At 65.5% G+C, this 54,901-nt stretch carries 57 protein-coding genes, 1 tRNA gene and 3 pseudogenes (2 of these 61 only partly in view); 22 read left to right on the top strand and 39 right to left on the bottom strand.

Annotated features, from left to right (window positions below):
- Nucleotides 1–778, top strand: the 3' portion of a protein-coding gene (locus WS66_RS25440) for an IS256 family transposase (RefSeq protein WP_108064691.1). 482 nt of this gene lie to the left of the window's left edge; only the last 778 of its 1,260 coding nucleotides appear in the window; the start codon falls outside the window, past its left edge; its stop codon occupies nt 776–778.
- A gap of 180 nt (nt 779–958) precedes the next feature.
- On the opposite strand, the gene WS66_RS25430 is transcribed toward WS66_RS25440, so the two are convergent.
- The 5 genes from WS66_RS25430 to WS66_RS25410 are packed head-to-tail and all read right to left on the bottom strand — an operon-like array spanning nt 959 to nt 6,387.
- The gene (locus WS66_RS25430) at nt 959–2,065 is read right to left on the bottom strand and encodes an MraY family glycosyltransferase (RefSeq protein ID WP_059605561.1); all 1,107 of its coding nucleotides are present in this window, start codon (nt 2,063–2,065) and stop codon (nt 959–961) included.
- Between the two features lie 27 nt (nt 2,066–2,092).
- Entirely contained in the window at nt 2,093–3,115 is a 1,023-nt protein-coding gene (galE, locus tag WS66_RS25425) for a UDP-glucose 4-epimerase GalE (protein WP_059605565.1), read from the bottom strand.
- Nucleotides 3,116–3,130: 15 nt separating this feature from the next.
- Nucleotides 3,131–4,267: a glycosyltransferase family 4 protein gene (locus WS66_RS25420; protein WP_059605568.1), complete on the bottom strand. Its 1,137-nt coding sequence runs from the start codon at nt 4,265–4,267 to the stop codon at nt 3,131–3,133.
- Between the two features lie 42 nt (nt 4,268–4,309).
- Entirely contained in the window at nt 4,310–5,134 is an 825-nt protein-coding gene (locus WS66_RS25415; RefSeq protein WP_059605576.1) for a glycosyltransferase, read from the bottom strand.
- Nucleotides 5,131–6,387 carry a lipopolysaccharide biosynthesis protein gene (locus WS66_RS25410; protein WP_059605579.1) on the bottom strand — a complete coding sequence of 419 codons (1,257 nt, stop codon included), beginning with the start codon at nt 6,385–6,387 and terminating at the stop codon, nt 5,131–5,133. Before WS66_RS25410 ends, WS66_RS25415 begins: the two co-directional genes overlap by 4 nt.
- 242 nt (nt 6,388–6,629) lie before the next feature.
- On the opposite strand from WS66_RS25410, the gene WS66_RS25405 reads away from it, so the two are divergent.
- The 4 genes from WS66_RS25405 to waaA all read left to right on the top strand — a co-directional run bounded on the left by WS66_RS25405 (nt 6,630) and on the right by waaA (nt 11,527).
- Nucleotides 6,630–8,024 carry a phosphomannomutase/phosphoglucomutase gene (locus tag WS66_RS25405; RefSeq protein WP_059605582.1) on the top strand — a complete coding sequence of 465 codons (1,395 nt, stop codon included), beginning with the start codon at nt 6,630–6,632 and terminating at the stop codon, nt 8,022–8,024.
- 174 nt (nt 8,025–8,198) lie between these two features.
- The gene (gene waaC, locus WS66_RS25400; protein WP_059605585.1) at nt 8,199–9,194 is read left to right on the top strand and encodes a lipopolysaccharide heptosyltransferase I; all 996 of its coding nucleotides are present in this window, start codon (nt 8,199–8,201) and stop codon (nt 9,192–9,194) included.
- Between the two features lie 43 nt (nt 9,195–9,237).
- Nucleotides 9,238–10,122, top strand: a complete 885-nt coding sequence (locus tag WS66_RS25395) for a Kdo hydroxylase family protein (RefSeq protein WP_059605588.1) — start codon at nt 9,238–9,240, stop codon at nt 10,120–10,122.
- Between the two features lie 37 nt (nt 10,123–10,159).
- Nucleotides 10,160–11,527, top strand: a complete 1,368-nt coding sequence (gene waaA / locus WS66_RS25390; protein ID WP_059605591.1) for a lipid IV(A) 3-deoxy-D-manno-octulosonic acid transferase — start codon at nt 10,160–10,162, stop codon at nt 11,525–11,527.
- Nucleotides 11,528–11,586: 59 nt separating this feature from the next.
- Here the strand turns inward: waaA and ureG are convergent, their stop codons facing one another.
- The 16 genes from ureG to hemN all read right to left on the bottom strand — a co-directional run bounded on the left by ureG (nt 11,587) and on the right by hemN (nt 26,326).
- Complete coding sequence (gene ureG, locus WS66_RS25385) at nt 11,587–12,234, bottom strand: urease accessory protein UreG (RefSeq protein ID WP_059605594.1); 648 nt, start codon at nt 12,232–12,234, stop codon at nt 11,587–11,589.
- Nucleotides 12,235–12,248: 14 nt separating this feature from the next.
- A complete protein-coding gene (locus tag WS66_RS25380) occupies nt 12,249–12,929 on the bottom strand; it encodes an urease accessory protein UreF (protein WP_059605597.1) in 681 nt (226 codons plus the stop codon).
- Nucleotides 12,916–13,506: an urease accessory protein UreE gene (ureE, locus tag WS66_RS25375; RefSeq protein WP_059605599.1), complete on the bottom strand. Its 591-nt coding sequence runs from the start codon at nt 13,504–13,506 to the stop codon at nt 12,916–12,918. The genes WS66_RS25380 and ureE overlap by 14 nt, the downstream gene beginning before the upstream one ends.
- Nucleotides 13,507–13,523: 17 nt before the next feature.
- On the bottom strand, nt 13,524–15,230 hold the full coding sequence (ureC, locus tag WS66_RS25370; RefSeq protein WP_059605602.1) for an urease subunit alpha: 1,707 nt from the start codon (nt 15,228–15,230) through the stop codon (nt 13,524–13,526).
- Between the two features lie 28 nt (nt 15,231–15,258).
- Nucleotides 15,259–15,564 carry an urease subunit beta gene (locus tag WS66_RS25365; RefSeq protein WP_059455900.1) on the bottom strand — a complete coding sequence of 102 codons (306 nt, stop codon included), beginning with the start codon at nt 15,562–15,564 and terminating at the stop codon, nt 15,259–15,261.
- A gap of 14 nt (nt 15,565–15,578) precedes the next feature.
- Nucleotides 15,579–15,881, bottom strand: coding sequence for an urease subunit gamma (ureA, locus tag WS66_RS25360; protein WP_006048588.1), 303 nt, complete (start codon nt 15,879–15,881; stop codon nt 15,579–15,581).
- Nucleotides 15,882–16,117: 236 nt separating this feature from the next.
- Nucleotides 16,118–16,993, bottom strand: coding sequence for an urease accessory protein UreD (locus tag WS66_RS25355; protein ID WP_059605605.1), 876 nt, complete (start codon nt 16,991–16,993; stop codon nt 16,118–16,120).
- 142 nt (nt 16,994–17,135) lie between these two features.
- Nucleotides 17,136–17,828: an urea ABC transporter ATP-binding subunit UrtE gene (urtE, locus tag WS66_RS25350; protein ID WP_059605608.1), complete on the bottom strand. Its 693-nt coding sequence runs from the start codon at nt 17,826–17,828 to the stop codon at nt 17,136–17,138.
- 4 nt (nt 17,829–17,832) lie between these two features.
- Nucleotides 17,833–18,690 (bottom strand): urea ABC transporter ATP-binding protein UrtD, encoded by an 858-nt coding sequence (gene urtD, locus WS66_RS25345; RefSeq protein ID WP_059509652.1) that lies wholly within the window; start codon nt 18,688–18,690, stop codon nt 17,833–17,835.
- A complete protein-coding gene (urtC, locus tag WS66_RS25340) occupies nt 18,687–19,874 on the bottom strand; it encodes an urea ABC transporter permease subunit UrtC (RefSeq protein WP_059605612.1) in 1,188 nt (395 codons plus the stop codon). Before urtC ends, urtD begins: the two co-directional genes overlap by 4 nt.
- Nucleotide 19,875: 1 nt before the next feature.
- On the bottom strand, nt 19,876–21,495 hold the full coding sequence (gene urtB, locus WS66_RS25335) for an urea ABC transporter permease subunit UrtB (protein ID WP_059605615.1): 1,620 nt from the start codon (nt 21,493–21,495) through the stop codon (nt 19,876–19,878).
- A 141-nt stretch (nt 21,496–21,636) separates the two neighbouring features.
- Nucleotides 21,637–22,944: an urea ABC transporter substrate-binding protein gene (gene urtA / locus WS66_RS25330; RefSeq protein ID WP_059605640.1), complete on the bottom strand. Its 1,308-nt coding sequence runs from the start codon at nt 22,942–22,944 to the stop codon at nt 21,637–21,639.
- A gap of 561 nt (nt 22,945–23,505) precedes the next feature.
- Nucleotides 23,506–23,829: a rhodanese-like domain-containing protein gene (locus tag WS66_RS25325; RefSeq protein ID WP_059605618.1), complete on the bottom strand. Its 324-nt coding sequence runs from the start codon at nt 23,827–23,829 to the stop codon at nt 23,506–23,508.
- Between the two features lie 14 nt (nt 23,830–23,843).
- Nucleotides 23,844–24,500, bottom strand: coding sequence for a protein-L-isoaspartate O-methyltransferase family protein (locus tag WS66_RS25320; RefSeq protein WP_059605621.1), 657 nt, complete (start codon nt 24,498–24,500; stop codon nt 23,844–23,846).
- 104 nt (nt 24,501–24,604) lie between these two features.
- Nucleotides 24,605–24,862, bottom strand: a complete 258-nt coding sequence (locus WS66_RS25315) for a hypothetical protein (RefSeq protein WP_059448113.1) — start codon at nt 24,860–24,862, stop codon at nt 24,605–24,607.
- A gap of 72 nt (nt 24,863–24,934) precedes the next feature.
- A complete protein-coding gene (hemN, locus tag WS66_RS25310) occupies nt 24,935–26,326 on the bottom strand; it encodes an oxygen-independent coproporphyrinogen III oxidase (RefSeq protein WP_059605624.1) in 1,392 nt (463 codons plus the stop codon).
- A gap of 170 nt (nt 26,327–26,496) precedes the next feature.
- On the opposite strand from hemN, the gene WS66_RS25305 reads away from it, so the two are divergent.
- From WS66_RS25305 to WS66_RS25295, 3 genes are all read left to right on the top strand, one after another.
- Nucleotides 26,497–26,814, top strand: coding sequence for a YkgJ family cysteine cluster protein (locus WS66_RS25305; RefSeq protein ID WP_059605643.1), 318 nt, complete (start codon nt 26,497–26,499; stop codon nt 26,812–26,814).
- Nucleotides 26,815–26,955: 141 nt separating this feature from the next.
- Complete coding sequence (locus WS66_RS25300; RefSeq protein ID WP_059605627.1) at nt 26,956–27,537, top strand: DUF1439 domain-containing protein; 582 nt, start codon at nt 26,956–26,958, stop codon at nt 27,535–27,537.
- A 78-nt stretch (nt 27,538–27,615) separates the two neighbouring features.
- Complete coding sequence (locus WS66_RS25295; protein WP_059605630.1) at nt 27,616–28,446, top strand: undecaprenyl-diphosphate phosphatase; 831 nt, start codon at nt 27,616–27,618, stop codon at nt 28,444–28,446.
- Nucleotides 28,447–28,565: 119 nt separating this feature from the next.
- On the opposite strand, the gene trmB is transcribed toward WS66_RS25295, so the two are convergent.
- Nucleotides 28,566–29,333 (bottom strand): tRNA (guanosine(46)-N7)-methyltransferase TrmB, encoded by a 768-nt coding sequence (gene trmB / locus WS66_RS25290; protein WP_059605632.1) that lies wholly within the window; start codon nt 29,331–29,333, stop codon nt 28,566–28,568.
- Between the two features lie 133 nt (nt 29,334–29,466).
- Nucleotides 29,467–29,541, bottom strand: a tRNA-Gly gene (locus WS66_RS25285).
- Between the two features lie 288 nt (nt 29,542–29,829).
- Between WS66_RS25285 and WS66_RS25280 the strand changes: the two genes are divergently transcribed.
- The gene (locus WS66_RS25280) at nt 29,830–32,046 is read left to right on the top strand and encodes an NACHT domain-containing protein (protein ID WP_159086582.1); all 2,217 of its coding nucleotides are present in this window, start codon (nt 29,830–29,832) and stop codon (nt 32,044–32,046) included.
- Between the two features lie 370 nt (nt 32,047–32,416).
- Here the strand turns inward: WS66_RS25280 and WS66_RS25275 are convergent, their stop codons facing one another.
- Nucleotides 32,417–33,508: an IS5 family transposase gene (locus WS66_RS25275; RefSeq protein WP_108064599.1), complete on the bottom strand. Its 1,092-nt coding sequence runs from the start codon at nt 33,506–33,508 to the stop codon at nt 32,417–32,419.
- Between the two features lie 281 nt (nt 33,509–33,789).
- Between WS66_RS25275 and WS66_RS25265 the strand changes: the two genes are divergently transcribed.
- The gene (locus WS66_RS25265) at nt 33,790–35,040 is read left to right on the top strand and encodes an IS256 family transposase (RefSeq protein ID WP_059600046.1); all 1,251 of its coding nucleotides are present in this window, start codon (nt 33,790–33,792) and stop codon (nt 35,038–35,040) included.
- Nucleotides 35,041–35,105: 65 nt separating this feature from the next.
- Here the strand turns inward: WS66_RS25265 and WS66_RS34480 are convergent, their stop codons facing one another.
- Together WS66_RS34480 and WS66_RS25255 are read right to left on the bottom strand one after the other, a co-directional pair.
- A complete protein-coding gene (locus tag WS66_RS34480; RefSeq protein WP_236872953.1) occupies nt 35,106–36,188 on the bottom strand; it encodes an HNH endonuclease in 1,083 nt (360 codons plus the stop codon).
- A 108-nt stretch (nt 36,189–36,296) separates the two neighbouring features.
- A complete protein-coding gene (locus tag WS66_RS25255; protein WP_059598689.1) occupies nt 36,297–36,695 on the bottom strand; it encodes a helix-turn-helix domain-containing protein in 399 nt (132 codons plus the stop codon).
- A 176-nt stretch (nt 36,696–36,871) separates the two neighbouring features.
- Here WS66_RS25255 and WS66_RS25250 point away from each other — a divergent pair, with 176 nt between their 5' ends.
- Together WS66_RS25250 and WS66_RS25245 are read left to right on the top strand one after the other, a co-directional pair.
- Nucleotides 36,872–37,351, top strand: a complete 480-nt coding sequence (locus WS66_RS25250) for a MarR family transcriptional regulator (protein WP_059598688.1) — start codon at nt 36,872–36,874, stop codon at nt 37,349–37,351.
- Nucleotides 37,352–37,408: 57 nt separating this feature from the next.
- Complete coding sequence (locus WS66_RS25245; RefSeq protein WP_059598687.1) at nt 37,409–37,735, top strand: hypothetical protein; 327 nt, start codon at nt 37,409–37,411, stop codon at nt 37,733–37,735.
- A 119-nt stretch (nt 37,736–37,854) separates the two neighbouring features.
- Here WS66_RS25245 and WS66_RS25240 read toward each other — a convergent pair.
- A pseudogene (locus WS66_RS25240) lies at nt 37,855–38,400 on the bottom strand (site-specific integrase); the annotation flags it as partial.
- 69 nt (nt 38,401–38,469) lie between these two features.
- Here WS66_RS25240 and WS66_RS25235 point away from each other — a divergent pair.
- The 3 genes and pseudogenes from WS66_RS25235 (at nt 38,470) to WS66_RS25225 (ending at nt 41,090) form a co-directional block, all read left to right on the top strand.
- A pseudogene (locus tag WS66_RS25235) lies at nt 38,470–39,560 on the top strand (IS5 family transposase).
- 91 nt (nt 39,561–39,651) lie between these two features.
- Entirely contained in the window at nt 39,652–40,248 is a 597-nt protein-coding gene (locus WS66_RS25230) for a beta family protein (protein WP_082729003.1), read from the top strand.
- Nucleotides 40,249–40,745: 497 nt separating this feature from the next.
- Nucleotides 40,746–41,090 carry a cupin domain-containing protein gene (locus tag WS66_RS25225; protein WP_059466993.1) on the top strand — a complete coding sequence of 115 codons (345 nt, stop codon included), beginning with the start codon at nt 40,746–40,748 and terminating at the stop codon, nt 41,088–41,090.
- 87 nt (nt 41,091–41,177) lie between these two features.
- Here WS66_RS25225 and WS66_RS25220 read toward each other — a convergent pair whose 3' ends face one another.
- From WS66_RS25220 to WS66_RS25200, 5 genes and pseudogenes are all read right to left on the bottom strand, one after another.
- Nucleotides 41,178–41,387: a hypothetical protein gene (locus tag WS66_RS25220; RefSeq protein ID WP_236872951.1), complete on the bottom strand. Its 210-nt coding sequence runs from the start codon at nt 41,385–41,387 to the stop codon at nt 41,178–41,180.
- A 301-nt stretch (nt 41,388–41,688) separates the two neighbouring features.
- Nucleotides 41,689–41,895, bottom strand: coding sequence for a hypothetical protein (locus WS66_RS25215; protein WP_059605430.1), 207 nt, complete (start codon nt 41,893–41,895; stop codon nt 41,689–41,691).
- Between the two features lie 9 nt (nt 41,896–41,904).
- A pseudogene (gene rpsU, locus WS66_RS25210) lies at nt 41,905–42,117 on the bottom strand (30S ribosomal protein S21).
- Between the two features lie 34 nt (nt 42,118–42,151).
- Complete coding sequence (locus WS66_RS25205) at nt 42,152–42,361, bottom strand: hypothetical protein (RefSeq protein ID WP_059605427.1); 210 nt, start codon at nt 42,359–42,361, stop codon at nt 42,152–42,154.
- 47 nt (nt 42,362–42,408) lie between these two features.
- Nucleotides 42,409–42,693: a hypothetical protein gene (locus WS66_RS25200; RefSeq protein WP_059605424.1), complete on the bottom strand. Its 285-nt coding sequence runs from the start codon at nt 42,691–42,693 to the stop codon at nt 42,409–42,411.
- Between the two features lie 491 nt (nt 42,694–43,184).
- Between WS66_RS25200 and WS66_RS25190 the strand changes: the two genes are divergently transcribed.
- Entirely contained in the window at nt 43,185–44,345 is a 1,161-nt protein-coding gene (locus WS66_RS25190) for an enolase C-terminal domain-like protein (RefSeq protein WP_059605418.1), read from the top strand.
- A 147-nt stretch (nt 44,346–44,492) separates the two neighbouring features.
- Here WS66_RS25190 and WS66_RS25185 read toward each other — a convergent pair whose 3' ends face one another.
- From WS66_RS25185 to WS66_RS25175, 3 genes are all read right to left on the bottom strand, one after another.
- On the bottom strand, nt 44,493–45,029 hold the full coding sequence (locus tag WS66_RS25185) for a chromate transporter (RefSeq protein WP_059605415.1): 537 nt from the start codon (nt 45,027–45,029) through the stop codon (nt 44,493–44,495).
- Nucleotides 45,026–45,637 carry a chromate transporter gene (locus WS66_RS25180; protein WP_059605411.1) on the bottom strand — a complete coding sequence of 204 codons (612 nt, stop codon included), beginning with the start codon at nt 45,635–45,637 and terminating at the stop codon, nt 45,026–45,028. Before WS66_RS25180 ends, WS66_RS25185 begins: the two co-directional genes overlap by 4 nt.
- 131 nt (nt 45,638–45,768) lie before the next feature.
- On the bottom strand, nt 45,769–46,524 hold the full coding sequence (locus tag WS66_RS25175; protein ID WP_059605408.1) for a DeoR/GlpR family DNA-binding transcription regulator: 756 nt from the start codon (nt 46,522–46,524) through the stop codon (nt 45,769–45,771).
- 81 nt (nt 46,525–46,605) lie between these two features.
- Here WS66_RS25175 and WS66_RS25170 point away from each other — a divergent pair, with 81 nt between their 5' ends.
- From WS66_RS25170 to WS66_RS25155, 4 genes are all read left to right on the top strand, one after another.
- Nucleotides 46,606–47,211, top strand: coding sequence for an NUDIX domain-containing protein (locus WS66_RS25170; protein ID WP_059605406.1), 606 nt, complete (start codon nt 46,606–46,608; stop codon nt 47,209–47,211).
- Between the two features lie 79 nt (nt 47,212–47,290).
- Nucleotides 47,291–48,166, top strand: coding sequence for an SIR2 family NAD-dependent protein deacylase (locus tag WS66_RS25165; RefSeq protein WP_059605404.1), 876 nt, complete (start codon nt 47,291–47,293; stop codon nt 48,164–48,166).
- A 250-nt stretch (nt 48,167–48,416) separates the two neighbouring features.
- The gene (gene crcB, locus WS66_RS25160; RefSeq protein ID WP_059530237.1) at nt 48,417–48,803 is read left to right on the top strand and encodes a fluoride efflux transporter CrcB; all 387 of its coding nucleotides are present in this window, start codon (nt 48,417–48,419) and stop codon (nt 48,801–48,803) included.
- A 24-nt stretch (nt 48,804–48,827) separates the two neighbouring features.
- Nucleotides 48,828–49,178, top strand: a complete 351-nt coding sequence (locus tag WS66_RS25155) for a DUF190 domain-containing protein (RefSeq protein ID WP_059605399.1) — start codon at nt 48,828–48,830, stop codon at nt 49,176–49,178.
- Nucleotides 49,179–49,187: 9 nt separating this feature from the next.
- Here the strand turns inward: WS66_RS25155 and WS66_RS25150 are convergent, their stop codons facing one another.
- Nucleotides 49,188–49,751, bottom strand: coding sequence for a YggT family protein (locus WS66_RS25150; protein WP_059530230.1), 564 nt, complete (start codon nt 49,749–49,751; stop codon nt 49,188–49,190).
- A 76-nt stretch (nt 49,752–49,827) separates the two neighbouring features.
- Nucleotides 49,828–50,757 carry a Rossmann-like and DUF2520 domain-containing protein gene (locus WS66_RS25145; protein ID WP_059605396.1) on the bottom strand — a complete coding sequence of 310 codons (930 nt, stop codon included), beginning with the start codon at nt 50,755–50,757 and terminating at the stop codon, nt 49,828–49,830.
- A gap of 513 nt (nt 50,758–51,270) precedes the next feature.
- Between WS66_RS25145 and WS66_RS25135 the strand changes: the two genes are divergently transcribed.
- On the top strand, nt 51,271–51,567 hold the full coding sequence (locus WS66_RS25135) for a hypothetical protein (protein ID WP_059605393.1): 297 nt from the start codon (nt 51,271–51,273) through the stop codon (nt 51,565–51,567).
- A 103-nt stretch (nt 51,568–51,670) separates the two neighbouring features.
- Here WS66_RS25135 and WS66_RS25130 read toward each other — a convergent pair whose 3' ends face one another.
- Both WS66_RS25130 and WS66_RS25125 read right to left on the bottom strand, forming a co-directional pair.
- Nucleotides 51,671–52,342: a LysE family translocator gene (locus WS66_RS25130; protein ID WP_059605390.1), complete on the bottom strand. Its 672-nt coding sequence runs from the start codon at nt 52,340–52,342 to the stop codon at nt 51,671–51,673.
- 34 nt (nt 52,343–52,376) lie between these two features.
- A complete protein-coding gene (locus tag WS66_RS25125) occupies nt 52,377–53,933 on the bottom strand; it encodes a UbiD family decarboxylase (protein WP_059605387.1) in 1,557 nt (518 codons plus the stop codon).
- 597 nt (nt 53,934–54,530) lie between these two features.
- On the opposite strand from WS66_RS25125, the gene WS66_RS25120 reads away from it, so the two are divergent.
- A protein-coding gene (locus WS66_RS25120) for a lytic transglycosylase domain-containing protein (RefSeq protein WP_059605384.1) crosses the window boundary here: on the top strand, nt 54,531–54,901 show its 5' portion. It continues 757 nt past the right edge of the window; the window shows 371 of its 1,128 coding nt (coding positions 1–371); its start codon is at nt 54,531–54,533; its stop codon lies beyond the right edge, outside the window.

The following is a 54,901-nucleotide window of genomic DNA, read 5'->3' as shown; positions in this document are numbered from 1 at the left end:
CGACGAAGTGCGTGAGTGGCAGCAGCGGCCGCTCGAGCCGATGTACCCGGTCGTGTTCTTCGACGCCTTGCGCGTCAAGATCCGCGACGAAGGCGTGGTGCGCAACAAGGCGATCTATCTGGCGCTGGGCGTGCGCCGCGACGGCACGCGGGACGTTCTGGGCCTCTGGATCGAGCAGACCGAGGGGGCCAAGTTCTGGCTGCGGGTGGTGAACGACCTGAAGCTGCGTGGCGTGCAGGACATCCTGATTGCCGTGGTCGACGGCCTGAAGGGCTTCCCGGAAGCGATCAATACGGTGTTCCCGGAAACGACGGTCCAGACCTGCATCGTGCATCTGATCCGGAACTCGCTGGACTTCGCCAGCTGGAAAGACCGGAAATCGGTCGCAGCGGCGCTCAAGGAGGTCTATCGGGCACCGTCGGCCGAAGCGGCCGCCGTGGCGCTGGATGCATTCGACGCGAGCCCGTGGGGTACGAAATACCCACCGATTGCCGCCCTCTGGCGCCGGGCTTGGGATCAGGTGATTCCGTTCTATGCCTTCGCGCCGGACATCCGGAAAATTGTATATACGACCAACGCCATCGAGTCGCTGCACATGCAGCTTCGGAAGATCATCAAGGCGCGCGGCCACTTCCCGTCGGACGAGGCCGCACTCAAGCTGATCTGGCTGGCCCTGCGAAACGTCGTTGCCAAGTGGACCGGCTCCCGGCACGATTGGAAGAGCGCGATGACCCAGTTTGCGCTGCTTTACCCGGAGCGATTCAACATCGGAATCTGAGTCTTAACCCGCCTCACACACAAGATTCCGGATACCTCCCATCCGGGGGCAGCAACTTACGTACAAGACGATGGTAACGTCGTGATCTATGCGCAAGTGCCGCACTGGAGTACCAACACTGCCGGAAGCTAGCGCTCTGTGGTTGACCGCGGCCAGCAGTAACACGCTGGCCGCCACCCCTCAATGCCCGCGCTTTTCCTTCCTCACCACCATCCACCTCGGCGCCCTGAACCTGACGATGCTGATATACAGCCAAACATAGGTCAGCGCGAACAGCACCACGAACGCGAACAGGTGCACCGTGTGCCGCCAGAACAGCGTTGCCGGAATCACCGCGACGAGGCACAGCAGCCACAGATACGGCGACGTCAGCGAATTCCGGCGCGTGAGGTCATGCGCATGCTTCGTCCCGACGGCCCATCGCATCAGCCGCTTGTACACGAGCATGTGCAGGTGCACGCCGTCCGGAATCCCCGGCGACATCCCGCGGATGAACTTCTTCCGGTAGATCGAGAAGCAGGTCTCGAAGATCGGATACATGAACAGCAGTACCGGGTACCACGCCGACACCTCGTGATTGCGCATCACCAGCATGATCGCGAGCTCGGCGAGCATGAAGCCGATGAAATACGCGCCGCCGTCGCCGAGGAAGATCAGGCCGGCCGGGAAATTCCACAGGAAGAAGCCGAGCACGGCGCCCATCATGATGATCGATGCGGACATCACGACCGGGTCGTTGACGTGGAATGCGACGTAGGCGAGCGACGCGAACATCATGAAGCTGACCATCGACGCGAGGCCGTTGAAGCCGTCGATGATGTTGATCGCGTTGGCCAGTGCCGCGACGGCGAGCACCGTGATGAACGCCGAAATGGCCACGTAGTGGAGCAGGAAGTCGAGCGGCGGCACGCTGATGCGCGTGACCGCGATGTTCAGCAGCCAGAACGCCAGCGCGGCCGCGCCCATCGTGCACAGCAGCCGCGCGCGCGGCGACACGCGCTTGGTCAGGTCCTCGACGAGCCCGGACAGGAACGCCGGCAGCCCGCAGGCCACGATGCCGAGAATGCTGCCGGCGATCGTCGGATAGCGCCGTGTCAGGAGCAGCGCGGCAATGACGACGCCGGCGAGGATCCCGATGCCCCCGACGCGCGGCACCGGCCGCACGTGGAATTTCTGCACGCCGGCCAGGTCGCTGTCGATCGAGAATTTCTCGTGCAGATGCGCATAGCGCACGATGAACAGGGTGACGAGCAGGGAGACGATGAAGCCGGATGCGAAGCTGAGCATGGGATCGCTCGAAAAATGGACAGCGGATTATACAAAACCGCGGGGGTTCCCCTCCTGCCATTTCCAGTGGTCGGCGCACATCTCCTCGATCCCGAGCGTCGCGCGCCAGCCGATCAGGTCGGCGGCGGCCTGCGGATTCGCGTAGCACTCGGCGATGTCGCCGGGGCGGCGCGCGACGAGTTCGTACGGCACTGGGCGGCCCGATGCCTTCTCGAACGCGCGCACGACCTCCAGCACGCTGTAGCCCTGGCCCGTGCCGAGGTTGACGACGAAGCTCGCATCGCGCTTCGCGAGCGCGTCGAGCGCGGCGATGTGCCCCTTCGCGAGATCGACGACGTGGATGTAGTCGCGCACGCCGGTGCCGTCCGGCGTCGGGTAGTCGGAGCCGAACACGCGCAGCTTCTCGAGCTTGCCGACCGCCACCTGCGCGACGTACGGCATCAGGTTGTTCGGGATGCCGGCCGGATCCTCGCCGATCAGCCCGCTCGCATGCGCGCCGACCGGGTTGAAGTAGCGCAGCGTCGCGATGCGCCACGACGGGTCCGATACCTCGAGATCGCGAAGGATCTGCTCGGCGATCAGCTTCGACTGGCCGTATGGGTTGGTCGCGGACAGCGGGAACGACTCGTCGATCGGCGAGCGCTCCGGCACGCCGTATACGGTTGCAGATGAACTGAACACGAATTGCTTGACATTCCGCTCGCGCATGACCTTCAGGACCGTCAGCAAGCCGCCGAGGTTGTTCTGGTAATACTCGAGTGGCTTCTCCACCGATTCGCCGACCGCCTTGAGCGCCGCGAAATGGATCGTGGCGGTGATCGGATGCGCGTCGAAGACTTTCATGAGCGCGGCTTCGTCACACACGTCGACCTGATGGAATGCCGGTGTCTTGCCGGTGATGCGTTCGATCCGGCGCACGGATTCGGCCTTGCTGTTGACGAGGTTGTCGACGATTACGACGTCATAGCCACTGTCGAGCAGCTCGACGGTTGTGTGCGAACCGATGTAACCCGCACCGCCGGTGACGAGGATGGTGCCTTTAGCGCTCATTGCTCATGTGCTCCTTCAGAATGTGATGCCTGTCAACGTATGAATGGTACGCCTGTAGCGATCGACGACTGTCTGCTCGTCGAATTCGGCTGCAACCTTGAGTCGACCGCGTGCACCCATTGCCGTGCGTCCTTCCGGCTGCAACGCGATCATGCGGATCAGCTGCTCGGCGAGGCTCGCGCTGTCGCGCACGCGGCACAGGAAGCCCGTTTCGCCATCGGCCACGACGTCGCGGCAGCCCGGCACGTCGGTCGCGACGATCGGGCGGCCCATCGCGGACGCTTCCATCAGCGTGCGCGGCACGCCCTCGCGGTACGACGGCAGCACGACGCAGTCGGCCGCCGCGATGTGCGGGCGTACGTCGTGCGCTTCGCCGAGATACTCGACGACGCCTTCGTCGACCCACGCGTCGACGTCCGCGCGGCCGATCGCGCTCGGATTGTCGACGCCGAGCGGCCCGAGCAACTGGAAGCGCGCGTCCGGGTAGCGGGCCCGCACGACGCGCGCGGCCTCGACATATTCGCGCACGCCCTTGTCCCACAGCAGCCGGCCGATCAGGATGAACACCGGGCCACGGCCGGCGGGCAGCGGAACCGGTGCGAACTGTTCGAGGTCGACGCCTTCGCCGTGCAGCAGACGCGCCCGGTCGGGGTGCGCAAGCAGTTGCTCGTCGGTGAAGGTCGCGAGGTCGTCGCGATTCAGGAACCAGACTTCACGCGGAAAGCGGAACGCGAACCGGTACAGGCGCTTCGCGACACTGGCCGCGCGGCTTTTCTGGATGAACACGTAGCCGAGGCCTGTCGTGACCGCGATCGACGGCACGCGCGCGAGCCACGCCGCGATCGACCCGTAGATGTTCGGCTTGATCGTGTAATGGAACACGAGATCGGGCTTGAGCGCGCGGTAATGGCGCACCAGCGCGGCAAGCGTGCCGAGATCCTCGCGCGGGCTCGTGCCTTTCGACGCGACGGCGAGCGCGACGTAGCGGCAGCCCATCTGCTCGAGCAGCGGCACCGTGCGGTCGTGCGGCGCGATCACGATGACCTCGGCGCCGCGCGCGACGAGCGCACGGATCAGCCCGTGGCGGTACGTGTAGATCGCCCAGGCCGTGTTGCAGACGAGCGCGATGCGCAGCGAGGAGGTAGCGGACATGAAAAAAAGAAAAAATAAAGCGTCGAAAATGCCGGATGCGGGCTAGGCGGACGGGCGCGCCGCGAACAGCGTCCGCTTGATCCGCTGCAACGTACGGTACGGCGTCACGAAATGCAGCAGGTTCTTGGCGAGGCCGGCCCAGTCGTACGGGTTCAGAGCGTTGAAGTGTCGCAGCAGCAGCGAGAGCGTCGATATCAGCTGGCGGCGGCGCTTGGTCGCGCTGATCCCGCCCTCGTTGAGCTCGTAATAGAGGCCGAGCTCGGGCAGGTTCGCGCAATCGTAGCGTTGCATTAACCGTAAAAAAAGATCGAGATCCTCGGCCGCGCGGTACTTCGCCCGATAGTTGCCGACTTCGCGCACCGCGTCGATGCGCAACATGACCGATGGATGCACGAGTGGCGAGCGCAGGAAGCGCGTGCGGCGCAGCGTGCGCGGATCGGCGGGCGGCGTCAGCATGAAGCGCGGCTCGCCGGCACGCGACACGACCTGCGTCCACATGCCGACGCAGGCCACGCGCGGATGCGCATCGAGATAGGCGCGCTCTTTGGCGAGGCGCTGCGGCGCGGCGAGGTCGCCGGCGTCGATCCGTGCGGCATAGCGGAAGCCGCGCGCCGCGAGCGCGTCGATGCCGGCCTCGAGCGCGCGCTCGATGCCGCCGTTCTGTGGCATGCGCAGCACCTCGACCACGAGGCCGGGCAGGTCGGGCGCCGCGATCGGCGGCGTGCTGCCGTCGTCGACGATCAGCACGTGCACCGGCGCGTCCTCGCGAAACGACGCGAGGGTGCGGACGACGTCGTCGTGGCCGTTGTAGGCCGGCATCAGCACGGCCACGTCGTCGAGCGGGGGCGGGCAAGCGGGAGGCGTCATGGGCGCAGCTTGAGACGAATGTAATAAAAATTAACGGCGGCGGCCGCAACATAGCCGGCCGCCAGCCCGACGAGCGCGCCGTACAGGCCGAGCCGGGGGATCGCGAACACGTTGACGAGCGCGGCGATCGCGAGCGCGAGCACCCATTTCGCCAGCAACACGAATTTTGCTTGATATTTGAGAACGATAAGATTGCCTATCGCCTCGATGCCGGCCGGCACGGACAGCCAGACGGCCCAGCGGAAGATGTCGACCGACGCCTCGTAGCCGCGGCCGAACACCTTGCCGACGATGAGCGGCGCGGCTGCGTCCAGCACCAGCGCGCCGGCCGTCATCAGGCCGGCGGTCATCGCGATCAGCCGGACGATGTTGCGGCGCAGCCGCGCGATGTCCTGCACGCGGTACACGAACGCGGGCGCGATGGTCTGCGCGAGCATCAGTGCGAGCGTGATCCAGTTCTCGTTGAGCTGCTGGGCCGCGGAATAGCGGCCGAGGTCGGCGAACGACACGTGACGCTCGAGCATCAGGCGGTCGAGCTTCAGGAACAGATACATGCAGATCAGGCCGAGCCAGAACACGGTGCCGGCGGTGGCAAAGTGCCTGAACAGCGGTTTGTCGAACGTCCAGCCGAGCGTGCCGCCGTTACGATGGCGGTAGTAGAGCAGCAGCGCGAAGCCGATCGCGGCGGCCTCCAGCGCCCACAGCCATGCGAAGCGGGCCGGGCCGGCGGCCGCGCGGACCAGCAGCCAGACGAGCAGCGCCTTCGCCAGCGCGGTGAGCATGCTGGTCACGAGCTGCGGCTTGCTGTAGGTCATGCTCTGCAGCCACGCGTTGATCACGCCGACGAACGGCTCGCGGAACAGCATCGTGACCGCGAGGCCCGCGAGCATCGCGCCGACGAGCGGGTCGAACGCACCGGCGCCGATTGCGATCCAGGTCGCGACGAGCGCTGCGGCGGACACGCCGATGCGCAGCGCGAATGCGCTGCCGAGCACCGCGCCGAGTTGCGCGGGCGGTCGGTGGACGATGGTCGGAACCAGGATTTCGGCGCCGCACACCCAGGTGAGCGGTGCCAGTACGAGGAGAAGCGTATTCGCATACTGCCATTTGCCGAACACGTCCGGCCCGAAATAACGGGCCAGAAGACCGCTGATCGCGATCGCGACGCCGATCTGCGTGAGCCGCTCGAGCCCCAGCCAGACGAGATTCGCGACGGCCTTCGCGACGTCCGGGTTGCCGAATCGCTTCAGCATGCGGGGCAGCCGCGCGCGCGCGAGGCGGCCGGCAGGGCGCCCGGAGGCGGCAGGGTGGCGGCGGCGGAACGGCTAGGCATTAAAATGGACGGAATCCGCGTCATCAAAACCCGCGATTATAAGTTGGATCGGGGCCGCTCCAGCCGTCCCGTTCCTTGCAGCGCCGGGCCCGCATGTATGATGCCGGGCATGCGCGAAAGGCGGCCAGATTATTTTCCATGCACGCAACCGAGAGAGAATCGATGATCTCCCAATCCATCTTCAAGGCATATGACATTCGCGGTGTGGTCGGCAAGACGCTCGACGCCGACACGGCGCGCGGGATCGGCCGGGCATTCGGCAGCGAAGTGCGCGCACAGGGCGGCGACGCGGTCGTCGTCGCGCGCGACGGCCGCCTGTCGGGGCCCGAGCTCGTCGGCGCACTCGCCGATGGCCTGCGTGCGGCGGGCGTCGACGTCGTCGACGTCGGCATGGTGCCCACGCCGGTCGGCTATTTCGCGGCGAGCGTGCCGCTTCCGCTGAAGGGCGGCGAGCGTCGCGTCGATTCGTGCATCGTCGTCACGGGCAGCCACAACCCGCCCGACTACAACGGCTTCAAGATGGTGCTGCGCGGCGCGGCGATCTACGGCGAGCAGATCCAGGCGCTGTACCGTCGCATCGTCGACGAGCGCTATGAGACGGGCAGCGGCTCGTACGAGGCATTCGACGTCGCCGACCAGTACATCGAGCGCATCGTCGGCGACGTGAAGCTCGCGCGCCCGCTGAAGCTCGTCGTCGACGCCGGCAACGGCGTCGCGGGCCCGCTCGCGACGCGCCTGTTCAAGGCGCTCGGCTGCACGCTCGTCGAGCGCTTCACCGACATCGACGGCACGTTCCCGAACCACCATCCCGATCCGGCGCACCCGGAAAACCTGCAGGACGTGATCCAGGCGCTGAAGGACACCGACGCCGAGCTCGGCTTCGCGTTCGACGGCGACGGCGACCGCCTGGGCGTCGTCACGAAGGACGGCCAGATCATCTATCCGGACCGCCAGTTGATGCTGTTCGCGGAGGAAGTGCTGTCGCGCAACCCGGGCGCGCAGATCATCTACGACGTGAAGTGCACGCGCCATCTCGCGCAGTGGGTGAAGGCGAAGGGCGGCGAGCCGCTGATGTGGAAGACGGGCCATTCGCTGGTCAAGGCGAAGCTGCGCGAGACGGGCGCACCGCTCGCGGGCGAGATGAGCGGCCACGTGTTCTTCAAGGATCGCTGGTACGGCTTCGACGACGGTCTCTACACGGGCGCGCGCCTGCTCGAGATCCTCGCGAAGACGGCCGATCCGAGCGCGGTGCTCAATGCGCTGCCGGATGCGATGAGCACGCCGGAGCTGCAGCTCTGGCTCGACGAAGGCGAGAACTTCCGCCTGATCGAGAAGCTGCAGAAGGAAGCGAAGTTCGACGGCGCCGACGAAGTCGTGACGATCGACGGCCTGCGTGTCGAGTACCCGGACGGCTTCGGCCTCGCGCGTTCGTCGAACACGACGCCGGTCGTCGTGATGCGTTTCGAATCGGAGACGCAGGAAGGGCTCGCGCGCATCCAGGCGGACTTCCGCCGCGTGCTGACGGCCGCGAAGCCGGACGTCAAGCTGCCGTTCTGAGCCTGGGCGGCCTGCGGGCCGCCGGCGCGACGATGGTCGAAGGATCGTCGCGCCATTCCCGAAAAGCGGCGCACGCCGACGGCGTGCGGCCGCTTTTTGCCTGTGTGGTCCCCCGGGCGCGATAAAATCGCGTCTTTATGCCTGTCGCCGGCCGTCCGCCGGCGTTTTTTCAGCGTGCAAAAGATTCTGATCGTGCGCGTGTCGTCGCTGGGCGACGTCGTGCACAACATGCCGGTGATCGCCGATATCCGGCGCCGCCACCCCGACGCGCAGATCGACTGGCTCGTCGAGGAGAGCTTCGTCGACCTCGTGCGGCTCGTCGACGGCGTGCGCGACGTGCTGCCGTTCTCGCTGCGCCGCTGGCGCAAGAAGCCGCTCTCGGGTGCGACGTGGCGCGAGATCCGCGCGTTCCGCAAGCGCCTCGCGGCCGAGCAGTACGACCTCGTGATCGACTGCCAGGGTCTCATCAAGACGGCCTGGGTCGCGAGCTGGGCGCGCGGCCCGCTCGCGGGCCTCGGCAACCGCACCGACGGCGCGGGCTACGAATGGCCGGTGCGCTTCTTCTATCGCAAGCGCGTGCCGATCGCACCGCGCACGCACGTGGTCGAACGTTCGCGCCAGCTGGTCGCGGCCGCGCTGGGCGACCCGGCGCCGACGCCGGCCGATCCCGTCGACTTCGGCCTCGATACGCGTGCGGCGGCGCTCGCGGTCGCGGCGCTCGGCCTGAACCTGCCGGTGCCGTACGTGGTGTTCGTGCATGCGACGTCGCGCGCCGACAAGCAGTGGCCGGACGCCGCCTGGATCGAGCTCGGCCAGGCGCTCGTGCGGCGCGGCGCGTCGCTCGTGCTGCCGTGGGGCAACGACGCGGAGCGCGCGACCAGCGAGCGGCTCGCGAAGGAGTTCGGCGCGGCGGCGATCGTGCCGCCGAAACTGTCGCTGCCGGCCGTCGTCGGCCTGATCGACGGCGCAGCCGCGACGGTCGGGGTTGATACAGGTCTGGTTCACATCGCGGCCGCGCTGAAGCGTCCGACGGTCGAACTGTACAATTTCGCGACGGCCTGGCGCACCGGCGGTTACTGGTCGCCGAACGTCGTCAATCTCGGCACGGCGGGGCAGCCGCCGTCGATCTCGCAGGTGAAGGCGGTGCTCGCGGGCTTCGGTCTGCTGTGATGCCCGTCATGCCTGCCCTGCCCGTCACGCACGCGAACCGATCATGAGCGAATCCCAGATCATCGAAGTCCCGTCCGCCGACTGGAGCGGACACAACCTGTCGGCGCCGCGCGAGCAACTGCTCGCCGCGGTCGAGGAAGGCAAGGTGCTGTATTTCCCGCACCTGCGCTTCGCGATCGAAGGCGGCGAGGAAGCGCTGCTCGATCCGGCGCTCGCCGATCCCAAACGCAAGAACATCAGCCTCGCGCCGAACGGCGGTGCGCTCGCCGGCGTGCTCGGCGACAGCGTCACGCAGTCGGCCGTGCGCGCGCTGGTCGCGCGCTTCCAGCAGCAGGCCGGCACGCTCGTCGACGGCCTCTTTCCCGAATATCGCGGCAAGCTGCGCGTCGCGCCGACGAGCCTGCGGCTGATGCAGGTCGAGACGCGCCAGACGTCGTGGCGCAAGGACGATAGCCGGCTGCACGTCGACGCGTTCCCGTCGCGACCGAACTACGGCGAGCGGATCCTGCGCGTGTTCACGAACGTGAACCCGGCCGGCCAGCCGCGCGTATGGCGCGTCGGCGAGCCGTTCGAGGACGTCGCGAAGCGCTTCCTGCCGAAGATCCGGCCGCAGTTCCCGGGTTCGGCGTGGCTGCTGAACCTGCTGCACGTGACGAAGTCGCCGCGCAGCGCGTACGACCACCTGATGCTGAACCTGCACGACAGCATGAAGGCCGATCTCGACTACCAGAAGACGTGCCCGCAGCAGACGATGCCGTTTCCGCCGGGCAGCGTGTGGATATGTTTCTCGGATCAGACTTCGCACGCTGTGATGTCCGGCCAGTTCATGCTCGAGCAGACCTTCTTCCTGCCGGTCGACGCGATGGTGCGTCGCGAATGCGCGCCGCTCGGGATTCTCGAGCGCCTGCAGGGCAGGGCGCTGGTTTGAGCGCGCACCGCATCCTCCGCGGTGACGGAGTCCGCTCATGCTGAGGGCGATCTATCGCGCGCTGTGGTGGCTCGTCGCACCGATCGCGGTCATCCGGCTCTGCGTGCGCTCGCGCAAGGAGCGCGGCTATCGCGAGCACATCGGCGAGCGCTTCGGCCACGTCGCCGGCCGTTCACCGGACGATCGCGCGCCGCTGATCTGGGTGCATGCTGTGTCGGTCGGCGAGACGCGCGCCGCGCAGCCGCTGATCGACGCGCTGATGCGCGCACGTCCCGACGCGCGCATCCTGCTCACGCACATGACGCCGAGCGGCCGCGCGACCGGCGAGCAGATCTTCGGCGACCGCGTGCTGCGCTGCTACCTGCCGTACGACATGCCGGGTGCGGTGCGGCGCTTCCTGCGCGCATGGCGGCCGACGCTCGGCCTCGTGATGGAAACCGAGGTGTGGCCGACGCTGATCGACGAGTGCCGCCGCGCGGACGTGCCGCTCGTGCTGACCAACGCGCGGATGTCCGCGCGCTCGCATCGGCGCGCGGCGAAGTTCGGCGCGGCGACGCGCGACGTGTTCGGCGGTTTCTCGCGCGTGCTCGCGCAGAGCCCGGCCGACGCGGAGCGGCTGACGTCGCTCGGCGCGCGTAACGTGACGGTGCTGGGCAACCTGAAGTTCGACATGACGACGCCGCCGGAGCTGGCGGCGCGCGGCCACGCATGGCGCGACGCGATCGGCACGCGGCCCGTGTGGGTCGCAGCAAGCACGCGCGAGAACGAAGAGGCGCTGGTGCTGCAGGCATTTGCGGCGATGAAGACGCCCGGTGCGCTGCTGATTCTCGTGCCGCGTCATCCGCAGCGTTTTGCCGAAGTCGAGGCGCTCGTCGTGCGCAACGGATTCAAGTGCGTGCGGCGTTCAGCGTGGGGCGCGGACGCGGCGGCGCGCGCGGCCGGCCGGCCCGCCGCGGCGGAACCGCTGCCGGCCGACGTGACGGTGCTGCTCGGCGATTCGATGGGTGAACTCGGCGCGTACTACGCGGCCAGCGACGTCGCGTTCATCGGCGGCAGCCTGCTGCCCCTCGGCGGGCAGAATCTCATCGAGGCGTGTGCGGTCGGCGTGCCGGTGCTGATCGGCCCGCACGTGTTCAACTTCACGCAGGCGACCGCCGATGCGGTCGCGGCCGGCGCGGCGATGCAGGTCGCGGATCCGCTCGATCTCGCGCATGTGCTCGACGCGCTGTTCGCCGATCACGCGCGCCGTATCGCGATGGGCGCGGCCGGTGCCGCGTTCGCGTCGCGTCATCGCGGCGCGACCGCGCGCTCGGTCGACGTGCTCGCGGCGTTGCTGCCGCCGGTCGAGCGCGGCAGCGGCGCGATGCCCGGCGCAACGGACGCGTCGGAAGCATCCGGCGACTGAGCGGGCGGCGCAAGGCCGCCCCGGGCAGGCGAGGCGGCAGCGGGCCGCCGCGCCGCCGTTCAAACCGTCAACAATCCCTTCTTCTCGATGAACGCGACGACGTCCGCGAGGCCTTCGAGCGCCTTCAGGTTCGTCATCACGTAAGGCCGCTCGCCACGCATCTTCTTCGTGTCCGAGGCCATCACGTCGAGGTTCGCCCCGACGAGCGGCGCGAGATCGGTCTTGTTGATCACGAGCAGGTCGGATTTCGTGATGCCGGGGCCGCCCTTGCGCGGAATCTTCTCGCCGCCGGCGACGTCGATCACGTAGATCGTCAGGTCCGACAACTCGGGGCTGAACGTCGCCGCGAGATTGTCGCCGCCCGACTCGATGAACACGATGTCGGCGTCCGGAAAGCGCGACAGCATCCGGTCGACGGCCTCGAGGTTGATCGACGCATCCTCGCGGATCGCCGTGTGCGGGCAGCCGCCCGTCTCGACGCCCATGATGCGTTCCTCGGGCAGCGCGCCCGCGACCGTCAGCAGGCGCTGGTCTTCCTTCGTATAGATGTCGTTCGTGATCGCGACGAGGTCGTAGCGCTCGCGCATCGCCTTGCACAGCATTTCGAGCAGTGTGGTCTTGCCGGAGCCGACGGGGCCGCCGATGCCGACGCGCAGCGGCGGCAGTTTCTTCGTGCGGCGGGCGGAGGAGGGAGCGGGTGCGTTCATGGTGTGGATCGGGTTCAGGAGCGGAACAGCCGCGAGTACTGGGTTTCGTGCCGCGCGGACAGGATGCCGAGCTGCGGCGCGAACGTGTTGATGGCGTCGGGTGGTGTCGCGAGCGCGCGGCGTACGGCCGCGTCGATCGCGCCGCGCAGCGCGACGATGATGCGCTGGCCCGCGAGCTGGCCGAGCGGCACGGCCTTCAGCGCGGCCGACGTCTGGTTCTCGACCCAGCCGAATGCGTACGCGGCGAGCGTGGCGTCGGCACCGGCGTCGTGCGCGGCGGCCGCGTAGGCGAACGCGGTCGGCAGTGCGACCGGCGACAGCGACGCGAGCGTCGCGCGGCGCGCGGCATCGCCCCATTCGAGCGACGCGCAAAGCTGCGCGAGCGACCAGCCCATCTGCTCGGTCTCACGGCGCAATTCCGCCGATTCGCGGCTCGCGACGAACCATGCGTTCTCGCGCGCGAGCGCGTCGGCGTCGTGCGCCTGCCAGCGCGCGAGCTGGTGCGCGAGGAACGGCAGCTCGCCGTGCGCGAGCACGTCGGTCAGCCCGCTGGCGATCCAGTCGCGCGCGGTGTCGGCGTCGCGGATCAGGTTCGCGTCGAGCGCGGCTTCGAGTCCCTGCGAATAGCTGTACGCACCGATTGGCAGGGCGGGCGACGCGAGATGCAGCAGCGCGACGAGTTCAGTGGTGGTCATGACCGTGGTGGCTGTGCGAGCAGCCCGGACCATGCTGGTGATCGTGATCGTGCGAGTGGCCGTGGTGTTCGCCGAATACCTGCTGCGCGAGCGCGTAATCCTCGGCGAACGTGGCATCGTGCCCATGCTTGTGGCCGCCGCCGTACGCACCGGCTTCCGGCTGGAACGGTGCGCTCGCTTCGTCGACCTGCGTGCCGAGCCGGCGCAGCATGTCGGCAAGCACCGGATCGGCTTCGAGCTTCAGATAGCCATCGCCGATCTCGACCGGCGTGTGACGATTGCCGAGGTGATACGCGGCGCGCATCAGCGTGAGCGGGTCGGCCGCGCGCACGAGCAGCACGGTCTCGGGCGCCGCGGCGATTCGCACGAGGGCGCCGTCGTCGGCGACGAGCACGTCGCCGTCGCGCAGCACGGTGCCGCGCGGCAGCAGGACCGCGACGTCCTCGCCCGTGTCGAGCGTCGCCGCGAGGCGGCTCTTGCAGCGGGCGTCATAGGCGAGCGTGAGCGTCGGCGCACGCGCGACGAGCGACGCGGCGAGTTTCACGTTCGGGGCAATGCGTTTGTCGAGGGTGCGCATGGAGCGAAAACCGGAAATCAGAACAGGAAATAGCGCTGCGCCATCGGCAGCACCGACGCCGGCTCGCAGGTGAGCAACTGGCCGTCGGCGATCACATCGTAGGTTTCGGGATCGACGCTGATCGTCGGACGCCACGCGTTGTGGATCATGTCGGCCTTCGTCACGTTGCGGCAGTTGCGCACCGGCACGATGCGCTTCGCGAGTCCGTAGCGTTCGGCGATGCCGGCATCGGCGGCCATCTGCGACACGAAGGTCAGCGACGTGCGCGCGAGTGCGCCGCCACGCGTGGCGAACATCTCGCGGTAGTGGACCGGCTGCGGCGTCGGGATCGACGCGTTCGGGTCGCCCATCTGCGCGACCGCGATCATCCCGCCCTTCAGGATCATCGATGGCTTGATCCCGAAGAACGCCGGCTCCCACAGCACGAGGTCGGCCCACTTGCCGGGCTCGATCGAACCGACTTCATGCGCGATCCCGTGCGTGATCGCCGGGTTGATCGTGTATTTCGCGACGTAGCGCTTCGCGCGGAAGTTGTCGTTGCGCGCGCCGTCTTCGGGCAGCGCGCCGCGCTGCACCTTCATCTTGTGCGCGGTCTGCCAGGTGCGGATGATCACTTCGCCGACGCGGCCCATCGCCTGCGAATCGGACGACAGCATCGACAGCGCGCCGAGATCGTGCAGGATGTCCTCGGCCGCGATCGTCTCGCGGCGGATCCGCGATTCGGCGAACGCGAGATCCTCGGCGATCGACGGATCGAGGTGATGGCACACCATCAGCATGTCGAGATGCTCGTCGAGCGTGTTGATCGTGTACGGGCGCGTCGGGTTGGTCGACGACGGCAGCACGTTCGCCTCGCCGCACACCTTCAGGATGTCGGGCGCATGGCCGCCGCCCGCGCCTTCGGTGTGATACGTGTGGATCGTGCGGCCCTTGAACGCGGCGACCGTCGATTCGACGAAGCCGGCTTCGTTCAGCGTGTCGGTGTGGATCGCGACCTGCGTGTCGGTGTCGTCGGCGACGGAAAGGCAGTTGTCGATCGCGGCGGGCGTCGTGCCCCAGTCCTCGTGCAGCTTCAGCCCGATCGCGCCGGCTGCGATCTGTTCGACGAGCGGCTGCGGCAGGCTCGCGTTGCCCTTGCCGAGAAAGCCGAGGTTGATCGGCCAGCCGTCGGCGGCCTGCAGCATCCGCTCCATGTGCCACGGGCCCGGCGTGCAGGTCGTCGCATTGGTGCCGGTGGCCGGCCCCGTGCCGCCGCCGAGCATCGTCGTGACGCCCGACGCGAGCGCCTCGTCGATCTGCTGCGGGCTGATGAAGTGAATGTGCGTGTCGATGCCGCCCGCGGTCACGATCAGCCCTTCGCCGGCGATCACTTCGGTCGCGGCGCCGATCGCGATCGTCACGCCCGGCTGGATGTCCGGATTGCCGGCCTTGCCGATCGCCGCGATGCGGCCGTGCTTGATCGCGATGTCGGCCTTCACGATGCCCCAATGATCGAGGATCACCGCGTTCGTGATGACCGTGTCGGGCACGTCGGCGGCCACGCGCTGCGACTGGCCCATGCCGTCGCGGATCACCTTCCCGCCGCCGAATTTCACTTCCTCGCCGTAGGTCGTGAAGTCGCGTTCGATCTCGATCAGCAGTTCGGTATCGGCGAGCCGCACGCGGTCGCCCGTCGTCGGCCCGAACATTTCCGCGTATGCGCGGCGGCTCAAGCGTAATGTCATGTGCTGTTCCTGAAGAGCGGGGCGCGGCTTACAGCGGCCCCATCACCTTGCCCTGAAAACCGTAGACGGCGCGTTCGCCGGCCAGCTCGACCAGCTCGACGGTGCGCGTCTGGCCCGGCTCGAAGCGCACGGCCGTGCCGGCCGCGATGTTGAGCCGGAAGCCGCGCGCGGCCGCGCGGTCGAACGACAGCGCGTCGTTGACTTCGAAGAAGTGGTAGTGCGAGCCGACCTGCACCGGGCGGTCGCCGGTGTTCGCGACGACGAGCGAGCGCGTCGCGCGGCCTGCATTCAGTTCGTGCTCGCCGTCGTCGGTGAGGATTTCGCCGGGGATCATGCGTGCTACCTCGGTCACGGAATCGGGTGGTGGACGGTGACGAGCTTGGTGCCGTCGGGGAAGGTCGCCTCGACCTGGATGTCGGGGATCATCTCCGGCACGCCTTCCATCACGTCGTCGCGCGTGAGCAGTGTCGTGCCGTAGTGCATCACCTCGGCGACGGTCTTGCCGTCGCGCGCGGCTTCCATCAACGCGGCGGTGATGAACGCGACCGCTTCAGGATAGTTGAGCTTCAGCCCGCGCGCGCGGCGGCGCTCGGCCAGCAGCGCCGCCGTGAAGATCAGCAGCTTGTCCTTTTCTCGTGGAGTCAGTTTCATGAAGGCAATCGTTCAGGAAAACGTAATTTTTATCGGTGCGCGGGGTTCCGGCCGGGGCGCGGGTCATCGTAGCACCGCGCCGCTTTTCGTGCGTCGTGTAGCCGTTATGTAAGCAGCAAGGCGCGTGCCATGTCGATGGAACGCGTCTCGATGCGCGATCGTGGTGCGCGATGCATGAATCGTGGGCGGGGTGGGCGGCGCGGCTGCGCCGAAACGGTGCGTGCCGGGCCGAGCGCTCAGGTCTGCCAGAGGCGCAGCGGCCGTGCGTCGACGCCGTGCACGAGCGGCCGCAGGTAAAGCCAGCAGTCGGCGAAGTGATGCTGCAGTGCTTCCATCGACGTCGATACCGCGCGCACCAGCACGACGCCCGGCGTCACGCAGGTCGCGCCCGCGCGCAGGGTGTCGTCGAACGGCATCCGCACGGCGAGCGCTTCGGCGAGCGCGGCATCGCACGCGGTGCCAACCGCCCACAGCGTGCCGTACACGGGAAAGCCGGCGAGACCCTGCAGTGCGCCGCGCAGCGGATCGTGCGCGTCGAGCAGCGCGCGCTCGGTCCATAGCGGCCGTCCATCGGCATCGACGAGTGCCGAACCCGATGCGATGCGGCCCGCCGACCACGTTTCGCCGGCCGCCTGCCGGCCGAGCTGCGTCGCGTCCCAGCCGATCGCGCTCGCGCCGGCGCCGAGCGTTACCGTGAAGTCGAGCGCGGCGTGGGCCGCGTCGAAGAACAGATTGTTTTGCGGCAGCCAGTCGAGCTTCGCGTGCTCGCCGACCGTGATGCCGATGCGCTGCGTCGCGTCGAGCCCGTTCGACTTGTACCACTTGGTCGCGCCGGGTGTCGTCAGCACCGCGTGCGTGCCGTCGCCGAGCGTGATGTCGATGTCGAGTCGGTCGCCGCCCGCGACGCCGCCCGGCGGGTGAACGATGACCGCGTGACAGATCGCGTCGCCCTCCGGATACAGCGGCCGCTGGACGCGCAACGGGCCGTCGTGCAGCCGGTGGACGAGCGTCGTGCGCGCGCCGTGCCGTTCGAAGCCGAGTTCGAGACGGCCGCGCCACGACTTGGCGATGGCGGGGCGGGACAGCGGGGCGTGGGAGTCGAGGGCGGACATCGGCGGCAAGCGGGAAACGACGGAAACGGGCGCGAAGAACGTGGATGCTACCGGAACAATAATGCAGATGCCGCGTTCGTTGGAAGCGCGGCGTGCGGCCGCACCGCGAACCGGCCGCCCGTGCGCGCTGCCGTATCGCCGCTCACACCGCGATCAGTTCGCGCACACCGTTCGTTTCCATGTCGCGCGCATCGCCGCCCGCGATGACCTCGCCGCGGCTCATCACCCAGTAATGGTCCGCGATCGAGCGCGCGAAGTCGTAATACTGCTCGACGAGCAGCACGGTCATTTTCGATTCGTCGACGAGCTGACGCAGCGTGCGGCCGATGTCCTGGATGATCGACGGCTGGATGCCCTCGGTCGGCTCGTCGAGGATCAGCAGTTGCGGCTCGCTCATCAGCGCGCGGCCGATCGCGAGCTGCTGCTGCTGGCCGCCCGACAGGTCGCCGCCGCGTCGCGCCCGCATGTCCTTCAGTACCGGGAACAGGTCGTAGATGCGGTCGGGCACTTTCGACGGCGCCTTGCGGCTCGCCGCGCCGACGAGCAGGTTTTCCTCGACGGTCAGCCGCGGAAAGATGTCGCGACCCTGAGGCACGTACGCGAGGCCAGCCGCGACGCGCGCATACGGCGGCAGCGTGCCGAGCGCCGTGCCGCGCCACGACACGCTGCCGCTTTTCGCGGCGACCACGCCCATCAGGCAGCGCAGCAGCGTGCTCTTGCCGACGCCGTTGCGGCCGAGCAGCACGGTGAGCTTGCCGTCGTCGGCGGCAAGCGTCACGTTGCGCAGGATATGGCTGCCGCCGTAGTACTGGTTCAGTGCATCGATCTTCAACATTGGATTACCGTCCGAGGTAGGACTCGATCACCGCGTCGTCGCGCTTGACCTGGTCGAGCGTGCCTTGCGCGAGCACCGCGCCTTCGGCCATCACCGTCACGCGGCCCGTATCGCCCGCGAGCGCCGCGACGAATTCCATGTCGTGTTCGACGACCATCATCGAGCAGGTGCCGCGCAACGTGTTCAGCAGCTTCGCGAGTTCCATCGTCTCGTGGTCGGTCATCCCGGCGGCCGGCTCGTCGAGCAGCAACAGTGCGGGGCGCTGCATCAGCAGCATGCCGATCTCGAGCCGCTGCTTCTGCCCGTGCGACAGCTCGCCGGCCGCGCGATACGCGTCGCTTTCGAGGCCGATCAGCGCGAGCGTCTCCTCGATCTTCGCCTGTGCGGCACGATCGAGCCGCGCGCGCAGCGACGCGAGCCAGCCCTTGTCGGTCTGCATCGCCAGTTCGAGGTTTTCCCACACCGGATGCTGTTCGAACACGGTCGGCTTCTGGAACTTGCGCCCGATCCCCGCACGTGCGATCTCGGGTTCGTTCATCCTCGCGAGGTCGATGGTCTGGCCGAGAAAAACCTTGCCCGCATCGGGTCGCGTCTTGCCGGTGATCACGTCCATCATCGTCGTCTTGCCCGCGCCGTTCGGGCCGATCACGCAGCGCAGTTCGCCCGCGTCGATCGCAAGCGACAGCTTGTTCAGCGCGCGAAAGCCGTCGAAGCTCACCTCGATGTCCTCGAGGTAGAGGATCGTGCCGTGCGACGTGTCGATGCCGGGCGGCACCACGCGGCCCATCGATGCGGTGCCGCTGACGGCCAGCAGCTCGTCTTCGGCCGGTGGTGTGAACTGATAGAGGGCCGTGCCGTTCATGCGCGTTTCCCCTTTGCGAGCAGCGTGTCCACGAGGCCCATGATGCCGCGCGGCAGCAAGAGCGGCACGAGCACGAAGATCAGCCCGAGAAAGAACAGCCAGTATTCGGCGAAGTACGCGGTAAAGAGGCTCTTCGCGCCGTTCACCGCGAATGCGCCGACGATCGGACCGATCAGCGTGCCGCGCCCGCCCACCGCGACCCAGATCGCCATTTCGATCGAGTTGCCGGGCGACATCTCGCCGGGGTTGATGATGCCGACCTGCGGCACGTACAACGCGCCCGCGATACCGCACAGCACGGCCGACAGCGTCCATACGAACAGTTTGTACGCGAGCGGGCTGTAACCGAGGAACATCAGCCGCGTCTCGCCGTCGCGCACCGCGGTGACCACGCGTCCGAGCTTGCTGGTGACGATCGCGCGCGCGGCGATGAACGCGAGCACGAGCGTCGCGAAGGTCAGCAGCAACAGCACCGTGCGCGTGCCGGGCGACGTGACGGAAAAGCCTGCGATGCGCTTGAAGTCGGTGAAGCCGTTGTTGCCGCCGAAGCCCGTCTCGTTGCGAAAGAACAGCAGCATCGCGGCGAACGTCAGCGCTTGCGTGATGATCGACAGGTAGACGCCCTTGACGCGCGAGCGGAACGTGAAGAAGCCGAACACCCATGCGAGCACGGCCGGCACGAGCACGACCAGCGCGAGCGCCCACGCGAGATGCTGCGTGCCGCTCCAGTACCAGGGCAGCTGATGCCAGTCGAGGAACACCATGAAGTCGGGCAGGTCGCTGCCGTATTTGCCGTCGCGGCCGATCTCGCGCATCAGGTACATGCCGATCGCATAACCGCCGAGCGCGAAGAACAGGCCATGGCCGAGGCTCAGGATTCCGCAGTAGCCCCACACGAGATCGAGCGCGAGCGCGGCGATCGCGTAGCACATCAGCTTGCCGGCGAGCGTCATCGCATACGCGGACAGGTGGAACGCGCTCGACTCGGGCGCGACCAGCGCGGCGAGCGGCACGCCGATGCCGATCGCGACGCACAGCGCGACGAGGGCAAGCCATGCGCGGCGCGACAGCAGCGCGGGGCGGGGCGGCAGGCCGAGCGCGAAACCGTCCTCGGCACGCGCGGTTGCGGCGGGCTTCGGCGCGCCGGCGACCGGATTCGACAACGAATCGGTGATTGAAGTCATGTCAGGCCTCCGCGCTGCGTCCCTTCGGGGCGAACATGCCCTGCGGACGTTTCTGGATGAACAGCACGATCATCACGAGCACCGCGATCTTCGCCAGCACTGCGCCCCAGAACGGCTCGATCGCCTTGCTGACGAGGCCGAGCCCGAAGCCGCCGAGCACGGTGCCGGCGATCTGGCCGACGCCGCCGAGCACGACCGCCATGAACGAATCGATGATGTAGTTTTGCCCGAGGTCCGGGCCCACGTTGCCGATCTGCGACAGCGCGCACCCGCCGAGGCCCGCGATGCCCGCGCCGAACGCGAACGCATACGCGTCGACGCGCGCGGTCTTCACGCCGACGCACGCGGCCATCCGGCGGTTCTGCGTGACCGCGCGCACGAACAGGCCGAGCCGGGTCTTCGTCAACACGCCCCAGGCGACGCACACGACCGCGAGCGCGAACGCGAGGATCGCGAGCCGGTTGTACGGCAGGATCAGGTTCTGCATCACGGTCACGCCGCCGCTCATCCACGACGGGTTCACGACCTGCACGTTCTGCGCGCCGAACAGCATGCGCGTGGCCTGGATCAGGATCAGGCTCACGCCGAACGTCGCGAGCAGCGTCTCGAGCGGGCGGCCGTACAGGTGCCGCAGCACGAGCCGCTCGAGCACGATGCCCACCAGCGCGGCCGCCGCGAACGACACCGGCACCGCAACGAGCGGATACCAGTCGAACGCGGCCGGCGCATAGCGCTGGATCAGCGTCTGCACGACATAGGTTGCGTACGCACCGATCATCAGGAATTCGCCGTGCGCCATGTTGATCACGCCGATCAGCCCGTACGTGATCGCGAGGCCGAGCGCCGCGAGCAGCAGCACGCTGCCGAGCGACAGGCCCGCGAACACGGTGCCCGCGATCTCGCCGCGGCGCTGCAGCGTGTGCAATGCATCGAGTCCTTGCTGCGCGGCTTCGCGCACGCGCGCGTCGGGCTCCGCATGGCTGCCGTCGGCGTTCTGCGCGACGAGCGGGCGCAATTGCTCGATCATGTCGAGATCGTGGCGCGCGGCCACCACCTGCACGGCTTCGAGACGCTTCGCCGGATCGGCGTCGTGCAGCGCGGCGATCGCCCACAGTGCGTCGAGACGGCGTTTCAATGCCGGATCGGTTTCCTTGGCGCGGGCGCGCTCGATCATCGGCTTGAGCGCCGGGTCGGGCGACTTCAGCAGCGCGTCGATCGCGTCGCGACGCGCGGCGACATCCGGCGACGCGAGAGCGAGACCCGACAGCGCGCCCGCGATCTTCGTGCGCAGCAGGTTGTTCAGCATCACGGGCTGCGCGTCGCCGGCCGGCGTCGCGGCCTGCGTGAGCGCGTCGTGCGCGGTGTCGCCGGTCTGGATCAGCAGGTGTCCGTCGCCGGTCGCGAGCGCATCGCCGGTCGACAGCGCATTGAGCAACGCGACGGCGCGCGGATCGGCATCGGCGGCGAGATGTTCGATCGCGGCCGTTTTCGCGTCGAAGTCGTCGCCGGCAAGCGCGGCGGTATCGGCCGCCGTCAGGGCGAACGCGGCGTGCGGCAGCGCGCCCGTCAGCGCGGCACAGGCGACGACCGCGACGGCGGCGCGGCGAAAGCGTGTAGGCATCGAGAAATCCTGTCGGGCGTGGGAAAGCGAACGCGTGCGGCGGCGAGCGAGCGAGTGCGGCGCGTTACCGCAATCGCGGCGGCGTGCCTGCACCGGCCTGCGAACGGAGCGCCACGCCGGTGCGCGGCGCTCCGCATCGCATCAGGCGAGCGCCGCGCGCTGCCGGCGCAGGAACGCCGGGATCGAGCTGACGATGTCCGGCTTGCCCTGGTTGCCCGCGATGAACGGGCTCCACGGCTGCGCGCGCACGACCGTCTTCGTCTTCCACACGACGTTGAACTGCCCGTCGCCGCGGATCTCGCCGATCATCACCGGCTTGTGCAGGTGATGGTTGCCGTCCATCGAGAGCGTGAAGCCCGACGGCGCGGCAACCGTCTGTCCGATCATCGCGACGCGCACCTTGTCGACGTCGGTGCTCTTCGCCTTCTCGACCGCCTGCTTCCACATGTGGATGCCGACGTAGGTCGCTTCCATCGGATCGTTGGTCACGCGCTTCGCGCCGCCCGGCAGATTGTTCGCCTTCACCCACGCGGCGAACTGGTCCTTGAACTTCGTGTTCGTCGGGTTCTTCACCGACATGAAGTAGTTCCAGGCCGCGAGATGGCCGACGAGCGGCTTCGTGTCGATCCCGCGCAGCTCTTCCTCGCCAACCGAGAACGCGACCACCGGCACGTCGGTCGCCTTGATCCCCTGGTTGCCGAGCTCCTTGTAGAACGGCACGTTCGAATCGCCGTTGATCGTCGAAACCACGGTCGTCTTGCCGCCCTGCGCGAAGTTCTTGATGTTCGCGACGATCGTCTGGTAATCGCTGTGGCCGAACGGCGTGTAGACCTCCTGAATATCGGCGTCCTTCACACCTTTCGATTTCAGGAACGCGCGCAGGATCTTGTTGGTCGTGCGCGGATACACATAGTCGGTGCCGAGCAGGAAGAATCGTTTCGCGCCGCCGCCTTCCGCGCTCATCAGGTACTCGACGGCGGGGATCGCCTGCTGATTCGGCGCGGCGCCCGTGTAGAACACGTTGCGCGACATTTCCTCGCCTTCATATTGCACCGGGTAGTAGAGCAGGCCGTTCAGTTCCTCGAACACCGGCAGCACCGACTTGCGCGACACCGATGTCCAGCAGCCGAACACGCATGCGACCTTGTCCTGCGTGAGCAGCTGGCGCGCCTTCTCCGCGAACAGCGGCCAGTTCGATGCGGGGTCGACGACCACGGGCTCGAGCTTGCGGCCCATCACGCCGCCGCTCTTGTTGATGTCGGCGATCGTCATCAGCGCCGTGTCCTTCAGCGACGTTTCGGAGATCGCCATCGTGCCCGACAGCGAATGCAGGATACCGACCTTGATCGGACCCGTGCCCGCATCGGCCGCGTGCGCAAACGGACTCTTGCCCGCCAGCGCGAGTGCACCGGCCATCGAACCGAACTTCAGCAGACTGCGACGTTTCATCGAGTTCCCCTTGACGTGTTTGGTAGGCGTGCGCCATGACGGCGCCGGCATCCGACTAACGCAAGGCATGTGCCAGTCGCACGGATGCACGCCGGGCGTGCCTGTGCGGGGTGGCGTGGGGCGTCGGCGTGGTGCGCGTGACGCGTCGTGCAGCATGCGCGATCCGTTGCGGTGCAGTCGCGCGGGCGCAAATGGTGCACGGTATGCGCCCGTGTGCGAGCGCGCATGTCACGCGTTGAGGGGCATGCGGAACGTGATCGATGCGCACGCATTCAGCCGCGTCGTGTCGTGTCGGCGTCGCAGTGCACGCGGGGGGAAGTGGAGTACGACGGGAAGCGCGAAGCGATCCGTTCGACGGGTGCCATGCTCGGGTGCTCGCCGCCGTTCGACATCGAACACACGCGGATAGCCGACGGGCTGAAGCAATCGGGGGAGGGGGAACAGAGAAGCGGAAATGCAAACGGGCGCGCCATGCGCGCCCGTTCGGCGGATCGGGGCGATCGGCTGCAACGTGCCGGTCGCCGTGGCGGCGCGCGATGCGCCGCCGGGAAGGTCAGTCACTCAGTAACGCGGCACGGACGGATCGACGTCACGCGACCACGCGTCGATCCCGCCCTGCAGGTTGTACAGCTTCGTGAAGCCGCGCGATTCGAGGAACATCGCGACCTGGGCGCTGCGCATCCCGTGATGGCACACGCAGACGATTTCCGCTTCGTCGTCGAGCTCCTCGCTGCGCGCGGGGATCTGTTGCATCGGGATCGACACGCTGCCGGCGATCTGCGCGGTCGAGATTTCCCAGGGCTCGCGCACGTCGAGCACGAGCGGCGCGGGACGCGCCGGATCGCGAAGCCATTCCGCGAGCATCGCGGGTGTCAGGATCTGCATGGAAGCTCCGCCGCTCAGAACTTGAAGCGCGACGGCTCCATCGCGTTGACGAGGTGATTGACGTAGGTTTCGAACACGTCGGCGACACGGTACTGCTTGTCGTCGATGCGCGTGATGATCTGCGCCTTCATCACCGGACGGCCGCCGACGAACGCCGACAGGCGGCCGCCGATCTTCAGCTGTTCGAGCATCTGCTGCGGCACGACCGGCAGGCCGCCCGCGACGCAGATCACGTCATACGGCGCCTTGTCGGGCCAGCCGAGCGAGCCGTCGCCGAGCACGACTTCCGCGTTCGTCACGCCGTCGTTGCGCAGGTTGTCCGCCGCGAACTTTGCGATGGTCGGATCGATATCGACAGCCGTCACGTGCTGTGCGCGATGCGCGAACAATGCGGCCAGGTAGCCCGAACCCGCGCCGATCACGAGCACGTTCTCGTGCTTCTTGACCGACAGTTCCTGCAGCACGCGCGCTTCGACGCGCGGGAACAGCATCTTGCTGGTGCCGCCGGGCAGCGGCAGCTCGAGGTCGGCGAACGCGAGATCGCGGTGTTCGGGCAACACGTAGTTTTCACGCTTGACGATCGACAGCAGGCCCAGGACGTCCAGATCCAGCACATCCCACGGCCGGATCTGTTGTTCGATCATGTTGAAACGCGCGTTTTCGATATTCATGGTGTGGTCACGCAGCCAGGTCGGCCATCAGCGGGGATAGAGAAACTTCGTGATTGTACCAAAGGGGGCGGCCGCGAAGCCTTCAGACGGCCTGCAACAGTCCTTTATCCCTTGCTCTTCTTGATCTGCGCCTCGAATGCGAGGTCGAGCTTGCTCGCCTTGCGCGGCTTTTTGGGGCCGAATTCGTCGACGAACCTGACGAATTCGTCGAGCGGCAGCGGCTCGCTGCGCTTCTCGGCGGTGCCGCCGGAGCGGTCGACCAGATAGAACAGGCCGCCCGCCATCGCGACGGCCGCGAACTGCGGGTTGCCGGAACGCGTTTTCAGGCGTTCGACCGCGTTGGTTGCTTTGGTGGTGCGCATCGTGCGGATTCTTGCAGGGGCGTTGAGCCCCGTACTTTATCAAACCGGCCGCCCGCATGCGGCCGTGCAGCGTCAGACGGTGCGCGAGTAGCGTTGCCGCGGCGTCTGGCCGAGGTAGGCGTCGAACGCCATCGCGATGTTGCGCACGACCATCCGGCCGGCCGGGTGGATCGTCAGGCGGTCGCCGGCGATGGTCAGCAACCCGTCCTGCTCGAACGTGCGCAGCGCGTCGAGCTCGCGCGCGAAGTGATCGGCGAAGCGGATCCCGTGCGCGGCCTCGATATGCGAGAACGGCAGTTCGAGGTTGCACATCAGCTGGGTGATCACGTCCCGGCGCAGCCGGTCGTCGGGCGTGAGCCGCACGCCGCGCGTGATCGGCAGCCGGCCCGCGTCGAGCGCGGCGCCATAGGCCGGCAGGTCCTTCGCGTTCTGCGCGTAGACGTCGCCAACCTTCCCGATCGACGACACGCCGAAGCCGACCAGGTCCGTATCCGCACGCGTGCTGTAGCCCTGGAAATTGCGCTGCAGCGTGCCGTTGCGCTGCGCGCGCACGAGTTCGTCGGTCGGCCGCGCGAAGTGATCCATCCCGATGTACACGTAGCCGGCCTGAGTCAGCATGTCGATCGCGAGGCCGAGCAGCGCGACGCGCGTTGCGGGCGGCGGCAGCGTCGCGTCGTCGATCTGCCGCTGCATCTTGAACAGGTGCGGCATGTGCGCGTAGCCGAATACCGAGAGGCGGTCGGGCGCGAGTTCGATGATTGTCTCGAGCGTGCGCGCGAATACGGCGACCGTCTGGTGCGGCAGCCCGTAGATCAGGTCGACGCTGACCGAATGGAAGCCCGTCGTGCGTGCTGCCGACAGCAGGTCGGCCGTCATCGCGAGCGGCTGGATCCGGTTGATCGCCTGCTGCACGATCGGATCGAAATCCTGCACGCCCAGGCTCAGCCGGTTGAAGCCGATGTTGCGCAGGTGGACGAGCGTCGCGGGCGTGACCGTGCGCGGGTCGATCTCGATCGAGAACTCCGCGTCGGCGTCCGGTGCAAGCGCGAAGTGTTCGCGGGTGGCCGCCATCAGCTCGGCCGTTTCGTCGTCGGACAGGAAGGTCGGCGTGCCGCCGCCCCAGTGCAGCTGCGTGACCGGGCGCGCGGGATCGAACAGCGCGGCCTGCAGCGCCAGCTCGCGCTTCAGTTGCTCGAGATACGGGCGCGCTCGGCGGCGGTTGTTGGTCGCGATCTTGTTGCAGCCGCAGTAGAAGCAGGCCGTGTTGCAGAACGGGATGTGGAAGTACAGCGACAGGTCGCTCGACGACGCGCCGGGATCGCCCGCGGCGCGCACGTAGTCGGCCGGGTCGAAATCGTCGCGGAATTGCAGCGCGGTGGGGTAGGACGTATAGCGCGGCCCGTTCGCGCCGTACTTCGCGAGCAAATCGGGACGGAACATTGTGTCGGCAGAACCGGAACTCATGATGGTCTCGCGCTTTTTAGATGCTTTCGAGTATATAAACGCGCGTTTCGGCTGCATTGTGTAATAACGTCGCAGCCGGCGGTGGCACAATGCGCAGTGGGCTGCCGCACGCTGCGTCCGGTTGCCGCACCGTTTTTTGTTGTTCGTGAGAGAGCCGAGTGTCCGTCGAAATGCCTGTCCGTCCGGCGCCCGCCGATGTCCCGCCGCCGCATGCGTGTCGCGAGGGGTGCGGCGCATGCTGCATCGCGCCGTCGATTTCCTCGCCGATTCCGGGGATGCCCGACGGCAAGCCCGCCGGCGTGCGTTGCGTGCAGCTCGGCGACGACCTGCGCTGCCGGATCTTCGGGCGGCCCGAGCGTCCCGCGTGCTGTTCCGGACTGCAGACGTCCGCCGAGATGTGCGGTGCGTCGCGCGACGACGCGCTCGCGTGGCTGACGCGCCTCGAAGTCGCGACGCAGCCGGCGCCGGGCGCCGGCGCGGCCCGCTGACGCATTGGCCGCGCTGCCCGTCACCGGCACGCGCATGGAACCGGCGACATCCGCCGAAGCACTAACTTCGGTCCACGGCCCTGCTTGCGGCCGAGCCGGTAACCCGAAGGACGCTTCGCCCGATACAGGAGATTGTTCAGCATGACCGCATCTTGCACGTCCGGCCGGCGCCGCTTCCTCGCCGCTTGCGCCGGCGCCATCGGCGTGTCGGTATCGCTCGCCGCCTGCGCGTCGACTTTCCCGTTCATCCCCGATCACTACACGTTCTCGCGCGGCGATGTGCAGAAAGCCGTCGCGCGCAAGTTTCCGTACCAGAAGACGGTCGCGCAGGTCGTCGACGTGTCGCTCGCCAATCCGGCCGTCAACCTGCTGCCCGACCAGAACCGCGTCGCCGTGCAGCTGGACGCGCATTTCGCGAGTCCGTTCCTGAGCGAACCGGTGAGCGGCAAGTTCATCGTGTCGGGCCAGCTGGCTTACGACGCGCCGAGCCGCTCGGTCGTGCTGAAGGCGCCGGCCGTCGACAGCCTCGTGCTCGACGGCAACGCGCAGATGTACGCGCAACAGGTCGGCGCGGCCGCCGGCCTGCTCGCGACGCAGGTGCTGACCAACTATCCGATCTACACGTTCAAGCCCGAACAACTGCAATTTGCCGGCGTGAACTACGAACCCGGTACAATTACGATTCTTACAAACGGCATACGCGTAGCGATCGTCGAAAAGTGACGGCGCACCGCGCGCGGCCGGGCGGGCCGCGACGGTGACGCGGCCCTTTCTTTCGACTACTTCGGAGTTGGGCCACGGATGGACTGGATCCTGATCTGCAAGGCATTGATCCTCGGCGTCGTCGAGGGGCTGACGGAATTCCTCCCGGTGTCGAGCACCGGCCACCTGATCGTCGCGGGCAGCTTCCTGAATTTCAACGACGCGCACGCGAAGACCTTCGACGTCGTGATCCAGTTCGGCGCGATCCTCGCGGTCTGCTGGGAATACCGGCAGCGGATCGTCTCCATCGTGTCCGGGCTGCCGAGCCGGCCCGACGCGCAGCGCTTCACGCTGAACGTCGTGATCGCGACGATTCCCGCGATCGCGCTCGGCCTGCTGTTCGAGAAGAAGATCAAGGCCGTGCTGTTCTCGCCGGTGCCGGTCGCGTTCGCACTCGTCGTCGGCGGCGCGATCATCCTGTGGGCCGAGGCGCGACAGCGCGAACGCCGCGAGCCGCCGCGCGTGCAGTCGGTCGATGCGCTCACGCCGCTCGACGCGCTGAAGGTCGGCATCGCGCAATGTTTCGCGCTGGTGCCGGGCATGTCGCGCTCGGGCTCGACGATCATCGGCGGGATGCTGTTCGGCCTCGACCGGCGCGTCGCGACCGAATTCTCGTTCTTCCTCGCGATTCCGATCATCTTCGGCGCGACGCTCTATGAAACCGTCAAGGACTGGCAGGCGTTCACGGTCGATTCGCTCGGCCTGTTCGCGCTCGGGCTCGTTGCCGCGTTCGTCAGCGCGTTCGTGTGCGTGCGCTGGCTGCTGCGTTTCGTCGCGACGCACGACTTCACCGTGTTCGCGTGGTACCGGATCGCGTTCGGCCTGTTCGTGCTGTTGGTGGGGTATAGCGGGTGGCTGAACTGGGCGTGATGCCCATGCGGGGGCGAGGGCGCATCCAATAGAGAACGGCCCGATCGGCAGCAGATGCCGGTCGGGCCGTTTGTCATTGCGCGACGCGCAGCGTGCGTTGCGCGCGCCGCGCGTTGTGTTCAGCCGGCGCGTTTGCGGAACACCAGGTCCCACACGCCGTGGCCGAGCCGCAGCCCGCGCCGTTCGAACTTCGTGACGGGGCGGTAGTCTGGGCGCGGCGCGTAGTCGGCAGCCGTGTTTTCGAGCGTCGGTTCGGCGCCGAGCACTTCCAGCATCTGTTCCGCGTAGTTTTGCCAGTCGGTCGCGCAGTGCAGGTACGCGCCGGGCTTCAGGCGCGATGCGAGGTGCGCGACGAGCGGCGGCTGGATCAGTCGGCGCTTGTGATGGCGCGCCTTGTGCCACGGATCGGGGAAGAAGATGTGCACGCCGTCGAGGCTTTCCGGCGCGAGCATGTGCTCGAGCACCTCGACCGCGTCGTGCTGGATGATGCGGATGTTCGGCAGGTCCTGCTCGCCGATCAGTTTCAGCAGCGCGCCGACACCCGGTTCGTGCACTTCGACGCCGAGGAAGTCGTCGCCCGGGCGGTGCGCGGCGATTTCCGCGGTCGATGCGCCCATCCCGAAGCCGATCTCCAGGATGCGCGGCGCGCGGCGGCCGAACACGGCGTCCCAGTCCGGGATTTCCGCCGCGTACGGGACGACGAAGCGCGGGCCGAGATCGTCGAGCGCGCGGCGCTGGCCGGTCGACACGCGGCCGGCGCGCGTCACAAAGCTGCGGATGCGGCGGCGGTGCAGCGGATTGACTTCGTCGGCGCCGTCGGCGGCTTCGTCGGGAAGGGCGGCGTCGTCCGGCGGCAGGCCGGCTTCGTTCGGATCGTCGTGCATCATCGGTGACAGAGAAAGGCTTGGTTCGGGCGCGGGCCCGTCATGCGCAGCGGTGCTGCCAGATGAACCGGCAGACGGTACAAAAAAGCCGCCTTCGACGAGGCGGCTCTTGCGCAGGCTGCCGAGCAGCCGAAGGTGGAGCGGGCGATGGGAATCGAACCCACGTCATCAGCTTGGGAAGCTGAGGTAATGGCCATTATACGACGCCCGCAGAACGGGGGATTCTACAGGGTTTGACGTGGGGATGGCAAGCGGGTGGTTTGGGGTGGTGGCAGCGAAACTGGCATGGCTCGATGCTGGAGCGGTGGCGTCGCTGGCAGACGAGGATTCAGCCTGAACTCGTACGATTGACTGCTACAACAAACTGCGGAATGATCGCTAGTCTCAAAATTAAAAATGCGGGGGCCAAGTGGGCTGGACTGATGACAAGGCATTCGAGGCTGAAGTGTTGCGAATCGCTCGGGCGAAATGGCCTTCGAGCGCGATGGCTGGGGCGGCCATGCTTGATGGACGCGAGCGCGATGGGATATTCGAAACTGAAGAGAGCGTCCATTTCATTGAGGCGACGACATCTCGTGCGCAAGATAAAGCTCGATATGATTCAAAAAAATTGCATCAAGCCGTTGTTCAACAGACAAAGCTGACGCCCATGAAGGGCGCGCGAGGCTGGTTCGTGACTGCCGAAGAGCCAACCGCTGACCAGCGCAAGGAAGTCGAGAGGACGGGGAAGGGCCAGGTTGTCGCCGTATCGTTTGCACAATTCCAACAGTCAGTAATCGATGTCGCGGCATACCTTGCGGCGCGCGTTAATCACGTATTCGGCAGCGTACTAGATCCAGAAACACGCCAGCCTGATCCGTCAACCGAGTACGTTCCGATTAACCTTGAGGACCGAGCCAATTCGGCGCGTTGGCAAGTACGTCAGATATGCTCAGCTCTGCAACGCGGCGAGCGTTTTACTTTAACCGGTCAGTTCGGGGCGGGAAAGAGCATGACGCTACGTCAGATCTTTCGCGAGCTTCGTGAAGACTATCTGAGAGGACGCACCGCACTCTTCCCCGTGTACATTAACCTGCGAGAGCATACAGGTCAGGTTGACGCCGTCGAAGTTTTGGAGAGGCACGCCCGTAAGATAGGCTTTGAGTCTCCGCCCAGTCTTGTTCGTGCGTGGCGCGCAAAGTTTTGCATTCTGCTTCTTGATGGTTTTGATGAACTTACTGCCTTAGGTGTTCAGCGGGCTACATTTGGGCGACTGCGTACGATTCGCAAACGAGCGCTGGAAGCTGTCCGGCAGTTGGTTACGGAAACACCAGCCGGGGTGGGGGTCATTATCGCCGGGCGCGATCATTTTTTTGCTGATAATGCCGAAGCAGAAGACAGCTTGGGGTTCAGTGCGGCCGTTACACATCTGACGACGTCTGAGTTTACTGAGGAACAGGTCAAACAGTTTCTTCGTATGCAACCGAACAATGGGCAAGGTCAGTTTCCGCCATGGTTGCCAACGAAACCGCTATTTGTCAGTTATTTGGCGTCCACGGGACTTATAAGTACAGTTGCCGATGAAGGGAAATTCCCGGACGCAGCCGCAGGATGGGACTACCTGGTCGATCAGGTCTGTGAGCGCGAAGCGAGAATTGATTCCCGCTACCTTGACGGCCCAACGATACGCAAGATTTTGGGACGCCTCGCAACATATGCTCGTGCATCGGATGATGGCCTTGGCCCTCTTCGACCTGAGCAACTCAAGCGCGCTTACAGCGAGGTTTGTGGTTTCGAGCCGGACGATCAAGCGTGGTTGATTTTGCAACGCCTGCCGGGGCTCGTGATCTATGAAGTTGAGGAAGACTCGCGGAAATTCCTTGACGGCGAGATGGTCGCGGTGTATCGGGCGGGCGACTTGGTCGATTTCATCCATGATCCGATGGGATCGTTGTCCAGCCATGATCTTACGGATGCGCTTTCGCAGTGCGGTACAGTCATCGGGCATTACGCTGTTGCGATTGCGGCTCGAAAGCTGCAATACGAGCTCAACACTGGGACTCTCCAGTCGCTCATAACGGCGATCCCGGATACGTCTGGTTTGAACGTGCTGCGGGCAGATTTATTGAATCTAGCTATTTCGCTACGTATCGCTGTGCCATTTCCGGTCTTGATCGAGGGAGTGTTTTTCCAGCCTGATCCATTCGAGTTGGACGAGAGATTGCCCGACCTGCGCGGTGTTACATTCCAAGACTGCTATTTCGAGGAACTACATTTTGAAGCAGTAGGTACCCCGATTCCGGCGTTTAGAGAGTGCGTTGTGCAGCGACTTTTAGGCAGATCATCCTACACTGACCTCCCTGCCGATCGATTCGTTAACACGTCCGTGAATGACTTTGAGGTGGCAGCAAATACAAATGCCTCTATTCGTGCGACCACGAATCTAACCACGGGAGAAAAAGTTTTGCTCACCGTGCTGCGGAAACTATTCGTGCAGAGTTTGGGTGGGCGCTCTGAACCCGCTTTGTATCGCGGGCTCGACACTGCCGAAAGGCAATTTGTTGATCCGATTGTGAGAATCCTCGCTCAGCAACAGCTGATTACATTAATGAATAGGGGGGATGGGGCAGTATGGATACCGGTACGTCGCAAGCTAGACTACATCCGAAAGCTGTTGGCGAACCCTGGCTCGCCGGATGATGTCCTAATGATAGAGGCAAGACGATTGTCTGCATGATGTAAGGTAAATTTCCTGTTATGTGACTCATTTCAGGGATATATTCGCAGTACGCGACGCTGAAGGCTGTAGTGTGGAGAGACGAAAGTCTCTTGCGGATCGGGTTGTGTCGTTGGGGAGGCGTTGTCTCGACTGCAGACCGCCGGGATAGTCGTCGCATGGACGACATCAAGCACCCCAACGATTTCCCGCCGCTGACCATCGACCAGATTCGCGATCTAGCAGGCCGTTGAAATACCCATCGACCGGATTCAGACCACTCTCGCAAATGACATGAATTCGCTCAACGGCTCGGCAATTTTTGTTGCGTCACGCCGGGTTCAGCGGTAGAGCCCGGCCGGCGAAGGTATTTCCCGCCAGATTTCCTGCATTACGCGCCCTGCGGACGCACGAATCCCAGCGTTCTCAGCCGCGTCAGGTTGTAGGCCGCCATCGTCAGCGTGAGCAACTGATCAACTTTCTCCAAGCCTCTCACCATCACCTGCCGGATCGGCCCGATCCGTTTGCCCCAGCCGAAGCACTGTTCGATGCATTTCCGTTTGCGCTGGCTCAGCGCGTAACCGAGATGCCGCGTCGTCCGACCATCGATTGCACTTCCGCCGGTGCGCTTCGTGTTGCGTGCGACGTGCGGCGTCACGTTGTATTCGCGGCAGGCCTTCACAAATCCACGCGTGTCGTACGCCTTGTCTGCGCCCACCGTAATACGCACGTCCGAACCCGACACATCGCGCAGCATGTCCGTCGCCACTTTGCGTTCCGCTCGGCCATTCGCCTCGCTGGCCTGAACGTTCACGACCAGACCGTGCCGGTTATCCGTCAGCACATGGCCCAGGGAACTCGGCAAGGCTGGCGCGGCATTGCTCTTGCGATAGAGCCGGCTCTCACCGTCGCTCTTCGATTCGTGCGTTTCATTACTGCGCGATTCGCCATGCCAATTGTCAGGCGGACGATCATCGTCCCCGCCATCCTTGCGCCGGATGCTCTTGTGGCTGGCCCACGCATGGATCAAGGTGCCGTCCACACTGAAGTGCTCGCCCGACAGCAAGCCGCGTTTATGCGCCGTTTCCACCGTCGCGTTGAACAGGTCAGTCACTGCGTCGAACTCGATCAGTCGATCCCGGTTCTTGCTGAACACCGAGTGATTCCACACCGCGTCTTCGATCGACAGGCCGACGAACCAACGGAACAAAAGGTTGTACGAGATCTGCTCGACCAGTTGCCGCTCGCTGCGAATGCTGTATAGCACCTGAAGTAGCATCGCCCGCATCAACTTCTCCGGCGCAATGCTCGGCCGACCGCCTTTGATGTCCGCTTCGTACATCGCCGAGAACTTGGCATCCATATTCGACAGCGCCTCGTTCATCCAAGTCCGGATCGGGCGCAGCGGATGCGTTTGCGGTACGAACTCCTCCAGTCTGACTGTACTGAACAGGGATTCGTTGTAGCTGTCGGTGCCTCGCATGCTGCCTTCGTGCCTTGGGATCGGGTTCGCTACATCGTGACGGATCGGCGGGGGTATTTCAACGGCCTGCTAGCCATAGCAGTCCGCGAGAATTTCGACGGCGACCTCTCGCCAGCAGATTTCACCGAAAGTCTGCTGATGCTTCTCGAAGACGTTTCCGGGTTCGAGGTAGGCAACGTGGACGCGGGGCTCATCGAATCGGCATGGGTGATATACACCGGCCGTCCGGGGCCTGTCAGTAATTTCGTGTTCAAGGCATATGATCCTCCCCAGGAGAACCTATGCCTCGCAAACCGAAAACCCCACCGGTAGAGCTACCGGCGATTCCCGCTGAACTGCTTGAACAATTCGGCAACGGCCCGATGACGGCCGAAGCGATCAATGCCGCGACGCTAGCCCTCAAGAAGGCGCTGATCGAGCGAGCGCTGGGCGGTGAGATGAATCACCACCTCGGCTACGCGCCGGGCGCGGCAAAACCGGCCAGCGTGACGAACCAGCGCAACGGCCGTGGCGCCAAGACGGTTCTGACCGAAGACGGACCGATCCGCATCGAAGTACCGCGCGACCGCGACGGCAGTTTCGAACCACTGCTGATCCCCAAACACGAACGACGCTTCACGGGCTTCGACGACAAGATCGTTGCGATGTACGCACGGGGCATGACCGTGCGCGAGATTCAGGGCTTTGTGCTGGAGCAGTACGGCACGGAAGTTTCGCCCGAATTCATCAGTTCGGTGACCGATGAGGTCATGGCCGAAGTGACGGCCTGGCAGGCCCGGCCACTCGAACCGATGTATCCGGTCGTATTCTTCGACGCGCTGCGCGTGAAGATTCGCGAAGATGCCGTCGTGCGCAACAAGGCCGTCTATCTGGCACTGGGCATTCTGCCCGACGGCACGCGTGACATCCTGGGCCTGTGGATCGAGAACACCGAGGGCGCCAAGTTCTGGATGAAGGTATTCAATGATCTGAAAACACGCGGCGTGGGCGACATCCTGATTGCCGTGACCGACGGCCTCAAGGGCATGCCCGAAGCACTTGCGGTGGTGTTTCCGGCCACGACGCTGCAAACCTGCATCGTCCACCTGATCCGCAACAGTCTCGATTACGCGAGCTGGAAAGACCGCAAGTCCCTCGCTGCTGCGATCCGCCCGATCTATACCGCCCCGAGCGCTGAAGCCGCGCAGGCCGAGCTGGATGCGTTTGCTGACGGTCCGTGGGGGCAGAAATTCCCGCCGGTCAGCACGGCGTGGCGCAACGCCTGGGATCGCGTGATTCCGTTCTTTGCGTTCCCGCCGGGCGTGCGCAAGGTGATCTACACGACGAACGCCATCGAGAACATCAATTCGCAGCTACGCAAGATCATCAAGACCCGAGGTCACTTCCCGACCGATGATGCCGCGACGAAACTGATCTGGCTGGCGCTGCGCAACATCACTGCCGATTGGGGACGTGCCGCTCACGACTGGAAGACAGCGATGAACCAATTCGCTATCCTCTACGAGGACCGGTTCGTTCGACCATCCGTGTGAATCTCAACCCCGCCTTGAACACGGAAATTCTGACACCCCCGCCGTCCGAGCGAATCCTGAGTTATCTACTCGCGTACGAGTTCTGACACTTTTTCATAGAGCGTTTCTCGGTACACGTGAGCGTCCTCCGAGAAGTGAAGGCGCCGATGGCAATTTGGGCAAACGGCGGCCGCGTTCGTCACGGTATCCGATCCGTCGTCTGCCAGCTTTCGGAGATGATGGACTTCCAGAAACGGGAAGCCGTCAGCCCCGATAAACGGAGCCGGTTGGTCGCAAGCTTCACACGTCCCGTTCGCGCGTTCAAGCACCCATGCTTTGACCTGGGGGTTCCGGACGAAGCTGGTCGTTGTCGATGTGGTCCTGTCAGGTGCTTTGCTTCCGTCGGGGCGTTCTTTCAGCGTCTTGCGAATCTTGGCAACGGCCACCGCATCGACAGCCCGGGGCAACTCCTGTTTGCCTTCCAATTCGCAGATGAGCGCTTCTATCTGCCCAGTGACCCTTACGCCAACATTCTTTGCCGGTGGGAGGCCCGGTATCCAATCGCGTCCCATGAGCGCCAGGACGTAGGAGATGTTCCTCATCCGGTATTCGCACGACTCTTCGGACCGACCGGTTTTCGCGGAGAGGTCTCGATAGACCTGCTTCTTTACAACCAGTTGGCCATGCCGGAAACGACGTGACATGTCGAGATACGCGGCGACCGACGCTCTCAATTCGGGCATGGACCAATACGATTCGCGCCGATTTTGGTGCGACTCGGGCGGCTCCTCCGAACTGGTGCGCGAGTCATTCCGGATTTTTTCGTCGATCCTTCTCGCCCAGTCGCGCATCAGGAGCAGACTCGTTGCTTCGTCTTTGACCCAAAGATACGAACCGCTGTAGTCACTGTTGACGTGAAGCAGATCCGGGTCGCAGTCATGGCGCTCAGCGAATGCTTTCTTATCGAAGCCTTCGGGAGCCTTGGCACTATCCTCCGCGAACCTGTACAAACAGGCATATGGTAGCTTTCGCCCCCAAAGTCTCGCCTCCATCAGCCCGATGTAGACGCCGCGCCAAGTGATACGCAAAGTTTTTCGGGTGTCATTTGGGCCTCGCGTTGTGGCGGCGACCTGAAAGCCCTCCGCTTGTAGTGCGCGGATGAGGCTCATGGCAAATTCATTTGGCTGGGCGTCCCCGTAGTTGTTCGTCGGCATAGAGCAAATAGATCTCAGGGGATAAATGGAACCCGCTCGTTCGGATATTCGGGCAGGCTGTTCTTACTTGCGTCGCCTATTCTTGGACGAATGCTTGGCCTTGAGCATGTCGGTGAACTGCTGAACGAAATTCACGACGAGTTCCCGCTCGTCGCTATGCAATCCATCAAGCGCAGCCGCAATCATTGCCAGTTGGTCGTCCGGCCGTCTCGATCCACGCTGCAATAGCTGGTCTACCGAGCAGTCGAGCGCGTCACTGAGCTGCTGGAGCCGATGCAAGGTCGGCATCCGCGCACCGCGTTCCCACCGACTGATCGCTTCCTGTTCGAGATCGATCATCTCGGCGAGCTTCGCCTGAGTCAGACCGCGTGCGCGTCGTTGTTCTGCAATGGCGGTCCCGACACGAGCAGCAAGCAGCGCGTCTTGGGCATCGTCGGGGGGCGAGGTAAGGCGGGTAGTCATAGGACGATATGGTCGTCTTCATTCCGATTGCGATGAACAACCATACTGGAATGTTATATTCCAATATGGTTGAATTTGTCGAGAGGTTGACGTATCGTGCAGTGGATGCCTGAGCGGTCGGGGATGACAACGAACGCCGTTAGGCAAGCGATCAACCCAGAAAAAATCGACGAACTATGACCACGAACGATTCGCTTTCCCGGTTTCACGCCTTCATGGCAGCCTATGACGGTTGTCGTGCTTCGGCACTCGCAAACGCGTTGCAAGTAACGCCGATGGCCGCGCGAGCACTCGGCCTCATTAATGCATTTCCCGGCATGACCCTGCACGAGTTGAGTTGCATTCTCGGTGGTAGTCAGGGGCAAGTGATCGGGGCGGCATTCGACCTCAAGCACTTCGGCTACATCGACATGACCGATGAGCAAAACGACAAGCGGCGGTGTGTGCTGCGACCGATCCGGGACAAGATGTTCGGCTTCGACGGGTATCAGCGGCTCGTGAATAATCTGGCTGCGGAGGCCGGGCTTGCCGATCAATTGGAAGCATTGCTGCCCCTATACCAGGACGTCTTGATGAAAGCGCTGGAAGAATTGCAGGGCGACGCGCAGAACGTCCAGTATCAGGCGCAGCGACGGATTCTCGCTCGCGTTGCGTGACCGATGCCGGCGAAATTCGAACACGCCGACACCACCATATGCTGACCGTGGTTTGATGTGGAATTCGAGACGCTGTTCGAAGGAAAGCCATTGCCGGAGGCGATGGAGCGGATCGGCGTGATGTCCGTCGATTCGCTCGACCGGCTATGGGTGCCGGTTCTCGAAGAGGATGGTTACCTCATCGCAACATCGAAGGATGGCAAAGCAGCATTACTCGGCCGCATGTGCAAGCGTGACGACGGCAAGTTCTGCATCGAAGTCGTTGCGCGCGCAGCAATCGAAAACTACGAGCTTCGTCACCACGAATTCTGGCATGTCGATCCGGCTGATGGGCTACATCATGCCCGACGACTCGATGATGTGTTGCAAGGTCGCGCCCGATAGCGGGGCAGAGCACGCGCTTCCGGGAGTCTTGACCCCACGAATCCTGGTTTTGTACGCCTTTAATAAGACATACAAAGTGCCCCAAATTCACGATGGGGCACCGTCGAAAAAACGAAGATTCACGCGGGATTGAGCAGCAGGGAGTCGATGACTTTTACGGCCTTTCGGCTCGCGTCGTTTGGGCTCAGGTGGGCATAGCGCTGCGTCATCTTCGGATCGCTGTGGCCGAGCAGGACCGACACCTCATAGAGACTGACGCCCGCCTTGACCAGCTTGCTCGCGAACGTATGTCGGAGCGTATGCAGGGTGACGCGCCCACCGCGTTCCTTGACAAGAATAGGATCGTTGAGTCCAGCACGTTCGATCGCCTTCTTGATCGACTTCGTGCTGTAGCCGCGTTCATTGCCGGTGCGGTCTTCGAAGACGTAACGCTGTCCGGTCCGGCGTTCTTCCCACCGACGACGAAGGATCGCTTCGAGCCGGGACGTCATGTGAAGCACATCCTCGTTCCGCACCTTGCTCCGATAGAGACTGATCGTGCAGGCATCGAGGTTGATCGCCGACCACGGGATGTTCGCGACTTCCGAGTAGCGACACCCCGTATCGAGCAGGAAAACCGTGATGTCGTAGTTGTCCTGCATATTCCGCGTCATCTCGGGTGTTAGCAGGCCGTTGAAATACCCCCGCCGATCCGTCACGATGTAGCGAACCCGATCCCAAGGCACGAAGGCAGCATGCGAGGCACCGACAGCTACAACGAATCCCTGTTCAGTACAGTCAGACTGGAGGAGTTCGTACCGCAAACGCATCCGCTGCGCCCGATCCGGACTTGGATGAACGAGGCGCTGTCGAATATGGATGCCAAGTTCTCGGCGATGTACGAAGCGGACATCAAAGGCGGTCGGCCGAGCATTGCGCCGGAGAAGCTGATGCGGGCGATGCTACTTCAGGTGCTATACAGCATCGCAGCGAGCGGCAACTGGTCGAGCAGATCTCGTACAACCTTTTGTTCCGTTGGTTCGTCGGCCTGTCGATCGAAGACGCGGTGTGGAATCACTCGGTGTTCAGCAAGAACCGGGATCGACTGATCGAGTTCGACGCAGTGACTGACCTGTTCAACGCGACGGTGGAAACGGCGCATAAACGCGGCTTGCTGTCGGGCGAGCACTTCAGTGTGGACGGCACCTTGATCCATGCGTGGGCCAGCCACAAGAGCATCCGGCGCAAGGATGGCGGGGACGATGATCGTCCGCCTGACAATTGGCATGGCGAATCGCGCAGTAATGAAACGCACGAATCGAAGAGCGACGGTGAGAGCCGGCTCTATCGCAAGAGCAATGCCGCGCCAGCCTTGCCGAGTTACCTGGGCCATGTGCTGACGGATAACCGGCACGGTCTGGTCGTGAACGTTCAGGCCAGCGAGGCGAATGGCCGAGCGGAACGCAAAGTGGCGACGGACATGCTGCGCGATGTGTCGGGTTCGGACGTGCGTATTACGGTGGGCGCAGACAAGGCGTACGACACGCGTGGATTTGTGAAGGCCTGCCGCGAATACAACGTGACGCCGCACGTCGCACGCAACACGAAGCGCACCGGCGGAAGTGCAATCGATGGTCGGACGACGCGGCATCTCGGTTACGCGCTGAGCCAGCGCAAACGGAAATGCATCGAACAGTGCTTCGGCTGGGGCAAACGGATCGGGCCGATCCGGCAGGTGATGGTGAGAGGCTTGGAGAAAGTTGATCAGTTGCTCACGCTGACGATGGCGGCCTACAACCTGACGCGGCTGAGAACGCTGGGATTCGTGCGTCCGCAGGGCGCGTAATGCAGGAAATCTGGCGGGAAATACCTTCGCCGGCCGGGCTCTACCGCTGAACCCGGCGTGACGCAACAAAAATTGCCGAGCCGTTGAGCGAATTCATGTCATTTGCGAGAGTGGTCTGAATCCGGTCGATGGGTATTTCAACGGCCTGCTAACGCGCTTTGTCAGTGCACGAGCCATCATCGTTGCTGGCTCGAGTTCTCCGAAGACTGTTGCCGAGATCGAGCGGAACTCTCATGGTGAGGTAGCAAGGCAGGAGCTAACGTTGTGGGCCAACGTGGCGACGCAGCGACTACCTGCAAACATGGTCTTCGGGGATTATGGTGTGATTCATCCCGATTTTAGCGACCTGACGCCGAGCACCCACATCAACGGGAAAATCCGCTATACGCATGGTGCGAAGCTGCACATTCATCGCGGACATAGCCTTCGCCAAGGTGAGAAGTACGAGCAGTACCGGAGGCTCGCTGCTGCAGTGGTTGGAAGCAGTTACTATCAAGATCGCACGTTCAGTTACGGCGATCGATACATCTACGAGTGTGCGACTGGTCACGCCGGTACAGGCAACCCCGGGACGTGGGTGCTGGTCGACCAGAACCATCATATTTCCTACACCGTGAAGCAAGCGGTGCGTTTGCGGGCATTGGCTACTCAAGGAGCTTCCATCGAGGAGTTGCTTGAGCAGAGCTAAAGCCTGCCTCTATTTCACGATACGACAGCAGCTTCTTGAGATTGGCGCTGGCATGAAAACTGGCATCGCCGTGAGCCCCGCATGAACAGTGGTTCTTCGTGGAGTCGGGAGAAAATACGACGTAAGAACGCGCGTGAATAGTGGTTTTGATTAACGCGCTGGGGCTTGGGAAGCTGAGGTAATGGCCATTATACGACGCCCGCAGAACGCGTAATTCTACAGGGTTTGGCCCAGATGTTGCAAGCAAGGCGTTTTTGGCGGCCTGCCTCGAAGCACGCATGGGCTCGGTGGTTGGGCGACGGATCGCCGGGAACGGGTGTCAAGGATCGGCCGGAAGCGGTCGGTCATCGCTAGGCCGACCGGAACACGCAGGCGGCGCGCCAGCACGCAAGTCCATGTCGAAAATAGACGAGTCGGTGTCGGACGCATACAAGCCCCGGTGAAGCTTTCGAACTAACGTGACAGACCTTCTACCCGATCGTTAGTCTGGAGCCGACATGTCCGATTTCATCACCGTTCTGCGCAAAACCTGCCCGACCCCGGTCGTCGACGCGACCAAGTGGAAGCGCATCGGCGGCGATCCGCACACCGTGAACCTCAACGCCTACCTCTCGAAGGATGGCAGCAAGATCATGGGCACCTGGATCTGCACGCCGGGCAAGTTCGAAGTGAACTACGAGAAATGGGAGTACTGCCACTTCCTCGACGGCTACTGCATCATCACGCCGGAAGGCGAGGAGCCGGTGCACCTGAAGGCCGGCGACGTGTTCGTGATCGAACCCGGCATGAAAGGGACGTGGGAAGTGGTGGAGACGGTGCGCAAGTACTTCGTGTTTGCCTGAGCGGGCCTGTCGATTCGACTCGCGTACCAGCGCCGGTTGAATCGATGCGTTGAAACGCACCCGTACCCGTGCCGACGAGCAAGGGGTTCAGTCGGGATCGCAAGCAGGGGACTCCGGCTCAACAAACTCGCTCCGGTTCGGAAACAACTCGCCGAGCGCGGCCGCACGCTCGGCCGGTTCCGCTATTCCGTCGATCTCACCGATCTCACCGATCGCGCCGGGTGTCTGCCGCTCAGGATAGGCGCTCGGCGCCATCCCGCACGCCCCGCCGAAATTTGCCCCCAAGGTGCGACGCATGGGCAAATCGGCAGGTCGACGCGATCTCCAAAATGCTCTTGTTCGGATACATCAGCATCCATGCTGCCGGGCGCCGCCTTGAACAGCCGTCGTTCCGCGAGCAAGTCCCGCAAGTAGATCAATCGTTTCGTGATCCGCGGCAGAACGGTGGTGATCGGAGGGGTGTCGAACGACCTTGCGGGGGTTCGGCGATGGGCAAAGAAGCGCGGCCAGTCCGGAGTCAATCAGAGCGCTCGCGTGTGTCGCGATGTCCGCGCAGCGCCGCCCGGCACGACGCGATTCGACAACGTCGGGGCGACGTTCACTGCTCGATGCTCAGGGCTTTTTCGATCGCGGCAATCAATCTGAATGCATCGTCTCGGCCGATCAGGAGGCCGCGACTGGTGTACTCGCAGCCGAACGCGTAGAAGCTAGGCAGAAGCGTGATCGCATCCTTCTGTCGATCGAAATCGACCTCGCACTTCGTCAACGGGAAGAATGGAGGGTCTTCGACGGTCGGCTGATACACGGCGTTCTCCTAATAGAGCTTGCGAGGCGGCAGCATGCGTTTCGCGAGCAGGCACTGTCTCGCGACGGCGCTGGCTTTCTTGCGCTTGCGCTCGGTAGTTGGCTTTTCATAGCCGGTGCGACCACGCAACTCGCGGATCAGGCCCGTCTTCTCGATGTTTCACCGGAAGCGCCGGAGCGCGACATCGACAGGTTCGTCGGGCTTGCGGATGATCGTCGTCATGCAGGTGCTGTTTCAAGACACGCGTGGCGGAACACTAGCCGAGCCGGGTCATGACGGCACTCGCGATCTCGTCGGATTCGAATTCCGAATATCCGGCGCTGATCGTCAATGCGCGCACTGCAGCGAACATCTGCAACTCGGGTTGGTGACGCAACGCAGAACCGGCGAGGCCGTCGTGCGGGACTGCGTCGGTACTGGAAATCTCTCGCCGTTCGATCAGGCGGAGGAGTTCATCGATAATCATTTCGTCATCCGAATCAGGGTGCGGCCGCGCTGCCGCGACAGGAAGCGTCAATGGGAATCTGCGAAGAGCGGCTGCTTGTCGCGATTGCCGTCGATGATCTGCTCCGCGTAGCGAACGGACGCGCGGCGCGCTTCGCCCGCCGATTCGAACGGTGCGTTGTCGATCAGCCGGAATGTTTCGCTGCGGGTCAGCGTGTCGGTGGTGCCGCGCAGGCAGATCTTCACGGCCGCGTCGAAGCCGGCGTCGTAGTTGTGCGTATTACCGTTCAGCGACGGAGTGTGCGGGTAGATCAGCGGATAGATCTCGAAGCCACGATAGAGATGCATGCTCATGATGAACTCCTGGGTTCGGGCGCGACAAATCGCGTGGACGAACGCATCCGACCGGTATCACCGCGGCGCGGTGTGACGGGTGGGGTGAAAAGGACAGCAATGCGCGCGGGTAACGGAGGGTAACGGCGCGACGCAGCGAGAGGGTAGACGGCGGGGCGAGCGGCGAGTGGAGTGACGCGGGCTCGGACAAAAATCATCATACGCGCTTCGCGTCGGATGTCTATCTAATTCGCGGCCGTGCCAGTGAGGTGCGATGACCGGCGTCGAGGCGCGCGACGCGCCTCGTACGTGATGCGGCGGTCGTCCGCACGTCGACGCGGCACGGCGCGGTTCGGACGATGTCGAGCGAGTCGGATCCCTTCGCCGCATCGCGACGGTCGCGCGTCTGCACGACATCGCGCAGGCGCCTATGATGCAGCGATCCGCCATTCGCGCCGTCCGAAATGCGCGCATGGTCTGCGAACGCCGAACGTTTTCCCGGAACCCCGACCATGCGCATCATCGACATCCGCGAGCAAGCGATCCCCGTTTCCCGCCATGCAGATCCGGCGCTTCCGTCGGGCGACCTGACGACGAGCGTCGTCGCGATCGTCACCGATGTCGTGCGCGATGGCCGGCCGATCACGGGTTACGGCTACGCTTCGGTCGGTCGTCATGCACAGGGCGGGCTGATTCGCGAACGGTTCGCGCCGCGTCTGCTGGCCGCCGCGGACGCCATCGCCGACGACGCCGGCACGAACCTCGATCCGTTTCGCGCATGGCGCGCGATGATGGCAGGCGAGAAGCCCGGCGGGCACGGCGAACGCTGTGTCGCGGTCGGCGTGCTCGACATGGCGATCTGGGATGCCGCCGCGAAGATCGCGGGGCTGCCCCTCCATCGCTTCGTCGCCGACGGGCTCGCGCGCAACGCGGCACCTCGCGTGCGTGTCTATGCGGGCGGCGGTTACCGCTATCCGCACGACGATCTCGCGCACCTGTCGGACGAGATGCGCCGCATCGTCGATCTTGGCTACACGCACGCGAAGATCAAGATCGGCGGCGCGGATGTCGATGACGACAAAAGACGCATCGAAGCCGCTGCGGCGTGTCTGGCCGACAGTTCGCATCTCGCGGTCGATGCGATGAATAGGTACGACGCGACGAGCGGCCGCGCAGCCGTCGCGATGCTGGCACCGTTCGAACTCTGGTGGTTCGAGGACCTTTGCGATCCGCTCGACCTGCCGCTTCATGCGGACCTGACCGCGCAATACGCGCCGCCGGTCGCGGCCGGTGAGGCGTTGTTCTCGCTCGCGGAAGCGAAGCTGATCGAACGCTACGGCGGCCTGCGCCCGGACCGCGACGTCCTTGTGTTCGATCCGGTGCATTGCTATGGCCTGCCGGGCTATCTGCAGATCGTCGACCATTTCGTGTCGAACGGCTGGCGGCGCGATGCGTTCTGGCCGCACGGCGGTCACCTGTTCTCGTTGCACGTCGTGTCGGCGCTCGGGCTCGGCGGCGCCGAAGTGAACCCGTTCGCGTTCCGCCCGTTCAACGGGTTGGCGGACGGCGAATCGGTCGACGCCGGCTACGCGGCCGTGCCACAGGCGCCGGGCATCGGCTTCGAGCGTCATGCCGATGCGTACCGCGCGTTTCGCGCGGTAGCCGGCTTGTGAACTGCGCGGCCGGTCTCGGCGCGCGTCGATCGCGAAGCGGACCGCGAACCCGAGCATCATCGCGGTGACGACGCGCTCGAGCACACACTACGTGAGCGCGCGGTCGAACCATGCGCGGCACGCCCGTGCGCCATAGGCGAGCCGCCGTCACCCGATCGCGTGCGCACCGACCAGCAGCAACGCGCCGACGACGATCAGCAGCAGCGCGTGAATGCGCGTGACCATCACGCATATCGTCGACACGACTGCGATCGCCCGCGCGGGCCAGCCGCCGTCGAGCGCCTGCAGCAGCACCCAGACCGACGCGAGGATCATGCCGGCCGCGACCGGGCGCAGGCCTGCCTCGAGCGCGACCTGCCAGCGTGCGCCCTGGTGGCGCCGCCACAGATGCGCTGCGCCGTAGATCAGGAACGCGGTCGGCCCGAACAGCGCGAGCGTCGCGATGACCGCGCCCCAGAAGCCGGCCACCTGCCAGCCGATCAGCGTCGCGAGCAGCGAGCCGGGGCCCGGCGCCATTCGCGCGATCGCGAAGTCGTTCACGAACTGCGAGGCCGTCATCCAGTGATGCACGTCGACGACCTGCCGCTGGATGTCCGCGATGATCGCCTGACCACCGCCGATCGTCGCGATCGACAGCGGTGCGAATACGCCGAACAGGGCGGCGTAGCGTGACGAGGCAGTCATCGTTCGTCGCTCCCGACGGTGGATGCGGCCGCGCGCCGGTATTCGAGCGCGACGCTCAGCGCGCCGGCGATAAGTACGGTCCATACGAGCGGCCAGTGCAGCACGGCCACCGACACGAACGTGAGCGCCGCCACCGCGAACGGCAGCGCGCGGCGCGGCAGCCGGCGCACCGCGGTGATCGCCATCGAGATCGACAGCCCGATCGCCGCGGCGGCCGCGCCCGCGAGCGCGACGTGCGTGAGCGTGAAGCGCGTCAGCGTCGAGAACGCGACGCCGAACAGCACGATCAGCACGGCCGGCGGCGCGATGATGCCGGTGAAGCCAGCCACCGCGCCGCGCCATCCGGCCAGCCGGTAGCCGATCCAGATCGCGAGGTTCTTCACGTTGACGCCCGGCAGCGCCTGCGACAGCGCAAGGCCGTTGAGGAACGCTTCCTCGTCGAGCCAGCGTCGCTCGTGAACGAAGTCGCGCATCATGCGCCCGCTCAGCCCGCCGCCGAAGCTGGTCAGGCCGATCTGCGCGAACGCGATGAACAGTGCGAGGACGCCGGGCGGCGTGGCAGGGCCGTCGGGTGGCGCGGGTGTGATCGGGTTGCAGGGTGAAGACATCGGGCGGACGGGGCGCGGCGGGTGGGCAGTCGCCCATCGTAGCAAGCGGCACCTGTCGGCACGCTGACATCGCGCCGACGACGATGTCGGTGCCGCCCCACCGGCATGCAGACGTCGAAGCCGCCGCTCGGCTACGCGCGCACGACCGTCACGCCCGCGGCCTCGATCGGCTCGGTCAGCGCTGCATCGGTTTCCCGTTCGACCACGATCGCTTGTGCGAGCGCGAGCTCGCCGATCGCGAACTGCGACGCCGCTCGCAGTTTGGATTGCGAAGCCAGCACGATCGTCTCGCCGGCGCGCCCCGCGAGTGCGCGCTTGATCGCCGCTTCCTCGAAGTCGCCGGTGCTCAGCCCCGCGACTGGATGAACGCCGGTCACACCCATGAAATACAGGTCCGCGTGGATGCGCGAGATGCCTTCCATCGCCGCGGCGCCCACCGCGACGATCGAATGCTTGTACAGCCGTCCGCCGATCAGGATCACGTCGATCGACGGATGCGCGGCCAGTGCGACGGCGACGCTCGGGCTGTGCGTGACGATCGTCGCGCGCAGGTCGGGCGGCAGCTCGCTGACGAGCAGTGCCGAGGTCGTGCCGCCGTCGACGATCGCGACCTGTCCGGGCGCGATCATCTGCGCGGCCCGGCGCGCGATGCGCCGTTTTTCCGCGGTTTCGAGCAGCTCGCGCTGCGCGAACGGCGCGACCGCCGGCGACGCCGGCAGCGCGCCGCCGTGCACGCGCTGCAGCAGGCCCTCGGCCGCCAGTTCGCGCAGGTCGCGCCGGATCGTGTCCTCGGACACGCCGAATTGCGCGCTCAGTTCGACGGCCAGCACCTGGCCGTCGCGGGCGAGCGCGTCGAGGATCGCTTTCTTGCGTTGGGTCGTCAGCATCGGATTTGCACGAAATTTCTTGAAATTGCACGAATATGCACGCTACCATGAGTGCCGTCACTTGTCGAATGGGAGACCACCATGGCCGCAACGCGGGACCGCGTCCGCATCGTCGATACGACGGTGCTGTCCGATGACTGGTATGTGCTGAAGAAGGTGACGTTCGATTTCCTGCGCCGCGACGGCACGTGGCAGCGCCTGAGCCGCGAAACGTACGACCGCGGCAACGGCGCGACCATCCTGCTGCGCAACGCGAGGACGGGCGACGTGCTGCTCACGCGGCAGTTCCGGATGCCGGCGTTCGTCAACGGACACGACGGCATGCTGCTCGAAGCCGCCGCCGGCCTGCTCGACGACGCGACGCCCGATGCACGCATTCGCGCGGAGGCCGAAGAGGAAACCGGCTATCGCGTGCGCGGCGTGCGCAAGGTGTTCGAGGCGTTCATGAGTCCCGGCTCGGTGACGGAAAAGCTGCATTTCTTCGTCGGCGAATACGATGCGTCGCTGCGCACGGGCGACGGCGGCGGCATCGCGGAGGAGGGCGAGGATCTCGAGGTCGTCGAGATGCCGCTGCACGCGGCGCTGGATGCCGTCGAGCGGGGCGAGATCGTCGACGCGAAGACGATCATGCTGCTGCAGTACGTCGCGCTGCGGGAACCCGCGGGCGTGCGCGCCGCGGCTGCGTGATGTCGCGGCGCGGCGCCCGAACCGGCGTATGATCGCGCGACGCCACTCGCGCACCGTTCGACGCTTCCGCTGCTCCATCATGCCGATTTCCGACTCGTCCGATTTCACCGATTCCAGCGCCGCTGCCGTGCCACTGCCGGCTCATCTGGTCGCGTCCGCCGTCGAGGCGCTCGCGCGCGCCGATGCGCTGCTCGTGACGGCCGGCGCGGGCATCGGCGTCGATTCGGGGCTGCCCGATTTCCGCGGCACGGACGGCTTCTGGCGCGCATATCCGGCGCTGCGCCACGAGCGTTTCGAATTCCACGAGATCGCTTCGCCGCAGGCGTTCCGCGCACATCCGCAGCTTGCGTGGGGCTTTTACGGACACCGTCTCGGACTGTACCGGCAGACGGTGCCGCACGCGGGCTTCGCGATCCTGCGGCGCTGGATGGACTCGATGCCGAACGGCGGCTTCGTGCTGACGAGCAACGTCGACGGCCAGTTTCAGAAGGCCGGTTTCGATCCGGCGCGTGTCGCCGAGATTCACGGTTCGATTCATTCGATGCAGTGCCTGCGACCCTGCTCGGACGACACGTGGGACGCCGCGCCGTTCACGCCCGATGTCGACGCGGCTGCGTGCCGGCTGGTCGGCGAGCTGCCGCGCTGCCCGCGTTGCGGCGGCCTCGCGCGACCGAACATCCTGATGTTCGGCGACAACGGCTGGCTCGGCGAACGCTACGACGCGCAGGAGCGGGCCCTGCAGGACTGGATTGCGCAGGCGGGATGGGTGACCGTCGTCGAGATCGGCGCGGGCACTGCGATTCCGACCGTGCGTCTCTCGAGCGAACGGCTCGGTGCCGACGTGATCCGCATCAACGCACGCGAGGCCCATGCCCGCCGCGCGGACGTGATCGGGCTGAAGGGCAGCGCGCTCGCGACGCTCGTGGCGCTCGACCGTGCATGGCACGGCAGCTGAGCGGCGCGGGACGAATCGGCCGGCCGCGGCCGCGCGATCACGGCTGCGCGACGAGCGCCTGGACGAGCGCCTGGACGAGCGCCGGCGCGATCGGCGAGCCGAGGCCCGTCACGTAGTGAAATGCACGATTCCGGCGCGAGACCATCCGGTGCGCGCCGGGGGCCGGCCGGCATTGCCGTCGCGGCACGATTCCGCATACAGTTCGGCGTAGGCCGCGCCCGCGATGCGGCTTCGTCAGCGAGGAGCTCCCTTGTTCTATTCGATCGTCGCGATCTTCGTCGGCGCCGGGCTCGGCGCATTGCTGCGCTGGTTCCTGAGCCTTGCGCTCAACGCGTTCTTTCCCGCCGTGCCGCTCGGTACGCTCGCCGCAAACCTGATCGGCGGCTACGTGATCGGCATCGCGGCCGTCGCGTTTACCACCCGCGTCGGGCTGCCGCCCGAGTGGCGGCTGTTCGTGATCACGGGCTTCCTCGGCGGCCTCACGACGTTCTCGACCTATTCGGTCGAAGTGATGACGCACGCGGTGCAGGGCGAATTGGGATGGGCGTTTGCGGTGGCTGCCCTACACTTGACTGGATCGTTCACGCTGACGGCGCTCGGCATGTGGACCGCGCGCGCGTGGTTCGCGGCAGCCTGAGCGCGCCGGCATCGGGAGGACGCGATGGACAGGGTTTTCTTGCGCTTCTACGTGCACGAGCAGCACCGGCTGCACTGGAAGCCGCTGTGGGAGTGGTTGCTGGAGGAAGGAAACCGGATGGGCGTCGCGGGCGGTTCCGCGTTTCGGGCGATGGCCGGCTTCGGCCGGCATCGGGTGCTGCACGAGGACCGCTTTTTCGAGCTGCAGGGCTCGCTCGCGATCGAGGTCGAGTTCATCGTCACCGAGGACGAGGCGCAGCAACTGCTCGAGCGGCTCGCGCACGAGAAGGTGCGCGTGTGCTACGCGATGATTCCCGCGCGCTTCGGGGTGATCGACACGCTCGAGGTGCCGCCGGCGCAGGGGCCGGCAGCATAGCGCAACGCGTCAGATGCCGAACATCGTCAGCGACACGGCGGCGCGCGTGACGATCATCAGCAGCACCTGCACGATCACGAACAGCAGGATCGGCGACAGGTCGATGCCGCCCAGGTTCGGGATCACGCGGCGCAGCGGGTTCAGGAACGGCGCGGTGAGCTGGTAGAGGATCGGCATCGCCGGCGAGCGCGGATTGAGCCACGACAGCAGCGCCATCAGGATCGTCATCCAGATCACGAGATTGAGCGCCCACTTCACGACGGTGAGCAGCGCGACCACGACGAGCGTCGCGATCACCGAGGCCGGATCCAGGCCGGCCATCACGACCATCAGCACCACATAGACGAGCGCGGTGAGGAGGGCGGCGACGACGCTTGCCCAGTCGATGCCGCGCACGCCCGCGATCACGCGGCGCAACGGCAGCACGAGCCAGTTGGTCGCCTGCAGCACGGCCTGCGTGACGGGGTTGTACGGCGGCACGCGGACGGCCTGCATCCAGACGCGCAGAATCAGCGCCGCGCCGAACAGTGTGAAGACGGTATTGAGCAGAAAACGGGCGATCTCGCCGAACATCGTTGGCATCCTTTTTATACAGTCGAGTAGCGTGCGGCCGCCAACGCCGGATGGCGGCGCATCGGCCGACACCTTATCACGCCTCGTCTCGCGGCGGGGAGGGGTGCCCGGTCGTGCGCTCGAGCGACGTTTCGACGGCCTGCGCAAGCGCCGGCAGCGCGGCCGGCGGCGCCGCGCGCTTCGCCGCGAGCGCGACCGCGCGGCGGGTCATCAGCGCATACAGGGTCGCGTGGTCGCCGCCGTGCGCTTCGAGCAGCGCGAGCTGACGCTCGACGATGCCGGTGTCGCCGCGCGACACCGGGCCTGCCAGTGCGTTCGCGAGGCCTTTGTCGCGCGCGGTGGCGATCGTGCCGGCGAGCATCGGCAGCAGCGCGCGCAACGCCGCTTCCTCGTCGAAGCCGAGGCCGCGCCACAGCTCGACCGCTTCCGACAGCCCGCACAGCGCGAAGCTCGCCGCGTAATGCGCGGCCGCGTGATACAGCATTCGGCCGCCGGCCGGAATCGACAGCGGATGGCAACCGAGTGCGGCAGCAAGTCGCAGCAGCGTCGCGTGCAGCGCGCCGTCGGCTTCGAGCGTGACCGAGCAGCCGTCGATGCGGGAGAGATCGGCGTCCGTGCCGCCGAACAGGTAGAGCGGGTGGAAGCCGCCCGTGGCGGCACCTTGGCGCTTTGCCGGATCGAGCAACTCGACCGCCGACGCGCCGCTGCAGTGGACGAGCGCCTGGCCTGCCGCGCGCGCCGCGTCGAACCGCAGCGCGGCGGCGGTCGATGCGAGATGGTCGTCGGGCACGGTCAGGAAGATCAGGTCGGCGGCGTCGACAACCTGCTGCGGCGTGTCGACCGCCCGGCAGCCGTCGATGCGCGCGGCAAGTGCCGCGGCCGATTCCGTCGTGCGACTCGCGATCGCGATGACCGGAAAGCCGGCCGCCGCGAAGCGCAGGGCAAGGCAGCGCGCCAGGCGGCCGGCGCCGATGAAGCCGAGGCGGGGGAGAGCGGGGAGGGGCATGGCGGGTCACGCAGCGAAAACGGAGCAGACGTCAGTATCGCAGGAATGACGGGGCGGTCGCGGATCGGCGGCGATGCCGAACGGGGACGGCCTGGACGGCAGCGTTCGGTGCGGACAAGGTAAATTCGCGCCGCGGTTTCGCCTCCGTCGAAGATGGCCTAATCCGGCCCCAAATCGCGCGTGAGCTGTGTCCCCGCCTGGATTGTCGGCGTCCTGTTTCAAATTTGTAATCGTTCATTACGGAAGCGTGCCGGCCGCGCTTACCGGATCCGGTAAGACTGACCGGCTGGCGCGTCGCGGTTTCGCTGCTCGGACGGAATCGCGGGACTCGCGAGGGGGATTGCCGGGCCTCGGCGCCCTGCTGCACGGTCGCCGCCGCAGCGTGGAATTGCAATTTGCAACAAATGCGCCATACGCGAGCGGTGGGTTTTCGCTACATTGCATCCATGCGACGTGCATGCCCGCCGTTGCCGACAGGAGCGTACAAATTACCGCTCCAGCAGGAGAATCGAAGTGAAAAAGCTCATTCCGTTCATCGCCGCCGCCGCGCTGGCCCTGGGGGCCGCAAGCGCCGCTCAGGCTCACGTGTCGATCGGGGTCGGCATCGGGGTCCCGATCGCACCTGCGTATCCCGTGTATGCACCGCCTCCGCCCGTTTATTACGCACCGCCCCCGCCGGTGTATTACGCGCCGGCGCCGGCCTACTATGCACCGCCCGCCGTGGTCGTCGGCGGCTACGGCGGGTACTACGGCCGTCCGTACTGGCGTCACGGCTACGGCGGCTGGCGTCACCACGGCTGGCGTCGTTGACGAATTCCGCGCGGCGGCCTGACCGCGCGCGGCAAAACGGCGCAACGTCCCTCGTGGGGCGTTGCGCCGTTTTTCATTTGGGGCGCGGCTGTGCGTGCGGCGGTCACGCCGCGTGGGCAATCAGGTCGCGGTAGCCGCCGACGATCACGCTGTACGAGAAATACGCGAACAGCAGCGCCGACGCGACGTGGCACGCGCGCATCATCCCGGCGCCCGCGCGCTTGCGGCCCTGGCTCGCGAGCGTGCACATGAAGAGCGTCCACGCGAGGCCGCCGAGGAAGAAGCCGGACAGGAACACCGACGCCGTCGCTGGCGTGGTCGCGCCGGCTTTCGCGATCAGCGCGCCGCCGACCGCCGCGAACCACAGAATCGCACTCGGCGACGACATCGCCAGCAGCATTCCGCGCACGAAGCTGCGCCGCGCGCTGGCACGCGGCTGCGGCGTGTCGTCCGCCGTGCCGTCGTGGCCGCTGCCGGCCGGCGCGAGCGCTTCACGCGCCATCTTCCACGTGAGGAACAGCAGCACCGCACCGCCGCCGATCCAGACGATCCAGCGCACGGCCTCGAACTGCAGCAGCACGGCCATGCCCGCGAGCGCGAGCGCCGCGTAGACGAGATCGCCGACGCACGAGCCGACGCCGAGCCAGAAGCCCGGCCGGAAGCCGTGCGACAGCGTCAGCGACAGCATCGCGACGTTGACGAGGCCGATGTCGAGACACAGCGACAGCGACAGGAAGAACCCGTCGGACAGCATCGAGGTGGGGGGAAAGCTCATCGTCGTTCTTGTCGGGTGCGTTCAAGGCGCGGACTTACAGTCCGATTTCCTGCCAGAGACGGTCGACACGCGCCTTCACGGCCGCATCCATCTCGATCGGGCGACCCCATTCGCGGTTCGTCTCGCCCGGCCACTTGTTGGTCGCGTCGAGCCCCATCTTCGAGCCGAGGCCCGCGACGGGCGACGCGAAATCGAGATAGTCGATCGGCGTCCTGTCGACCATCACGGTGTCGCGCACGGGGTCGACGCGCGTCGTGATCGCCCAGATCACCTCGTTCCAGTCGCGGATGTTGACGTCCTCGTCGACGACCACGATGAACTTCGTATACATGAACTGCCGCAGGAAACTCCACACGCCGAACATCACGCGCTTCGCATGGCCGGCGTAGCTCTTCTTCATCTGGACGATGGCCATCCGGTAGCTGCAGCCTTCCGGCGGCAGGTAGAAGTCGGTGATCTCGGCGAACTGCTTCTGCAGCAGCGGCACGAACACCTCGTTGAGCGCGACGCCGAGCACGGCCGGCTCGTCGGGCGGCTTGCCCGTATAGGTCGAGTGGTAGATCGCGTCGCGGCGCATCGTGATCCGCTCGACGGTGAACACCGGGAACCACTCCTGCTCGTTGTAGTAGCCGGTGTGGTCGCCGTACGGGCCTTCGAGCGCGTGTTCGTATGCGGCGGCCGCGTTGCCGGCCGGCCGCGGCGGTGCGCCGGCCGGGGCAGGGGCGGGTGCGCCTTCCTGCGGATGGATGAAGCCTTCGAGCACGATCTCCGCGCGGGCGGGCACCTGCAGCGTATCGACGCCGGGCGTCAGGCACTTCGCGAGTTCGGTGCGGCTGCCGCGCAGCAGGCCGGCGAACTGATACTCGGACAGTGAATCGGGCACGGGCGTCACCGCGCCGAGCGTCGTGGCCGGATCGGCGCCGAGCACGACCGCGACCGGATACGGCTTGCCGGGGTTCTTCAGCGCGAATTCGCGGAAGTCCAGCGCACCGCCGCGATGCGCGAGCCAGCGCATGATCAGCTTGTTGCGGCCGATCAGTTGCTGGCGGTAGATGCCGAGGTTCTGGCGTGGCTTGTTCGGCCCGCGCGTGACCGTGAGGCCCCACGTGACGAGCGGCCCTGCGTCGCCGGGCCAGCAGGTCTGGATCGGCAGCTTGTTCAGGTCGACGTCGGCACCTTCCCAGACGATCTCCTGGCACGGCGGCGACGACACCGATTTCGGCGCCATGTCCCATACGGCCTTCGCGAGCGACAGCAGCTTGCCGGCGTCCTTCAGGCTCTTCGGCGGATCCGGCTCCTTCAGCGCGGACAGCAGCCGCCCGAGGTCGCGCAGCGAGCCGAGCGCAGCGTCGTCGCCCGCATCGACACCCATCCCGAGCGCCACGCGGCGCGGCGTGCCGAACAGGTTGCCGAGCACCGGGAACGCATTGCCGGGCGGCGCTGCGAACAGCAGCGCCGGGCCGCCGGCGCGCAGGACGCGGTCGCACAGTTCGGTCATTTCGAGCACGGGCGACACGGGCTGCGTGACGCGCCGCAGCTCGCCGAGCGCCTCGAGGCGCTGGATGAAATCGCGTAAGTCTTTGTATTTCATGAAGAAGGTCCGAGCCACCCGCAAGGCGGGCGGCGATGGGCGGGCGCAGCGGCCGGCTGCGGCCCCGAATCGACCGATGATTTTACCCGGGCGGCCGCTCGCACGCCCGGCGGAGAAAAAAGTCGACGGCGCGCAGAGCCCCTACGGCAGCGGACTTGCGATCTGAAGGACGATTCAAAATTACTTTTTGTTATGATTTTGCGGTTTTATAGTGTTGACGATCTATAAAACCCTGCTAGAATCCGCTCACATTGGTTGCAGGGTAAAAGGCTTCGAGCCGCCAATCACCGATCTTTGACGCAGCGCGTCACCGTCCGCCGAAACCTGCACGGCGTATTCGACGGCCTTTGTCGTAGTCCCAGCCAGCGCCACGAGACGCTGGTTTTTTTGCGTGGGTGCCACCGCGTATGCCCGCCTCGCCCAATGTGCGAAGGTGCCGGCCCTCTTACACCGTGGCCTCGAACGGTACTTATACCGTTTCCCCGATGCTTGCGCGTCCCAACCAAGGCGTGCGGCGTCGTGATTCCGCGGCGCGTTTTCCGTCTCGCCATCGAGCTGAGCGAGCCGCACGAGTCATGTTCATGGGAGATGATCTGAATGAACGCTTGGTTATCGTGGCGTCCTAGTGAGCAGCATGCACAAATCGTGCGCAACATGCTGCGTCGCGGGACGCGTGTCAGTCACCATCTATTCAGCGTTGTCGGCTGTCTCGCTGTCGCGGTCGCACTTGCCCTGTGGTTGCTGCCGACCGTGCGCGGGAATCTCGCCGCGAAGCTGATGCCGGTCGTATCCGCGGCCGTGCAGGCCGGTCCGGCCCGTCTGCTGACCGGCCATCCGCTGCCGAACTTCGCGCCTGCTGGCGCGCAGCCGCAGCAGGAAGACGCTCCGGAAACGGATGCGCTCGCCGTCGGTCTCGACGTCACGCCGGAAACCGCCGCGCAGAACGATGCGTCCGATCCGGCCCGTAG

It is taken from the genome of Burkholderia sp. LA-2-3-30-S1-D2 (genome assembly GCF_001523915.2).
Lineage (GTDB): Bacteria > Pseudomonadota > Gammaproteobacteria > Burkholderiales > Burkholderiaceae > Burkholderia > Burkholderia diffusa.
This window is presented reverse-complemented; position numbering and strand designations above follow the sequence as displayed.

Bases quoted from the DNA above. Each gene is read 5' to 3' on its own strand.
- WS66_RS25430 (WP_059605561.1), bottom strand. From the start codon at position 2,065: ATGCTCAGCTTCGCATCCGGCTTCATCGTCTCCCTGCTCGTCACCCTG.
- galE (WP_059605565.1), bottom strand. From the start codon at position 3,115: ATGAGCGCTAAAGGCACCATCCTCGTCACCGGCGGTGCGGGTTACATC.
- WS66_RS25420 (WP_059605568.1), bottom strand. From the start codon at position 4,267: ATGTCCGCTACCTCCTCGCTGCGCATCGCGCTCGTCTGCAACACGGCC.
- WS66_RS25415 (WP_059605576.1), bottom strand. From the start codon at position 5,134: ATGACGCCTCCCGCTTGCCCGCCCCCGCTCGACGACGTGGCCGTGCTG.
- WS66_RS25410 (WP_059605579.1), bottom strand. From the start codon at position 6,387: ATGCTGAAGCGATTCGGCAACCCGGACGTCGCGAAGGCCGTCGCGAAT.
- WS66_RS25405 (WP_059605582.1), top strand. From the start codon at position 6,630: ATGATCTCCCAATCCATCTTCAAGGCATATGACATTCGCGGTGTGGTC.
- WS66_RS25395 (WP_059605588.1), top strand. From the start codon at position 9,238: ATGAGCGAATCCCAGATCATCGAAGTCCCGTCCGCCGACTGGAGCGGA.
- waaA (WP_059605591.1), top strand. From the start codon at position 10,160: ATGCTGAGGGCGATCTATCGCGCGCTGTGGTGGCTCGTCGCACCGATC.
- ureG (WP_059605594.1), bottom strand. From the start codon at position 12,234: ATGAACGCACCCGCTCCCTCCTCCGCCCGCCGCACGAAGAAACTGCCG.
- WS66_RS25380 (WP_059605597.1), bottom strand. From the start codon at position 12,929: ATGACCACCACTGAACTCGTCGCGCTGCTGCATCTCGCGTCGCCCGCC.
- ureE (WP_059605599.1), bottom strand. From the start codon at position 13,506: ATGCGCACCCTCGACAAACGCATTGCCCCGAACGTGAAACTCGCCGCG.
- ureC (WP_059605602.1), bottom strand. From the start codon at position 15,230: ATGACATTACGCTTGAGCCGCCGCGCATACGCGGAAATGTTCGGGCCG.
- WS66_RS25365 (WP_059455900.1), bottom strand. From the start codon at position 15,564: ATGATCCCCGGCGAAATCCTCACCGACGACGGCGAGCACGAACTGAAT.
- ureA (WP_006048588.1), bottom strand. From the start codon at position 15,881: ATGAAACTGACTCCACGAGAAAAGGACAAGCTGCTGATCTTCACGGCG.
- WS66_RS25355 (WP_059605605.1), bottom strand. From the start codon at position 16,993: ATGTCCGCCCTCGACTCCCACGCCCCGCTGTCCCGCCCCGCCATCGCC.
- urtE (WP_059605608.1), bottom strand. From the start codon at position 17,828: ATGTTGAAGATCGATGCACTGAACCAGTACTACGGCGGCAGCCATATC.
- urtD (WP_059509652.1), bottom strand. From the start codon at position 18,690: ATGAACGGCACGGCCCTCTATCAGTTCACACCACCGGCCGAAGACGAG.
- urtC (WP_059605612.1), bottom strand. From the start codon at position 19,874: ATGACTTCAATCACCGATTCGTTGTCGAATCCGGTCGCCGGCGCGCCG.
- urtB (WP_059605615.1), bottom strand. From the start codon at position 21,495: ATGCCTACACGCTTTCGCCGCGCCGCCGTCGCGGTCGTCGCCTGTGCC.
- urtA (WP_059605640.1), bottom strand. From the start codon at position 22,944: ATGAAACGTCGCAGTCTGCTGAAGTTCGGTTCGATGGCCGGTGCACTC.
- WS66_RS25325 (WP_059605618.1), bottom strand. From the start codon at position 23,829: ATGCAGATCCTGACACCCGCGATGCTCGCGGAATGGCTTCGCGATCCG.
- WS66_RS25320 (WP_059605621.1), bottom strand. From the start codon at position 24,500: ATGAATATCGAAAACGCGCGTTTCAACATGATCGAACAACAGATCCGG.
- WS66_RS25315 (WP_059448113.1), bottom strand. From the start codon at position 24,862: ATGCGCACCACCAAAGCAACCAACGCGGTCGAACGCCTGAAAACGCGT.
- hemN (WP_059605624.1), bottom strand. From the start codon at position 26,326: ATGAGTTCCGGTTCTGCCGACACAATGTTCCGTCCCGATTTGCTCGCG.
- WS66_RS25305 (WP_059605643.1), top strand. From the start codon at position 26,497: ATGCCTGTCCGTCCGGCGCCCGCCGATGTCCCGCCGCCGCATGCGTGT.
- WS66_RS25300 (WP_059605627.1), top strand. From the start codon at position 26,956: ATGACCGCATCTTGCACGTCCGGCCGGCGCCGCTTCCTCGCCGCTTGC.
- WS66_RS25295 (WP_059605630.1), top strand. From the start codon at position 27,616: ATGGACTGGATCCTGATCTGCAAGGCATTGATCCTCGGCGTCGTCGAG.
- trmB (WP_059605632.1), bottom strand. From the start codon at position 29,333: ATGATGCACGACGATCCGAACGAAGCCGGCCTGCCGCCGGACGACGCC.
- WS66_RS25280 (WP_159086582.1), top strand. From the start codon at position 29,830: ATGCTTGATGGACGCGAGCGCGATGGGATATTCGAAACTGAAGAGAGC.
- WS66_RS25275 (WP_108064599.1), bottom strand. From the start codon at position 33,508: ATGCGAGGCACCGACAGCTACAACGAATCCCTGTTCAGTACAGTCAGA.
- WS66_RS25265 (WP_059600046.1), top strand. From the start codon at position 33,790: ATGCCTCGCAAACCGAAAACCCCACCGGTAGAGCTACCGGCGATTCCC.
- WS66_RS34480 (WP_236872953.1), bottom strand. From the start codon at position 36,188: ATGAGCCTCATCCGCGCACTACAAGCGGAGGGCTTTCAGGTCGCCGCC.
- WS66_RS25255 (WP_059598689.1), bottom strand. From the start codon at position 36,695: ATGACTACCCGCCTTACCTCGCCCCCCGACGATGCCCAAGACGCGCTG.
- WS66_RS25250 (WP_059598688.1), top strand. From the start codon at position 36,872: ATGACCACGAACGATTCGCTTTCCCGGTTTCACGCCTTCATGGCAGCC.
- WS66_RS25225 (WP_059466993.1), top strand. From the start codon at position 40,746: ATGTCCGATTTCATCACCGTTCTGCGCAAAACCTGCCCGACCCCGGTC.
- WS66_RS25220 (WP_236872951.1), bottom strand. From the start codon at position 41,387: ATGCGTCGCACCTTGGGGGCAAATTTCGGCGGGGCGTGCGGGATGGCG.
- WS66_RS25205 (WP_059605427.1), bottom strand. From the start codon at position 42,361: ATGATTATCGATGAACTCCTCCGCCTGATCGAACGGCGAGAGATTTCC.
- WS66_RS25200 (WP_059605424.1), bottom strand. From the start codon at position 42,693: ATGAGCATGCATCTCTATCGTGGCTTCGAGATCTATCCGCTGATCTAC.
- WS66_RS25190 (WP_059605418.1), top strand. From the start codon at position 43,185: ATGCGCATCATCGACATCCGCGAGCAAGCGATCCCCGTTTCCCGCCAT.
- WS66_RS25185 (WP_059605415.1), bottom strand. From the start codon at position 45,029: ATGACTGCCTCGTCACGCTACGCCGCCCTGTTCGGCGTATTCGCACCG.
- WS66_RS25180 (WP_059605411.1), bottom strand. From the start codon at position 45,637: ATGTCTTCACCCTGCAACCCGATCACACCCGCGCCACCCGACGGCCCT.
- WS66_RS25175 (WP_059605408.1), bottom strand. From the start codon at position 46,524: ATGCTGACGACCCAACGCAAGAAAGCGATCCTCGACGCGCTCGCCCGC.
- WS66_RS25170 (WP_059605406.1), top strand. From the start codon at position 46,606: ATGGCCGCAACGCGGGACCGCGTCCGCATCGTCGATACGACGGTGCTG.
- WS66_RS25165 (WP_059605404.1), top strand. From the start codon at position 47,291: ATGCCGATTTCCGACTCGTCCGATTTCACCGATTCCAGCGCCGCTGCC.
- WS66_RS25155 (WP_059605399.1), top strand. From the start codon at position 48,828: ATGGACAGGGTTTTCTTGCGCTTCTACGTGCACGAGCAGCACCGGCTG.
- WS66_RS25150 (WP_059530230.1), bottom strand. From the start codon at position 49,751: ATGTTCGGCGAGATCGCCCGTTTTCTGCTCAATACCGTCTTCACACTG.
- WS66_RS25145 (WP_059605396.1), bottom strand. From the start codon at position 50,757: ATGCCCCTCCCCGCTCTCCCCCGCCTCGGCTTCATCGGCGCCGGCCGC.
- WS66_RS25130 (WP_059605390.1), bottom strand. From the start codon at position 52,342: ATGAGCTTTCCCCCCACCTCGATGCTGTCCGACGGGTTCTTCCTGTCG.
- WS66_RS25125 (WP_059605387.1), bottom strand. From the start codon at position 53,933: ATGAAATACAAAGACTTACGCGATTTCATCCAGCGCCTCGAGGCGCTC.